The following is a 57,671-nucleotide window of genomic DNA, read 5'->3' on the forward strand; positions in this document are numbered from 1 at the left end:
GAACCAGCCTAATGCTTATAAGGACCTTCCTTTACTTGAAGGCAGAATGCAAACGTTTTTGGAAGCATCCAATTCAATGTATGAGTGAAGAAGGATAGAAAGGTAAGTCGTGCACATCGCGGTGCACGACTTACTATGTGCTGGATTCAGCTGTTCAGTGTAAATAGTGTTAGAACATCCACAAAAAAGGGGATTTCCAATTACTTTTTGCATTAAACACGAATATTAATTGGTTTTTCTAGATTATTGTTCAGAAATAGACTTGCGGAAAACATACAGAGTCTGTATACTGACGAAGTGTTAAACGTGAATAGATTCTCGTATAAGCTCAGTAATAGGGTCTGAGCGTCTCTACCAGGTTCCCATCGTAAGAACCGGACTACGAGTTAAAGTATAGTGTGCAGGTGGGCGACTCATTTTTTACATGGAGTTCGCCCGTCATGCATGCCTCCTTTGACTTTCGTAGGTCCGGTTTGCAGCAGCTTGCTGCGTACCGGGCTTTTTTATTGCATACGTATGCAATAAATGGATAAAAAAACAGAAAGCAGGAGGATTTAAATGAATACAAAACGGTTGACAGAGAAACTATTCAAACTGAAAGAATATGGAACGACACCACGCACTGAGGTGATCGCAGGATTAACGATTTTCATGACGATGCTTTACGTATTGATTGTCGTTCCCGCAATGTTGGATAACGCAGGATTGCCGAAAGGACCGGCGACGGTTGCGGTCATTTTGATGACAGGAATTGTCACGATTATCATGGGTCTTTACAGTAACCGGCCGTTCGCGCTCGCTCCGGGACTTGGTTCCGTTGCCTTTCTATCGGTCACATTAGTATTGGCAGAAGGAATTCCGTGGCAGACAGGGATGGGAATGGTGTTCATCTCAGGAATTCTCTTCGTTCTCTTTACTTTATTGGGTCTTAGAAAACTGATTGTCCGTCTTATGCCGCCTGCTATCAAGCTTTCAATCGGAGCAGGGGTCGGATTGTTCATCGCATTGATCGGTTTCCGAAGTGCGGGGCTAGTCGTCGCAAGTGAAAAATCGAATTCGCTTCAATTGGGAGATTTAAGTTCACCGAACGCCATTCTCGCGCTCGTAGGATTTTTTATCATGGCAGTGCTGCTGGCACGTAAAGTACGCGGCCACTTACTGATCGGAATTGTGTTAGTTACCATCATCGGAATTCCGTTGGGCATTACCAAGCTGCCGACTTCAGTCTTTTCGATGCCGGAAAGCATTGCACCCGTAGCGTTCAAACTCGACATTTTAGATGCATTGAAATTGGAGTACTTCCCATTCTTGCTCGCATTTTTCATTCCTGACTTCTTTTCCAGTCTCGGTACGATGCTAGGTGTCGGAGGAAAAGGGAATATGCTAGACAAAAACGGAGACTTGCCGCAAATCGATAAGCCCTTTCTCATCGATGCTGGCGGAACGACGCTTGGTTCCTTGTTTTCGGTACCCGTCATGACCACATATGTCGAGTCTGCGGCAGGTGTTGAAGCAGGCGGTCGTACTGGGATGACGGCAGTGACGACTGGGATTTTGTTCTTGCTGACGATTTTCATCACACCGCTGATTATGATCATCCCGACAGAAGCCACGGCTCCTGCGTTGATATTGGTCGGATTGACGATGCTTTCCGCGGTGCGTAACATTAATTTTGAAGAGGTCACGGAGTCACTTCCGGCGTTCATGACAATCGTCATCACGATTTTCACATTCAACTTCGGTAACGGGATCGCAGCGGGAATCATCATCTATGTCCTTGTCAAAGCACTCTCAGGAAGACACAAAGAGATTCACCCAGGACTCTATGTCCTCACTGTACCGCTCATTCTTTACTTCATCACCATTGCAAACTAACTTCAGATAGGGGATAAAAACTATGTTTACTCGCGAACAAATTACAGCCGCTGCACGTGGAGATGTCAAAATGGATACGGTGATTGAAGGGGTGCAGCTCGTCAACGTCTTCACTGCCGAAATTTATCAAGCTGACATTGGCATTAAGGAAAACCGGTTCAGCGCAATCGCCCGCTACGAAAATGGGCAGCCAGATTTCAAAATGGAGGCGGAAGTCGTCGTAGATGGCCGTGGAAAGTACGCCATCCCGGGATTGGTCGACTGTCACGTCCACATTGAAAGCACGATGGTGACGCCTGATATGTTTGCCCGTGCATTGCTTCAGCGGGGAACGACTGTCGCAGTCATCGATCCGCATGAAATCGGGAATGTACTCGGTGCGGAAGGCGTCAAGTATATGGTGGAAGCGAGCCGCGGTCTGCCTGTGCAAATCCTGACGACGATCCCTTCCTGTGTACCGGCAGTACCTGGAGTCGAAACTGCGGGTGCTGAATTCGGAGCTGCGGAAGTGGCGGAGCTTCTGAAATTGCCCGATGTTGTCGGGATTGCGGAAATCATGGATTACATCGGAGTCATCCAGCAAAACCCTCGGATGGCAGGGATCGTCCAGACCGGACTAGACGCCGGTGTCTTGAACGAAGGTCACTTGCCTCGTGCAGGTGGACGCGATCTTGCAGCGTATTTAGCAGCAGGGGTGAATTCGGATCACGAAAGTCGTACGGTAGATGAAATCGTGGAAAAATTGCGGGCAGGAATGCTCATTTATATCCGGGAATCGAGTGTCAGCCAATTCGCGGACATCGCAGCGCAAGCCTGGCAGCAGCTGCCCTATACGTCGAATATCGCCATGTGCACGGATGATGTCGAACCGAACGACATGCTCCACAATGGTCAGATGAATCGAGTGGTCCGCCGCTGTATCGAAGAAGGCATTCCTGCACCACTCGCAATTCGTTTTGCGACATTAAATGGAGCGCAGCGTTTCGGACTGCGTGATCGAGGCGCCATCGCACCGGGTTACATTGCAGATTTTTCATTAGTGGAATCACTCGAATCCATGAATGTTGAAGATGTATGGGCGGACGGCTGCATGGTTATAAAATCGGGTGAGCTTTTGGAAACGATTAAAAGTGCAGTGCCGCCACTTTCGAAGAACACCGTCAAGCTGCCGGAACTCACGGTTTCAGACTTTATTCTAAGAGCTCCGGTTGAAAACGGAAAAGTGACTGTGACGACGATGGAAATGACGAAGATTGGAACGACAGCGCGCGGAACGATTGAGCTGGATGTTACAGAGGGCGTCATTACGAAATTGCCAGAAGGATACTTATTCGCTTCTGTAACAGGACGTCATGGCCAAAACACGAAACCGTTTGTTGGCATCTTGAAAAATGCAGGACTGCGTGAAGGCGCGTACGCAACAACGGTTGCGCACGACAGTCACAACCTCGTGTCGGTCGGTACGAATGCAGCGGACATGTTTGCCGCGTCACAAGTGCTCGCAGCATCAGGCGGAGGATTATGCTTAGTGAAAGATGGCGTGGAGCAAGCATCCGTGAACCTTCCGATTGCCGGACTGATGGCGGCGGAACCGATTGAGCAACTCGGACCGAAAGTCGAGCAGTTCAACGAAGTCGCACGCTCAATGGGTGTCCAAGTAGGACGCCGTTCCCCGTCGATGGCGCTGTCATCACTCACACTGACTGTCATTCCCGAAATCCGCATCACGGATATCGGACTGGTCGATGTGCATACGCAGCAAATGATTCCCTTGTTCGTGTAATAGGTTAGGCAATCCCCTCAGATAATTCGTCTGAGGGGTTTTTTGGTACCAATTCTAGTTTGCAGCGAAGAAGCCTTTAAATAACAAGCAAAGCGCTACCAATTAATCCCTTAAACGAGGTTGAATTGTAGTCTATTGCCGATTAATTCACGCAAAGTGCCGATACTTCACCCGATGTTGCCGATACATGGGCGCACCTTGCCGATCCCCCCCTCCAATCTGCCGATTCAATGCACTATGTTGCCGATTCCTAATCTCAGCGAGGTAGCCCGCTCTAAAACAAGCGAAGCGCACCCAATTAATCCCTTAACCCGGTTGAATTGTGTCTCGTTATCGAGAAATTCCCCATAGTGATGGAGAAGTGATGATTGATGATGAAGAACCCTGCGCCAATGTCCGACAACCGGCTCGGTGTGTCGGACAACCCGAGCGAACTGTCGGAGAAAGCCAACAGCATGACCCAGTGAGGTAGCCCGCTCTAAAACAAGCGAAGCGCACCCAATTAATCCCTTAAACGAAGTTGAATTGTGTCTCGTTATCGAGAAATTCCCCATAGTGATGGAGAAGTGATGATTGGTGATGAAGAACCCTGCGCCAATGTCCGACAACCGGCTCGGTGTGTCGGACAACACGAGCGAACTGTCGGAGAAAGCCAACAGCATGACCCAGCGGGGTAGCCCACTCTAAAACAAGCGAAGCGCTACCAAATCCTATAACTCCAATAATTTCTTGCATACGAATGCAATTTTCTAAAAAAACTTCACTTTCCGGAAAGCCCATTGCACCAGTGAAGTAAGCGATTACAAGGAAATATAAAATAACAGAAAAGTCTAAAGTGGTTGAAAAAACTATTTACATATAAAAATATCGGTGATATATTATATACCTCGCAACTAACATCATGCGAAAACACAATAGAATCTAAAAAAGGGGACTAGCCAGATGCTCTCAAATCCACTTATAGCAACCGTTTTAGTATTTTCATTAATTGCCCTCGGCGAATGGCTCTCCATTGTCTCAAGAGCACGAATTCCGATGCTCCTTACAGCGATGGTCGGATACTTAGTCCTCACATGGACAGGGATATTCCCCGCAAATTTATTAGAACTCTCTCAATTTGCCGCACTCGGTGCAATTCTGATTGGTCCGGCTATTGTTCATATGGGAACGATGATCCCAATCTCGCTTGTGAAAACGCAATATAAAGCCGTTATCATCGCGCTTGGAGGCGTCATCTTTTCAGGGATTCTGATTTTGATAATCGTTCCGCTAATTTTTGACTATCCCACAGCCGTAGCCGGAGTCGGCCCGATCAGCGGCGGCATCATCGCGCTTCTTGTCACAACTGAAAAACTGAAAGAACTGGGTTTAACGTCAATCGTCATTATTCCAGCTCTTGTCGTCGCATTCCAAGGCGTAGCGGGTATGCCGCTTGCAATGCATTTCATGAAAAAATATTCAGGCGTCATGCAAAAGCAAATCGATGCAGGCACTTTCGTATCTATGACAGGGAAAAGCTTTTCTGAAGAGGAAACAGAAGAACAAGCAGTAACCAAAAAAAGCAGCCCGCTTCGTTCGAGTGCAATACTTAAGCTATTCTTTGTATTCACGGGCGCAGGAATCGGGGTCGCATTAGGCACTGTCACACCAATCCACTACACACTGTGGTGCTTAGCAATCGGAATCATCGGTCTCAAACTAGGTGCATTCGAATCGAGTGAATTGCAGCGCGCGAACTCCTTCACGATTGCGATGCTTGGAATTATCTTTGTTGTAATCGGAACGATGGCTGGTGTTACACCTAAAGACGTGCTCGAAAATTTACCCGCAATTCTTGCAATCCTAGCAATCGGAACAATCGGAATTTCAATCGGTGGATACCTCACAGCCAAACTTGTTAAATGGCATCCATATAAAGGGATGCCGGTCGCCTTGACAGCATTGTTCGGATTCCCGGGAGACTATATCCTTTGTGAAGAAGTCAGCCGGAGCTGTGCGCGGAACGAAAAAGAAGAAAAGCTGATTTTCAACGAATTGCTTGCACCGATGATTATCGGAGGATTCACGACAGTAACCGTTGCATCCGTAATCATCGCAGGTATTCTCATCAACACACTATAAACTGGAGGGGTTATCATGACAAAAACTATTATCAAAAACGGACTGCTAATTGACGGAACAGGTTCAGAACCGCAAGAAGGCCAGATCGTGGTTGTATCGGATAAAAGAATCGACTATGTTGGGAACGAAGCAGGGTACACAGCAACTGGTGATGAAACGACAATCGATGCGCAAGGCGGAACGATTACGCCAGGATTCATCGACACACATGTGCATATGATGTTTGAGTACTCACCAGTTTCCCAGCGCCTGGCTACGCCATTTTCATTCATGTACTACCAAGTTCAAGAGTATTTGAAAACCACACTAAACGCTGGAGTTACGTCAGTTCGTGACGCGCTAGGTACGGACCTTGGTGTGAAAAAAGCAGTGGAAGACGGTCTGATCTCCGGACCGAGAATGCAACTGAGCATCAACGCACTTACTACAACAGGCGGTCATGGTGACGGCTACACGGTTTCAGGGAATACGCTGGACTTAATGCATTCAGACTATCCAGGTATGCCGAACGGAATGTGTGACGGAGTCGAAGAAGTGCGCAAGAAAACTCGCGAAATGCTGCGTGCCGGTGCGGAAGTCATTAAAGTACACGCAACTGGCGGTGTATTGAGCGCAACGGATCACCCCGAATTCACTCAGTTTTCATTGGAAGAATTGAAAGTAATTGTAGAAGAAGGGAAGTTCCGCAAAAACACACGCGTCATGGCACACGCACAAGGGGCGGAAGGAATTAAGAACGCAGTTCGTGCAGGAATCCACTCGATTGAACATGGGATTTTCATTGACGATGAAGCCATTGAACTCATGGTCGAAAATGGAACGTTCTTAGTGCCGACTTTGCTCGCGCCTGTAGCAGTTCTTGAAACGGCGGATGAAACGGGAATGCCGGCAAGCGCTGTCGAAAAGTCGAAAGAAGTAATTGACATCCACGTGGCAAGCTTCACAAAAGCGTACAAAGCAGGCGTGAAAATCGCGATGGGTACAGACGCTGGCGTATTCAAACACGGCACGAACTTACGTGAACTGGAACTGATGTGTAACGCAGGCATGACGCCAATGGACGCAATCGTTGCGTCAACGAAAACAGCAGCAGAATGCCTGGGCTGGGAAGAAAACGTCGGGACAATCGAAGCCGGTAAATTCGCTGACATCTTAGTCATCAAGGGCAATCCGCTTGAAGACATCAAGTCACTTTCGGATCATGATACGATTCAAGTCGTTATGAAAGACGGTAAAATTGAAAAAGACATTCGATAAGTAATCCAACTAAAAAGGCTATCCTGGAAGGTCATTACGACTCTTCTGAGATAGCCTTTTTCATTTTCATCATTCTTAATCTAAGAAACCGATAATCCGTCACACACTCGGAATCGGATGTGTCGTCTCCACCTCAGTAATACGTTCAGAACTGATCAATACCTTACTCAGCTTCTCCTGATCCACTTCATACCCAATCCCGTCGCCAGAAGGAACGTGAATGATTCCATGATCCATAACGATTTCTGGCGTCACGATGTCTTCTTTCCAATAGTGGGCAGAAGGGGCGGTGTCGCCTGGAATCGTGAAGTTCTTCAAAGTCGTGAGCTGAATGTTATGTGCGCGGCCAATTCCAGTCTCAAGCATCCCGCCGCACCAGACAGGAATCCCTTTCTCCAAACACAAATCATGGATCCGCTTCGATTCATACAAACCGCCGACACGGCCGATTTTAATGTTGATGACCTTACAACTGCCTAACTCGATTGCCTTGCGTGCATCGTCAAGAGAGTGGACGCTTTCATCCAAACAAACGGGTGTTGTCAGCTCTTGCTGTAAAATCCGGTGATCGACAATGTCGTCGTGGCTCAAAGGTTGCTCAATCATCATAAGATTCAACGCATCCAGCTTTTTCAAATGGTCGATATCGTTAAGGGTATAGGCAGAGTTTGCGTCCGCCATCAATGGGATATCAGGGAATTCCTCGCGTACTGCATTCAGATACTCTAAATCCGCACCAGGTTTAATTTTCACTTTGATTTTCTTAAAGCCTTCATCCATGAATGTCCGGACTTTTTCCACCAATAAAGCCGGCGTATCTTGAATGCCGATACTCTTACCAACTGGAATTTCAGTTTGCGTTCCGCCGAGCAATTCCGCAATCGACGTGTCGTTTTTCTTCGCAAACACATCCCAAATCGCCGTCTCGATTGAAGCTTTGGCAATATTGTTGCGGCGCACAAACGAAAGCATGTCGTGGACAACGTTCGGATGCGAAATCTCTTGCTTTAACAAACGCGGAATGAGAAATTCTTTCAATATATACACCGCTGTAGCCGTTGTTTCTTCATTATAGTAAGGCTCGTTGCTCGTGACTGTTTCGCCCCATCCAGAAACGCCGGATTCATCGACAACTTCGACAAGGCACACGTCTTTGTCGACCATTGTGCCGAAACTTGTAGTAAACGGTGCGATTAGCGATACGGTCGTATGATGGAGAATTACCTCTTTAATGTGAACAGACTGCATCATTCAACATCTCCTTCAGCGTGTAATTTTACAATCTCAGTCATAATATCGATGCCGTTGTACATCGCATCGCGGTCGAATGTCATATTGGGGTGATGAAGACCGGGCCCCAAATCGCAGCCTAACCCAATCATCGTCGCTTTCAAATGAGGTTTCTTGATGGTATAGAAATGGAAGTCATCCCCTCCTGGTGTGATAATCGGCTCGACTGTGTTTTCTTTCCCAAGAGTCAATTCGATAGCGCGCTGAGCTATTCTTTGTGCATCCGAGTCTACACAAGCTGCCGCAATTCCGTGTTCATGTGTAATTTTTACACTCGAGTCAAACAACTCATTCGCCGAATTAACGACGGCGTACACTTGCTTCTGCAATTCTTCCATCAGCTCATTCGTTTGAGCACGAATGTCGATTGCTAGACTCGCATTCCCCGGAATGATATTTGTGTTCTGCCCGCCAGCCTGGAAACGCGTCACTTTTGCAGAATGGGGGATGGTAGGGTCCAGATAGATTGTATGGATCGCGTTCACTAAATACGTCCCCACTTCAACGGAGTTTGAATTCAGGTGTGGACGTGCACCGTGTGCGTCGTCTCCGCGTACTTCAATTTCAATCGAACCCGTCGCACCGTGAATAATAGCAGGTGCCGCTTTACCATTCTCGGTTTCCTGAAAAGGGCGTAAATGGATTCCATAGTAGTAATCGACGTCATCGACAACGCCATGTTCGACGAGCTTCAATGCGCCGGCGCCGACTTCTTCAGCAGGCTGGAAGATGAAACGGACACCGATTTTATCGAGCAAATCAGGACTGTCTTTCAACTTCCAAAGCACCCCCAGAACCATCGTCATATGGGCATCATGACCGCACGAATGGTTCGCTTGCAGTTTGCCATCGACTTCTTGCCACAGCGCATCCATATCCGCTCTTAGCGCAACGACGGGGGTGTCTTCGGCGAAATTCCCGATGTCACCGATAACTCCAGTACAGTCATCAAAAACACGGACTTTACAGCCGGCTTCTTCAAGTTTTTGTTTGATGAAATCTGTCGTCTCATATTCTTTCCAGCTCAACTCAGGATTAGCATGCAAATGGGCGAACGTCTCGGTTACTTTGTCTTTGCTGAATGATGTCATATGAAAAACTCCTTTTCAATTTTGTTCAGGATCTTCGGTGATGTAATAGTTGCTCGTCGGATTTACGAAACTAAGTTTGCCATTGTTCTTCGCAATGTGGAGAAGGATACTATTTAAAAATGAAAACGTGACAGGACCTTTTTCCAAAATCGATTTTTGGGAGATGGGTATGACCAATGTGAAATCCGCATACTCCACAGCGGGACTTACGAGGGAATCTGTCACAATAATGACGGTGTTGTTGTTCTCTCTCGCTTCTTTTGCCAGTCGGATCGCACCAAGTGCGTACCTGTAAAACGAAAATAGAACGACGCAATTTTCTTTACCCGAAGTCGAAATTCCGATTTCTGTTTCAGGGTGATAGAGCGATGTGTTGCCAAGTAAACTATTGAGTGAAAACGAGAACCAATGGGCATAAGCGTACGACTGATAATAACCGACGACTTTTACAGATGCTGAAGCAGATAAATGCTGAACAACTGCTTCCGTCGTCTTCCAATCGAGCTGATGAGCGATCTGCGCAATATTTTTACTGTCGGTTTCCATTACACCCGAATAGGGATCAGAAGAAGATGGATTATCTTGACTGTTTGAAGGTGATAGAGAAAGAAGACTTCGTTGAACTTCCGTTTGCAGCGATCCGAAACCGGAATAGCCGATTGATTTTGCGAACCGGATAACCATCGTTTCACTGACGTCAATTAAACTCGCAATCTTTTTTGCAGGATGTGTGGCGAACATAATCGGATTGATCAGTAATGCCTCCGCAACCTTTTTCAAACCTGCCGTTAGCTCAGGATAAGCCTCCTTTGTTTTTTCAATGAAACTCATAAAAACGCCCCAACTTTCAAATGAATCATATAATTTATTGTTGTCAAAATGAATTATAAGCTTTATTATAAACACAGTCAACGAAATGTTACGACAATTCAGAATGGGGTGTTTGAATGGAGAAGGAAAAAAGAAAAGGAAAGATAGGTATCCCCGACGCTTATGTAATTCTCTTTATTATACTGGCGCTTATGGCTGTCTTGACGTACATAATACCAGCAGGGGAATTCCAGCGGGAAGAAGTGGATGGTGTGACAGTCGTCGTCCCGGATGGCTATGAACAAATTGCGAACACACCTGCGAGCGTAATCGATGTCTTCTTGGCCATTCAAGAAGGGATGATCAGTTCAGCACCGTTGATTTTCTTGGTCCTCATTATTGGCGGGTCATTTGCAGTTATCGAGTCGACAGGTGCAATCGATGCAATGATTTTAAAAACAATTGAAAAAACGAAAAACAAAGAAATCCTCTTGATTTCCATCGTCATGATTCTATTTTCCATATTTGGAACACTAGGAATTATTGTGAATGCGGTTATCGCATTCATCCCAATTGGAATCATTTTGGCAAGATCGATGAAGCTGGATGCAGTTGTCGGCGTTTCGATAATTTACCTAGGGGCGTATGCAGGATTTAATACAGCGTTTCTAGATCCCCTGACAACTGGTACTGCCCAGACAATCGCGCAGCTGCCGCTGTTCTCAGGAATCGGATATCGCGTGATCATCTATATTGTTGTGCTCGTGACAACGATTCTTTATGTAGCTTGGTATGTGAAAAAATTGAAAAAGGATCCAATGAAAGGTGTGTTGGGCGCCACTCCGTTCCCGAAAATTGAAGAACGGGATGAGCTGAACCAAGAAGTTAAAGTTACCGGAACCCATAAGCTAGTTCTAGCTTGGTTGGTTTTAGGAATTGCAACCTATGTATTCGGGGTCTTCAAATTTGAGTGGTCATTAAATGAAATGGCAGCCATCTTTCTAATCATCGCAGTCGGAACAGCAATTATCGCAAAACTGACTCCAAACCGACTCGTCTTGGAATTTTTCGAAGGCGCAAAGGGATTGATTTATGGCGCGATGATCATTGGTATGGCGCGTTCCATTGTCGTTGTTCTGGAAAAAGGAAACATTCTCGATACAATCGTACATGGCATGGCAAGCGTGATGGAGCCGTTTACAAGCGTGAGCGGGGCAATCGTCATGTTTATTGCCAACCTACTATTCAACGTCCTTGTTTCATCCGGAAGTGGCCAAGCCGTTATCGTCATGCCGATCATGACGCCGCTTGCGGACCTAATGGAAATTCCGCGTCAAGTCGCAGTTCAAGCCTATAAAATGGGTGACGGTTTCACGAACGTCATCACACCAACCTCCGGGATTCTCATGGCAAACCTGGCAATTGCCGGAATCTCCTGGACCAAGTGGGTACGATTCGTCTTCCCATTGCTCATCATCTGGACGATCCTAGGAATCATCTTCCTAGTCATCGGTGTTCTCATGAACTGGGGTCCCATGTAAGCAGCAATAATATTTTTCATTTTTAGTCATAATATAAAACACCACGAAATAGGATGTCTCAACCCGTTTTCAAAAACGAGCCCCGAGACATCCTATTTTATTATTTATGACTATGATCTAGTATCTTTGCAATCGAATATGCTAGTTGTTTGCAACGGAAGGTAACGACTCCGTAGGGATCCTAGTGGAAACAACCTAAGTTCGCCGCGTCGTGCGGCAACGGTTGCATGACCTACATCCTGCAGGCCCGCGTTCACCTGCAGTGAAAAACAACGGTGTTTATGTATAACTATTTCTCTATGAAAATTATTATTCAACAAATATCCTGTCGAGTATTGACGAAACACCAAATACTCATTACGATGAAGTCAGTAAATTGTTTGTATTCAATATATTAAGGGGGAAAACAAGTGAGTTTACAAGCATTCACAAAACAGTATATCGAAAATCACGCAGCCTATTTCGAGGAAATCAGCGAATACATCTTCAACCATCCCGAAACACGATTCGAAGAATATGAATCTGCCAAGTATTTGTCCGGCAAATGTGAAGAGGCAGGCTTCCGTGTAGAACGCGGTGTTGGTGGAATTGAAACCGCATTCACAGCATCCTTCGGAGAAGGCCATCCCGTCATCGGATTCCTGGGAGAATTCGACGCACTGCCCGAGTTGAGTCAAGAGCCGAACAAAACGACAGAACAGCGCTGGGACCGGCATATTGGTCACGGCTGCGGCCATAACCTGCTCGGAACCGGTGCATTCGCAGCAGCTTGTGCAGCAAAAGCCTATTTAGAAGAACACAAGCTAACCGGCACAGTGAAATTCTTCGGATGCCCAGGTGAAGAAGGGGGGTCGGGTAAAACGTTCATGGCACGTGAAGGCGTCTTTGACGGAACCGATCTTGCATTAACGTGGCACCCATCACCGACGAATAGCATTATGAGTTTAAGCACACTTGCAAACATTCAAGTGTTTTACAGATTCAAAGGAGTGCCATCTCATGCGGCCAACTCGCCTCACTTAGGACGCAGTGCGCTCGATGCGTTGGAACTCATGAATACAGGCGTTCAATACTTACGCGAGCATATGCCAGACCAGGCTCGCATTCACTATGCGATTACAAACACCGGCGGATTTGCTCCGAACGTCGTCCAAGCGAATGCAGAAGTTCTGTATTTAATCCGCGACGTCGATACAGAAAGTGTGATGGATCTGTTTGAGCGGGTAAACAAAATTGCCCAAGGTGCTGCGCTCATGACAGAAACAACAATGACTTATGAAGTGGACAAAGCCTGTTCGAATTACATTCCGAATCGTGCACTCGAAGCGATTTTGTATGAAAGTTTAACGGAAATCGGAATCGAGCCGCCAACTGAAGAAGAGAAAGAATACGCAAAAGGAATTTTCGAATCACTTTCTAAAGGAGAACAGAAAGACTATCTCGGTGTGATGAAAGGATTCGGCTATGTGGGAGACGGTTCTGAATTCAAAGGCAAGCACCTCGCAGATAGTATTGCCCCTTACGAAATACCGAATGAAATTTTGACAGCTTCGACAGACGTATCCGATGTCAGCTGGATTTTACCGACTGCACAACTTTCAACTTCGACGTCAGCGCTTGGAACACCGCTTCATACATGGCAAATGACGAGTCAGGGCTTATCGACAAATGCTCATAAAGGCATGCTGCGTGCAGGCGCATCGATGGCACTCACAGCGCTCAAAATTTTTGAAAACACAGACTTGCTTGCACCGATCCGTGATGAATACGTCGCGTTTGCGTCAGAAAATCCATACACATGTCCGATACCTGACGGCGTAATGCCTTCACCGCTCGGAAGTTGAAAAAAGAATAGGGGGAATGGGAGTGGAAACAGCAAAGAAGGGGTTTTTTAACAGAGCATTGAACGGCATTGAACGAGTGGGGAACCGTTTGCCGGATCCATTCATCCTGTTTGTAGGGATGGCCGTAGCGGTCATGATTGCATCATTCATCTTCAGTATGTTTGACGCATCGGTGAAGCACCCGGGCACTGGCGAAACATTGCCGATCAATAACTTACTGTCGGGTGAAGGACTGAAGTACATCCTCGAAACGATGATTACGAACTTTACAGGCTTTGCACCGCTCGGTATCGTGCTTGCCATGATGCTCGGTATCGGATTGACTGAAAAAGTCGGATTGTTCGATTATGCTATCAAGAAATCGATTATGAAATCACCGCCTTGGCTGCTGACGTATGCAGTTGCATTCGTAGGAATCATGGGCAACATCGCGTCTGACGCAGCGATGCTTCTCGTTCCGCCGCTTGCTGCAATGATTTTCTACAAAGTAGGACGTCATCCGCTCGCCGGTCTTGCGGTCGGGTACGCTTCAGCAGGTGCCGGATTTACCGCAAACTTGTTCATCGTCGGAACAGACGCATTGCTTTCAGGAATTTCAACAGAAGCTGCGAAGATTGTGGATGATTCAATTATCGTTACGCCGGTGGATAACTGGTACTTCAATATCGTTTCTGTATTCATGCTCACTTTGCTTGCAGGATTCATCACATCTAAATTCATCGAACCTCGTCTAGGGAAATACAAAGGCGATGCAGTTGAATTGGAAGTGGATGAAGAAGATCCACGCTCTGGAAAAGCATTGCGTAACGCTGTCATTGCAGGTCTTTTATATGTTGCAATTCTTGCAGTCGGGATCTTCTGGCCGAATAGCCCGCTTCGTGGTGAAGGCGGAACAATGATTCCATCGCCATTTATCTCAGGGATTGTACCAATCATTTTATTCCTGTTTTTAGTCGTAGGGATTACGTTTGGAATGACCGTAGGAAAGATTAAGAGCGGGAAAGACATCGCCGGTTACATGGCGGACTCTATGAAAGACATGTCAGGCTATATCGTATTGATCTTTGCCATTTCCCAGTTCATCGCCTACTTCAGCTGGTCGAATATTGGGACTTGGATTGCAGTGAACGGGGCGATGTTCTTGGAATCTATTAACTTCACTGGAATCGGTCTAATTATTGGATACATCATTTTTACAGCAATGATGAACTTCCTCATCACATCCGGATCTGCAAAGTGGGCTCTCGAAGCACCGATTTTCGTGCCGCTTTTCATGCAGCTCGGCTATCATCCGGCATTTACGCAAGTCGCGTATCGTGTTGCGGATTCGTCCACAAACATCGTGACACCGCTATTGCCGTACATGGTTGTCGTACTGACATTCATGCAGAAGTACGATAAAAAAGCAGGGATCGGAACACTCATTTCACTCATGCTTCCATTCTCCATCTGTTTCTTGATCGCCTGGATTTTGTTGATTCTCGTATTCTTCTATGCAGGCATTCCATTCGGACCAGGAATCTCACCATTTTTGAAATAACCGCTAGGAGGAAACAAGATGGTTTACAAACTTGAAGAGAAACTGACGGAATGGCGGCGCGATCTGCACCGTCATCCCGAACAAGGATTTTTGGAAATGCGAACGGCTTCTAAAGTGGCTGCTGAAGTGACTCGGCTTGGGTTCACTGTACGTTTAGCAGAAGAAGTGATGGCACTTCACGAAATGATGGGGACACCCCCGTTAAAAACAATAGTGGACCACTACAAATGGGCGGTGAACAATGGCGCAGATCCGGAATTCATCGAACATTTTGCTTCCGGTTGTACAGGAGTTGTGGCCGATTGGGATACTGGCCGTCCAGGTCCGACGACTGTGTTCCGAGTCGATATGGACGCCTTGCCTATTTTTGAATCGATGGATGAAGAACACATACCGGGGCAGCTCGGTTTCCGTTCGATCAATGAAGGCTCGATGCATGCATGCGGGCATGATGCACATACCGCAATCGGCATCGGCCTTGCAACAATGGTAGCTGAGGACCCCGAAGCATTCAATGGCATTATCCGGATTGTATTTCAGCCTGCAGAGGAAGGGACGCGTGGGGCGAAGTCGATGACGGAGGCGGGTATCGTCGATGATGCGGATTTCTTCATCGCATCACATATCGGTACAGGAGTGCCGCATGGAGAGTTCGTCGCGGCGGCGAATGGCTTCATGGCAACGACTAAAATGGATGTCACGTTCCGCGGCCGCGCGTCTCACGCAGGAGCGCAGCCGGAAGAAGGGAAGAACGCGTTGCTCGCAGCAGCCAATGCCACCTTGAATCTGCATGCGATTTCACGTCATTCAGGAGGCGCTTCCCGTGTGAATGTGGGGGAACTTCAAGGGGGCGGCGGACGCAATGTCATCGCAGATACAGCTTTCATGAAAATTGAAACACGCGGAGAGACCTCTGAAGTGAATGATTTCGTCCGCAACCAAGCGAAGAACATTCTGCAGGGCGCAGCGTTGATGTACGATGCCGAATGTGACATCCACATTGTAGGAGAAGCCATCAGCTGTAAATGCTCGGAAGGGTTAGCAGCCATGGTTGGCGCAGTTGCCAAAGAAACGATGGGAATCACAAAAGTGCACAAGGCCGACAACGTTTCCGCGGGCTCAGAAGACGCAACGTACTTCATGGAGCGAGTGAAAGCGAAAGGCGGCCAAGCAACGTATTGTATTTTTGGAACAGAACTCGCTGCAGGTCATCACAACGAAAAATTCGATATTAAAGAAGAGACGCTGCCTGTTGCAGTTGACGTCTTGTATCGAACTGTTCTTGCATTAAATGGCAGAGAATAAAAAATACCCATCGATTCCGTTTCTAGAACGGAGTGGATGGGTATTTTTCAATTAGAACTTCATTTCATCCGTAACGTTGTGATCATGATCCAACACTTTCACAACACTAGGAGTGTTCTCTTTCGCCAAACGTTTTGCTTCTTCAATCGCCTCAGTTTGTGACTCGTACTGATGCTCGGGCGCAACGTCTTCCAGTTTTACCGTCCATCCAGTCATCTCCGGATTCGGTACGACACTATACATATTCATAGATGCAAAACTCCTTTTCATCAAGTTATAGTTTATGTTTTCCCGGATAGAGTTCATTAAAACATCGTGCAGTTGAATTTTGGGGCAATGAAAACTGTAATAGTCTGCTATACAGTTTCTAGCATCTATTGGTATCTTTCGATTACACTGAAGATACACTTAACTATACAGATTGTTTAGGAGGTGGCGCGGATGGATTTTTGGCTCGAAGCAGAGATGATCATGAAGTTAAGTATTTCAGCTGTACTCGGGTTAGTAATCGGCCTCGAACGGGAGCTGAAGAGTAAACCGCTGGGATTGAAAACAAGTTTGGTCATCAGTATTGTCAGTTGTTTATTGACGATTGTCTCCATTGAGTCTGCATACTCTTTTCCGGATAGTGCGAGCGGGATTAAAATTCAGATGGATCCGCTCCGCCTCGCTGCACAAATTGTCTCAGGAATCGGTTTCCTAGGCGCGGGCGTCATTTTACGCAGAGGGAACGAGCAGATATCCGGGTTAACGACGGCTGCGATGATTTGGGGTGCTGCAGGAATCGGGATCGCAGTAGGTGCAGGGTTTTATCCGGAAGCAATATTCGGTGTAGTACTACTTCTTGTCAGCGTTGAACTCATTCCGTTTTATGTTATCAAATACGGACCGAAACGACTGCGTAGCCACGAAATGACATTTCGCATAAAAGTGAATGAGCAGTCAAGTATTGAAAAAGTCATGCATGAATTACAAAAGGAACGTTTTGTTGTCTATCAATCGCGCATCAAGGATCTTGAAGGGGAAAGCCTTCATCTGATGGAACTGAAAGTGAGGGTATCTGCTCATCGCACTCTTCCAGAGGTTTATAATTTATTGAAACAAATTGAATTTGTTCACACCGTAGAAGTGATTGGATAATGAGAGTGAAAGATGTCGTGTCCGACCGTCCTGGAAATGAACGCTAACTATATAAAACGAAAGATGAAGAGGAGACGAGCAAATATGAAGCCATTTTCGTACAAAAATCGAACTCGTATTTTGGAACAGTTACCTACATCACAATATGACGTTATTATTATTGGAGGCGGCATCACAGGGACAGGAATCGCTTTAGATGCAACCACTCGCGGACTGAAAACACTGCTCGTGGAAATGCAGGACTTTGCTGCAGGGACATCGAGCCGCTCTACCAAATTAGTTCACGGCGGGCTGCGTTATTTAAAGCAGTTCGAAGTGAAATTAGTTGCTGAAGTGGGGAAAGAACGAGCAATTGTCTATGAAAATGCTCCGCACGTTACGCATCCGCAATGGATGCTGCTTCCGTTTTACAAGAGTGGAACATTCGGGAAAACCTCGACGTCTTTCGGCCTTCAAGTGTACGATTTTCTTGCAGGAGTGAAGCGAAAAGAACGCAGAAAAATGCTGACAAAAGAAGAAGTTTTACAGCATGAGCCACTGTTGAATGCAGATGGGTTAGTCGGTGGAGGGGAATATGTCGAGTATCGGACAGACGATGCACGCTTAACACTGGAAGTGGCGAAAAAAGCCCATGAACTGGGGGCTGACTTAGTCAATTATACAAAAGTGGATGGTTTGCTTTATGATGAAAACGGCCGAGTAAACGGCGTTCAATTAACGGATCAGCTTACAGGAGAATCTTATGCCGGATACAGTTCAATCGTTGTAAATGCGGGAGGACCTTGGGTGGAGCAAGTGATGGGGCTGGATCAGCCGATTGAAGGCAAGAAGTTATTGCTGACAAAAGGGATTCATCTCGTCTTCGACCGCTCCGTATTGCCGCTGCACCAGCCGATTTACTTTGACACGCCGGATGGCAGAATGATTTTCGCAATACCTCGTAATCAGAAGACATACGTGGGAACAACGGATACGGTGTATGAAGAGGATTTGAAAAACCCTCAAATTACGGAAGACGATAAACGCTATCTTCTGGAAGCAATTACGGAGATTTTCCCAACTGCATCGGTCGGCATGTCTGACATCGAATCGACGTGGGCGGGGGTGCGTCCGCTGATTCAGCAAGAAGGCAAAGGGCCGTCTGAAATCTCACGAAAAGACGAGGTGTGGACGTCTTCAACTGGACTGCTGACAATCGCAGGCGGAAAACTGACAGGTTACCGGAAAATGGCGCAGTCCATAACGGATACAATCAGTGAGAAACTGGAGTCACACGGTGTGAAAGCGGGACCGTGTGTGACAAAGAACCTGCGTTTGTCTGGCGGTGATTTTGACAAATCCAGTGACTACTCGCATTATGTAGAAGACCGAGCCCACGAACTGACGAAACTTGGATTGGCATTCCAAGACGGACTCAATATTGCATCGATGTATGGGACAAACACGAACCAAATTGCAGAACTTATTAGCCGCGTGACTCCATCGAATGAGCTGCCACTCGCAATTCGACTGACGCTCCAGTATGCCATCGACTTCGAAATGGCGATGACACCTGTCGATTACTTCATGCGCAGAACGGGTGCGATTTTCTTTGACATCCACTGGGTCGATCAATGGAAAGCGGCGGTAATTGCCTACATGAAAGAAGCCCTTGATTGGTCAAGTGCACAAACAAAGCAGTACAGTGACGAACTCGAAGCCAGACTTGCCGATGCAAGAGGGTAAGTCTGCATAAAGTGAAGCGCCTCCATTGATGGGGCGCTTTTTTGATGTGTGGATTCCGCTCATAAACTAGTGAATCCACTTTTGCAGACTAGCCCGTCCCTTAAACAAGCGAAGCGCTACCAATTAATCCCTTAAACTATATAGAATTGTGCCTCGTTATCGACAAATTTGACGTTGTGTCGGAGAAATTACGTAGAGTGTCGGACAAAATTCATTTAGTGATCGAGAACCCGCACCCAGCGTCCGACAATCTATCTATTGTGTCGGAGAACCGTAATAATCCTGCGCATGCCAGCTAGCTAATTTCCAGCAAATCACGGTCGTTGACAATAAAACATGCAATGTGTAATATACGGTGTAGGGTATTAATCCCGTATATATTTTTTATCCAATAACATACCCTCTGGGGTACTTGGAAGGCGGAAATCATGATGAAAGAAATTACACCACAAGAAGTACAGCAGCTGTTAGCTGATAAACAGCAGATGCACTTGATTGACGTGCGTGAAACGGACGAAGTGGAAAGCGGCAAAATTCCAAGCATTACGCATATCCCATTAGGCTTGCTTGAATTCAAACTACAAGACTTGGATAAGAACACGCCTTATATAATGGTGTGCCGCTCAGGCGGAAGAAGTGGCCGCGCCGTACAAATTCTTGAGAGCCATGGCTATCAAGCGACGAATATGGTGGGCGGCATGCTGGCTTGGGACGGCCCTATTGAATAAATATTGAATGATCGAATGGACAAAACAAACAACGAAAAGGGGACATGAATAATGACAAATCGTACAGCAATTATCGCAGCAAATGGAGAGCTTTTTGATGCATACAAGGTATTCAACATCGCAACAGCAGCAGCGGCAAGTGAGCACGAAGTCGCGATTTTCTTCACATTCGAAGGATTGAACTTGATACACAAACAAGCATCGCAGCAACTTCCTTTACCAGCAGGAAAAGAACACTTTGCGGAAGGATTTAAACAGGCAAAGGTACCTGCTATTCCAGAATTGATCGAAATGGCACAGGAACTAGGTGTTCAATTCATTGCGTGCCAAATGACGATGGACGTTATGGGATTGGAAGAAAGCGCATTTGTCGACGGAATTGATGTTGGCGGCGCGGTCACGTTCTTAGAGTTTGCTAAAGAAGCAGACGTAACGCTAACGTTTTAACCCTAAAAAATGTATGAAAGGAAAGGAGTCTAACTATGACAGTTCAGTTGATGAAACCGCAAGAAGTCGCACGAATTAGTATCGATAAAAAACCATTATTCATCCTCGATGTGCGCAATGAAGACGCGTTTGCAGATTGGAAGATTGAAGGAGAGTCGTTCGACTATTTGAATGTCCCTTACTTCGACTTGTTGGATGGCGTGGAAGAATTGATGGAGAAATTGCCGACGGATCGCCAACTTCTTGTAGTTTGTGCAAAAGAAGGTTCTTCACAAATGATAGTGGAAATGATTTCTGATAAAGGAATGAATGCGGCTTATCTTGAAGGCGGGATGAAGTCATGGAGCGAGTATTTAGAACCCGTGAAAATTGCAGACTTGAAATCAGGCGGAGAGTTGTATCAATTCGTGCGTTTAGGAAAAGGATGCCTTTCTTACATGGTGATTGATAATAACGAAGCAGTTGTGATTGATGCAACCCGTATGACAGATGTGTATTTAGAGTTTGCAAAAGAAAAAGGAGCAATAATTAAACACGTCTTCGATACGCACTTACACGCCGATCACATTTCTGGAGGACGTCAAATTGCTGAAGAGGCAAAGGCAACGTACTATTTGCCAAGTGAAGATGCTGACGAAGTGGTGTTTGACTACACGAACTTAACAGATGGTCTGCAGGTGAATGTGGGCAACACGGCAATTCAAGCCGTGTCCTCACCAGGACATACGAGCGGATCCACGTCGTTTATTGTGGACAATGCCTACTTGCTAACTGGAGATATTTTATTCATCGACTCCATTGGCCGTCCAGACCTTGCGGGTAAAGCAGAAGATTGGGTGGGGGATTTGCGTACGACGCTTTATTCGAGATACGAAGAATTGTCTCGAGAATTAGTTGTATTGCCCGCTCACTTTATGGAGATGAACGAAGTCAATCCCGATGGCAGTGTCGCGAAGAAACTAGGGTCATTGTTTGCAGAAAATCATGGGTTGCAAGTCAAGGATGAAAGCGAATTCCGTTCACTTGTAACTGAAAACTTGCCGCCACAACCGAATGCATACCAAGAAATACGTAAAATAAACATGGGGATTGTTGTACCCGATGAGGAAACACAAAGAGAAATGGAAATCGGACCGAACCGTTGTGCGGTACGATAAACAAGGAGGAAATAAGGATGAAAGCAGATCACTTTTTAGATGCAACGAGTCTTTCCTGCCCAATGCCAATTGTAAAAACACGTAACGCTATGAAAGAAGTCAATACAGGTGAAATCCTTGAAGTGAAGACGACGGACAAAGGTTCTATTGCGGATATCGCTGCATGGACGAAGTCGGGTGGCCACGAGTTGCTGGACCAAACCGAAGCGGATAATGTCTACACTTTCTTTATTAAAAAAGGATAAGCTTTAAAACTGAAGGAGGGACATTGTGACCTCCTTCTTTTTCATGAGGAGGCGGATTGGATGAGCCTGAGTTTCATAATTGTCTTGTTTTTAATCGGATTTGCCGGTTCGTTTTTATCCGGAATGGCAGGAATTGGCGGAGCTATCGTGAATATCCGATGCTCTTATACATCCCGCCGCTATTCGGATTAACGGCGCTCACTGCACACGAAGTAAGTGGAATTAGTGCGGTTGAAATCTTTTTTGCAACGATTTCAGGCGTTTGGGCATATCGAAAAACCGGATTATTGCATAAAACACTGATTGTTTATATGGGCGGCGCGGTATTGATCGGCAGCTTTATCGGGGGGACTTGGTTCTAGTTTACTGCCGGAACAGGGCGTTAATATGGTGTATGGAGTGCTTGCAGTAATTGCAGCGGTCCTCATGTTCATTCCGCGTAAAAAGGTGGAAGAGCGTCCTGTGGATGAAGTGTTGTTTAATAAATGGCTCGCCGCGGGGCTTGCGTTCATTGTCGGAATCGCATCTGGAATTGTCGGAGCAGGAGGTGCGTTTGTGCTCGTGCCGATCATGCTGACGGTGCTCGCCATCCCGACCCGGATCACGATTGCCTCGTCACTGGCCATTACATTCATTTCATCGATCGGTTCTGCGACGGGGAAAATCGTGACAGGGCAAGTGGTGTGGGGACCGGCGCTTGTGCTCATTGTCGCAGCATTGATTGCCGCTCCGCTTGGCGCGAAATTCGGACAGAAAGTGAACCCGAACGTGTTGAAGTGGATATTGGCTGTGCTGATTTTAGCGACGGCGGTCAATATTTGGAGCGATTTGCTGTGACGGTAAACTGCGGTGGTGTATGGTAAAATACGAATCGTATTTACTATAGACCGGAGGCCATTATGACGAATCGCAATAAAGGAATTTTATTATTATTAGCGTCTGCGCTTGGATTTTCGTTGATGACTGCGTTTGTGAAGCTGTCAGGCGATGTGCCAACCATGCAGAAGACGATTTTTCGAAATGGCGTATCGATGATCATCTCATTTTTCTTCGTCATTCATTTTAAGGAAAGATTATTCGGGAAACGTGAAAACCAGAAATTGCTGCTGCTCCGTTCGGCGCTAGGAGCACTTGGGATTGTGTTATTTTTCTATGCAATCGATCATTTAGTGCTCGCCGATGCTGACATGTTGAACAAGATGAGTCCGTTTTTCACAATTGTTTTTGCGGCACTCTTTTTGAAAGAACATGTAAAACCTTTTCAGCTGTATAGTATTTTAATAGCGTTTCTAGGAACGTTATTTATCATCAAACCATCGTTTTCTCTCGATGTCGTTCCCTATGCAGCAGGGATTTTATCCGCAGTATTCGCAGGTGGGGCGTACACTGTATTGCGGGCACTTGGCGGACGCGAACAATTTTACACCGTCGTATTTTACTTTTCGACGTTCACGACAGTGGTTCTTCTGCCATTCGTGCTATTGACGTATCAAGCGATGTCGCTGCAGCAAACGGTGTATTTGCTGCTGGCGGGTGTATTTGCGACAGTAGGACAATTTGGGATTACGCTAGCTTACAAGTTCGCACCGGCAAAAGAAATCTCAGTATTTAACTATTTCACTGTAGTATTCTCAGCAATTTTAGGCTTCGTACTGCTCGGCCAGATTCCAGATGTCTACAGTATCATCGGGTACATTATCATCTTTGGTGCTTCGTTCTACATGTTTTTACGGAATCGCGGCGGGGAAGAAGTGCCTGCTGAGTTGGCTAGGAAAAAATAAGAAGTGTTATGAATAAACCCCTTTCCACGAGTTGTCTCGTTCGGAAAGGGGTTTGTTTTTATTTAAATAAATTCTCTGCGGCTGGACCGAATGTGTTCGCAAGAAGGTTTGTTTTGCGTTTTGCAATTTCACTTGCAAGTTCGTCTGCCCGCTGCTGAAGTTCAGCAATTTCGTGCAGTTCTTTTTGAAGTGCTTTTTTGGAAAGCAGATCCCCTTGGTCGAAATAATCGATTTCTTGCTGCACGCGGGCGAGCGTATGATGACGTTTCATGGCGCCTGCAGCGCTACGAGGCTGTTCTTTCAAAATCTGTTCTTTTTGTGTGAGTAATTGTTCAATCGTTCCCATTTGGGTCATCTCCTTTAAAAATTGCCAAACAAAAAACTCTTCCCCCGAAAGAGAAGAGTTGCTTGCGCAAATTTCTCCTCATCGGCCAGGTAGCATTCCCCTGTTGGCAGCAGCACCTTGCGCATTCGCAGGTTGCTGAGACGTCATCGGGCCAAGTCCCTCGGTCTCTCTGGATAAGAAAAGAGTCGTTCGTTCAGTTACTTATAGTTTAGCATAGTTGCGCTGATGGGGGAAGGGCGGCGCGCGGTGAATCGGCAAGATGGGGCGGGGTATCGGCATTATGAGAGGGAGAATTGGCAAGATGGCAAGAGGAATCGGCATTATCAAGGGAACAATCGGCAACATGGGAGAATTAATCGGAAATAGAGAACAATTCAGCATGGTTTAAGGGATTAATTGGTAGCGCTTCGCTTGTTTTAGGGCGGGCTATTCCATGGAACTAGCGAATCGGCAAGATGGCGGCGGTTATCGGCATTATGAGAGGGAGAATCGGCAAGATAGCGAGAGGAATCGGCATTATCACGCGAACAATCGGCATTATGGGAGAATTAATCGGAAATAGAGCACAATTCAGCATGATTTAAGGGATTAATTGGTAGCGCTTCGCTTGTTGTTAGAGGGCTATTCCATGAAAAAGGGAAATCCCTATTTCGATGGCGGAAATATTGAATGGTGACTCTGCGAGGCGTATGCTAAAAGAAGAGACGGCGGCGTGAATACGCCATGAATGATGCAGGTCCATTATTTTAGGAGGCGTTTGTATGAGTCAGATGACAGCAGTGAACGTGATTCGTATTGAGAAAGGGAAGGGGCCGGAAGTTGCAGAACGTTTTGCGAAACCGAAGTCCGTTCATACATTTCCAGGATTTGTCCGGATGGAAGTCTGGATGAAACAAGAATCTGAGGATCATGATGAGCTTCATGTTTGTACGACGTGGGAAGACGAAAAGTATTTCACGGAGTGGCGCGAAAAACGTGCGGTTGAAAAAGCGAAGATCCGGGCTGAACAAGAGAAGAACCAAACGGGGACACCGCCTCACAATCCGATTCTCGGAACTGAACTTTCTACGTATGTCACAATGGTTCAGCATTTACCCGCAGACCAATAAAAGCATCCAAAAGCTTTGCCTCGTGCAAAGCTTTTTTTAATAGAAAAAGGAAAAGTTACATTATAGAAATATGATATACTGATTGAATTCCAATATATTAGAATATTGCAGAGGAGGGTTCTGATGGAGATTTTTGATTTACATTCTGATTTATTTACGGACATTGCGTTTCGAAGAGCGCGCGGGGAAACGAACGTTTTTGATAGGATTCACTATCCTGCGCTGAAGAAAGGCGGAGTGACTTCAATTATTTGTGTGTTCTGGACGGAACCTGTTTTCAAAGATCGTCCGCTTGAACGGTTCAATGAGTTACTGAGTTACGTAACTGCCGATTTAGCAGAATCACAACATGCAGTCGTTCAGCCATTGAACGGCAAAGAGCTAGAGAAAACTTCTGATGATACGATTCGTGTGTATCTCGGACTGGAAGGACTCTCTTTCTTAGAGCAATGGACGGCTCAACCTGATGGAGAATCACTGGATACAGCCTTCGACTTTCTTAAAGAGAAAGACATCCAACACGTCATTATGGCGTGGAATGAACAAAATGCGTTCGCGAGCGGAACGGGTGCATCTACATATGAAAATGCACGAGGCGTCACGGCTCTTGGGAACGACTTGCTGAAGAAGTCAGAAGAGTCAGGATTCATTACTGACTTATCTCACTTGGATGAAACTAGTTTCTGGGATGTGGTCAAGCAAACGAGCAGGCCGGTTATCGCTTCACACAGCAATGCTCGTGCCATTTGCGACCATGAACGCAATCTGACAGATGAACAGCTGCGTGCGATTTCCGAGCGCGGCGGGTTGATTGGCTTGAATTCGTATGGAGAATTTGTGGATGAACACGAGCCAAATGTCGATCGGTTCATCGATCATCTGGAACACATTGTCTCTGTTGCTGGTATTGAACATGTCGGGTTCGGCTTCGATTTTCTCGATTATTTAAGTGATCATCCGCTTGGCGGCGGGATGGATATTTTGACACAAGGTCTGGAAGACGTGACGAAGATACCTGCGCTGCTTGAACGGATGAGAGAAAGAGGCTTTTCACAAATGGATATTGAATTGATTAGTCATAAAAACGCAGTACGTTTCATAATGAATCTAATAAACGAAAGAAGGCGAACTTCATGACGAATACATTGATCCAACCGGATGACACCCTTACCCTGTGGGGAATCATTGTCGTACTGGCTTCTGTCAGTATCTATTTGGAACAGCGTTTCAGCTGGGCTTCCAAAATCTCTGGAGCAATTATCGCGTTAGTGGGCGCTATCATTTTATCGAACACTGGAATTATCCCGACTGAGTCAGGCGTATATGACGCGGTGTGGAGTGTCATTATTCCACTCGCAATCCCGCTGCTTTTATTCCATGTAAACATTAAGAAAATATGGACGGAAAGTGGGAAACTGCTGGCACTGTTCCTGCTAAGTTCAATTGGAACCGTTGCGGGTACAATCACTAGTTTCTTCCTTTTAAAAGATCACATTCCATACTTGGACCGGATTGGCGGGATGATCAGTGCGTCCTATGTAGGCGGAGGCGTGAACTTTGCGGCGATGGCAGCGAAGTTTGAAGCGCCTGGGGACCTCGTATCTGCCACAGTTGTCGCGGATAACTTGATGATGGCTGTGTATTTTGTCATCTTGATGCTCATTCCGACGATCGGTTTCTTCCGGAAACGCTTCACGACGCCTCATATCGACCAAGTTGAAAAAGGGGTCACGAAAGAAGAAGGTCAAACGTTAGCGGAAAGTTTTTGGAAGAGAAAAGACATCTCATTGAAAGACATCGCGATGGCAATCGGAACCGCGTTTCTTCTTGTCATCGTTTCGTTCAAACTCGCGGATTTTATCGGCAGCCTGATTCCTTCAGGGGACGATGTGTCAGGAATCGTGAACTTGGCACATGCCATTTTCGGCGATCAATACCTCGTGCTGACAACTGTCACGTTTGTCGTATTGGCATTGTTCCCATCCTATTTTGAAAAGATCAACGGAAGCCAGGAGTTTGGGACATTCTTGATTTATCTATTCTTTGTCGTCATCGGAATCCCGGCATCCATTCCATTGATTGTCCAAAACGCACCGCTATTGCTCGTTTTCGTCTTCATCATCGTTATGGTCAACATGATCGTATCGCTACTTGCGGGAAAACTATTGAAAGCGAATTTGGAAGATACGTTGCTTGCGAGTAACGCCAACATCGGCGGACCGACGACTGCCGCCGCGCTTGCGATCGCAAAAGGGTGGAAAGACTTGATCGGCCCGATATTGGTTGTCGGAACGCTCGGGTATATTGTCGGAAACTATATCGGGACGGTTCTCGGATTATGGTTTGCTTCGATGATGTAAGTGAAACTTCCACATCTTTTCTGCGTAGAAGAGAGAAGGATAGCTACGCAGAAAGGGAGTATGCGATATGACAAATTTGCCCCCGAGGGTTGAGACTCAACCAACAAAACTGGATCGCTTGAGCGATGTTGTGGGAATTGGTGTGTTTATAGCTTCGGTTGTATACATAATTCTGAAATGGTCCAGTCTGCCGGATGAGGTGCCGATCCATTTCAATGCAGCGGGTGAGGCAGATGGCTATGGATCGCCATATGTCATGCTGTTGCTGACTGCGATTGGAGCCGGTCTTTGGGCGCTTCTTCAGTTTTTAGAACGACACCCGGAATGGCACAATTATCCGAGGCGGTTGAACGAAACAAATGCGAAAGAGTTTTATCAAAGCAGCAGAACCTTGCTGAATCGGATAAAAAACTTATCCCTCATTCTATTTGCGTTTCTGAATTGGGAAACAATACGAGTGGCGCTGGGAGATACGAATTCCCTCAGTAAGTTTGGAATGTATGGGGTATTTATTTTGATATTCGGAGTGCTAATCGTTGGTGTAGTCCGGCAACAGCGCATTAAATAGAAAGAAGCACGCGCCTTTTACAGGTGCGTGCTTCTTTCAGTTTTGTTTACCGTTCACAAGCAATGCCGTCTTTGTCACGGTCAAGAGTAGTATGTGTTTTGTAGATTGTTGGATTGACCGTAGGGGCATACTTCGTTTTTCCGCCTTTGTTGCGGACCTTAGAATTCATCGCAACGCCGCCTTTGTAAGTCTGGTTCAGCATTTTACAGTTTTTGAACTTGGCGGGAGCAGCATCTGCAGGTTGCGCAGGAATTGCAGCTACACCTAAAGCGAGTACAGTGGCAGAAAGAATTGCGGTGAACTTTTTCATAGGACTTTCTCCATTCATTGGTTATTTTAACAATAGTATACACTAGGGATTGAATGATGTCTCAATAATTTTAAATAATAGGGACTTGTGATGAAGAACGAGCGCCGAGTGATCGAGAACCACGCGCGAATGTCGGATAAAGCCCATAATGTTAATTGAGAAATAAGCTCCAGTCTCCGTCAATCCCCGAGCGTCTCCCCACCCTAAAATCCACCAAATTCACATTGTCAAAATGGTCATACTTCTGCATAATGAAAAGAAAGTATAGGGGGAGATATCATGTTGGGTAAAATTAGGGGTCAGCTCGGCAGTTTTTCAAAAACGGAACTGCGCATTGCGGAGTACGTATTGAATCATGCGGAACTGATTCCCACGATGACAACGAAAGAACTGGCGGAAAAAGCTGATGTAAGTGAGGCATCTGTAGTGCGTTTCACAAAGTCAGTGGGCGTTGCCAGCTTTAAAACGTTCAAGATTTTATTGGCACAGGAGCTCGTAACGACTGAAGAATACATCACCGACTTTTCAATTACGCAGAAAAAGGATTCACCATATGAGCTGTTCCAAAAAGTGGTGCAAGTCAACAGAGGTGCAATCGACTTATTACTTTCTTCTATTGAAAAGAAAGAACTTGAAAAAGCGGTCAAAGCATTTCAAACGGCAAAGCGTATTATGTTTTACGGAGTAGGCGGATCTGCCATACCCGCAATGGATGCGCAATTTAAATTCGCGAAACTTGGTTACCAAGTCGAGTATCATGCAGACTTTCACTATATGCTGTCAGCTATACCGTTTTTGAACGAAAACGATATTTTTGTCGCAATTAGTATGTCGGGCACGACGAGAGATGTAGTGGAGCTGGCTAAGTTTGCCAAAAAGCAAGGCGCTGTTCTGATTTGCATTACTAACATTAACAAATCTCCGCTTTACAAAGAAGCCGATATTTTACTAGCCACACCTAATGTTGAAAAAGACTTCCGAGTGGGAAGTATTACTTCGCGCATGACGCAGCTGACTGTAATTGACAGCTTATATATTAGTCTCGTCAATCAGATGGGAGAATCGATTATCGATCGTTATGAGAATGCCCACCGACAAGCTAATGAATTAAGAAGATAACAAATTATTAATAAAATGAAATTTAGTTTCATATAATGCTAATAATCTATTGACTTATAATTTCTTAAAGGCGTACAATAGAGCCATCATATCCCATAAAGGAGTGGCCGTATGCTTGAAAAGCTAGGAACTGAAAGAAGAAACGAAGAAACAATGATGCTGGATACGATGAGCATCACTGCAGTTCTTGAAGCGATGAACAAAGAAGATGCTTCAGTCACTGAAATGATCCACACGCAAATCCCAAAGATTGAAGAAACGGTTAACGCTGTCATAGATTCATTCAATAAAGGCGGGCGCTTGATCTACATCGGGGCTGGAACGAGCGGTCGTCTTGGAATTTTGGACGCGGTCGAATGTGTGCCGACGTTTGGTGTATCGCCTGACATGGTTGTCGGTTTAATAGCCGGTGGTTTGAAAGCGTTTACGAAGGCGGTTGAAGGAGCTGAAGATGATCCTGAGCTTGGCGTTCAGGATTTAAAAGACATTCAGCTCGGTGAAAACGATACAGTCATCGGCATTGCAGCAAGCGGCAGAACACCTTATGTCATTGGTGGGCTAGACTATGCGCGTACAATAGCTGCACACACTATCAGTATTAGTTGTAATGAAGGCGCGAAGATGAGCAGTCATGCAGAAATCGCCATTGAATTGCCGACAGGTCCGGAAGTATTGACGGGATCGACGCGGTTAAAAGCGGGAAGTGCGCAAAAAATGGTACTCAATATGATTTCGACCGCTGCGATGATCGGAGTGGGAAAAGCGTATGAAAACCTGATGATCGACGTGCAAGCGACGAATGAAAAACTGCAAGAACGTTCAAAACGTATCATTATGGAAGCAACAGGAGTCGACCTACATACAGCTGCGGAAGTTTATGAGTCTTCAGGCAAACATGTGAAGACGGCGACAGTGATGATCCTGCTCGACTGTACAAAAGAGCAAGCACAAGAACGCATTGAAGCAACTGGGGGATTTGTTCGGAAAGCGATTCAGAAGGCGTAAGAAATTTTGTATTTGTTCATTAAAAGGGAGGGAACAGCATGAGAAAAGAGCAGCAAATGGCGACAGACATACTGGAGCACGTAGGCGGTAAAGGCAATATCCGTAAAATCGCCCACTGTATGACACGGCTTCGTTTGTCATTGAAAGATGGCGGCAAAGCGAATATTGAAGCATTGAAAAAGATTGACGGGGTCATGGGGGTAGTCGTCGACGAGACGCTGCAAATCGTCATTGGACCAGGAACAGTCAATCGGGTGGCGGATGAAATGAGCCAGATTACCGGATTTGGAATTGGGGAAGAGTCCGAGCCCGAATACGATAGTCTAACATTTGAAGAGCGCGCAGCAGTCGATAATGAGCGAAGGAAAGAGCGCAACCGGACGCCGTTCAAGAACTTCTTACGGCGAATCGGTAACATCTTCATCCCGCTGATCCCTGGACTTGTTGCATCAGGAATTATTAACGGAGCTGCAAACTTTGCGAAAAACGCAGGTGTCGATCCGACTCAGACATGGATGCAAATCTTACTTCTTCTTGGAACAAGTATCTTTACGTACCTTGCTGTAGTCGTTGGTTGGAATACAGCGAAGGAATTTGGCGGAACACCAGTCCTCGGTGCAATCGCAGGTATGTTTTTATTCAACCCATTCCTCGCTGAAATCACCATTTACGGTGAACAGCTGATTGTTGGACGCGGCGGATTATTCGGCGTCATCTTTGCGGCCTTCCTTATGACGTTCGTTGAGAAAAACGTGCGCAAAGTCATGCCGGCATCGATCGATATCATTTTCACTCCGCTGATTACGGTTTTATCAGTAGGATTCTTCTCACTCTATGCGATCATGCCAGTTGCTGGATTGTTGGCAGACGGCATTACAAAAGGCTTAACTGCAGTACTTGACGTCGGTGGCGTCGTTGCAGGTGCTGTCCTTGCAGGATTCTTCCTTCCGCTCGTTATGGTAGGACTGCATCACGGACTCACACCAATCCATTTGGAATTGATCAACACATATGGCAACACGGCTCTGCTTACGATTCTCGCGATGGCGGGGGCTGGGCAAGTCGGAGCGGCAATGGCGATCTTCGTGAAAACGAAAAACCGCCGTCTCCGCAACATCATCAAAGGTGCGTTGCCGGTTGGATTCCTCGGAATCGGGGAACCGTTGCTATACGGGGTTACGCTGCCACTCGGCCGGCCATTCATCACCGCATGTATGGGTGCAGCACTAGGCGGTGCGTTCCAAGCAATCATGCACACAGGCGCAACAGGTGTCGGTGTATCCGGAATTTCACTCATTCCACTGATTGCAGATGGCAAGTATTTGTACTACTTCCTAGGATTAGTCATCGCGTACGCAGGCGGATTCCTATTTACGTATCTGTTTGGATTTAAAGAAGAAATGGCTCAAGATATTTAACGACAATCGCATTCATTCCCATTCGGTATAATGGGGATGAATGCCTTATTTTATATACAAGTAAAAAAGGGGCGTGAACTAAATGATCGGAATGTCCGTCTATTTAGGAACAGTAGAGTTTAAGGAACACGAGCAGCGCATCCGGGAAATGAACGGAGCGGGATTCAAATCGATTTTCACTTCACTTCATGTACCTGAAAACGATGCATCTGCCTATAAAGAAGAACTCCAGCAACTTGGAAAACTCGCAATGGAGCTCGAAATGGAACTGATGGTCGACGTCAGTCCAAGCGCATTGGAAAGTCTCGGATTCACGTGGGAACAAGCTAGTGGATTGCTCGAATGGGGCATTAGCGGACTGCGTCTCGACTATGGAATTTCTCCTGATACAATCGCGGAATTGTCCCAAGTGATGCGCATCGCACTAAACGCGAGTACCGTGACACACGAAGAACTCGTGGCGATGAAATCAGCCGGGCTCCGACTGGAATCAGCAGAAGCATGGCACAATTTTTATCCACGGCCGGAAACAGCGCTCGGACTAGAACAGTTCAAGGCGCGAAACAACTGGCTTCAGGCAGAAGGACTGCGCGTCATGGCGTTTGCACCTGGAGATGGAACGTTACGCGGACCCTTATTTGAAACCCTACCAACACTGGAAAAACATCGGGGACAGGCTCCAATGGCGGCCTGCCTGGAACTTATGAAAGACGCCCAAGTGGATAAAGTCCTCATCGGCGACCCGGGGGTAAGCCCAGCTTCGTTGCAGCAATTCAAAGCTTACGAAAATAACGTAATCCGTCTGCGCGCAAACCGTGCCCAACAAGCAGACAAGCACGCACTGGAAATATCGGAAACCGTGCAATCGAACCGCCCAGACAGCGCCCGAGATGTCATCCGTTCAACTGAATCCCGTCCCGCTGCCCAGAAATCCGGCCAATCCATAACCGCGCACTACTGCGCCGCCCGCCCAACCGGAACCATCACCATCGACAACGAACGCTACCAGCGCTACCAAGGCGAACTCCAAATCACCAAAACAGACCTGCCCGCAGACGAACGCGTCAACGTCCTCGGACAAGTCATCCCAGAAGACCAACACCTGCTCCCTTATATAAGCGGCAACCAACAATTCCAAATCGTATGGGAGTAACTGGTTGAAGTGGTTTGTTTTTTTGATTTCCCTCTCCTGATAGAGAACAAGTTCTAATGTCCAACAAAATCCGTTGATAGAAGTGCAGGGTGGTGACTCCGGAGGGATAAGCGAAGATCGAAGACCCCGCAGGAGCGAAGCGACGAGGAGGCTGAGATCAAGCCCCTCGGAAAGCATCCACCCGGAACGCCTATCAACACCGTCAATTATCCAATTTCCAAAGTTTCTATTTCCAATTTATCAAAATTGGAAATAAAACAAATTAGGTAAAAGTGTCTTTTATTTTACAATAAATAGAGACTATTATATTGCGACTATGTTACTATAAGAGTTAACAGTAAACTTGCTTTTATCCTCACTAGTAGCTAGTGTGATTGCGGAGGAAATGAGAATGACAAACGAATCGCTAACTTCCTTACGGGACAAGGCCGAGCAGCTCCGGGTGGAAGGCCGCTATGCAGAACTAATTGAACACTGTGATGACTTACTGGAAAAAGCCACGGCTCTGAACGATCATAAATCTGTCCTCACAGCGCACATCCACCATGCTTCTGCCTACTACAGCATCGGTGCGATAGAAGAAGCCTTTTTAAGTGTGGACGCCCATCTGCAATATTGCTCCCGATTTGGCGACGAAGACGAACAATTGAATGGGCTCAACATCCTTGTCATCTTGTATGATTACAACAAAGAATATAAAAAAGCCAAAAGCGCTTTAAAACGCAGCATTGAACTCGGAACCCGTCTCAAAAGCTGGAACATGGTCAGCAATGCCTACAGCAACTACAGCCACATTTGTGCTAGAGAAGAAGACTTCGAAACAGCACTGGAATACAGCCTGATGGGTCTGCAAATGGCGGAACGCTTCCAACCGGCTCGACCGATACTGAATTTTCGCGTGAAATTAAATATCGCAAATGCCTATGTGGGCCTTAACGATACGCTAACGGATGGCCCCATGATTGAAGAAATGCTGCAAGACCCCTTACTGGATCAACACAAACGTGAAAGAGCCCATTGTTATGACCTATATGGCCGATACTTAGTCAAAAAACAAAAATATAAAATGGCATTAGAAGCATTCGACAAAGCTGCCATCCAAGCCAATGAAATCAATGATTTACTCATATTAAAAGATATTCAAGAAAGACGCTGCGAAGTATGCGAACTCATCGATGACCGGCAGCTCGGCTACATCGTCCAAAAGGAATACATCGAGCTGCTGAAAACACTTCAAGAGCGAGAACTGGCGATGACCGCGTTGAAACTTGAAGTGAAACACAATGTGGCTTCCATCGAAAAGAATGCCAAAATCGACTATCTCACCAGGTTATCGAACCGCAGACATTTAGAAGAAGTCGCTGCGCGCTGGCTGGAACGGGCGAACGAAGAGGGGCATTCTGTCACATGCATCGCGCTGGATCTTGATAACTTCAAAACAATCAACGACACGTATGGACATTTAGCAGGAGACGAAGCGCTGCGCGAAATCAGCAATGCGTGCCGCAGCATATTATTCAATTCTCCCTCAATGGAGCTTTTAGCGCGTTATGGCGGGGATGAACTTGTTTTCATCTTGAATGAAACCCCATTAGATGAAGCGATTACCAGAGCGAATCGTCTGTTGGACGCAATCCAGGACATGAAGATCATGCATAATGATGAAGTCATTCCCGTGACAGTGAGCATCGGACTCGCCGACAATGCAAACGGCGCCTACTCCATGTTTTCGGACATCTTCTACCGAGCCGACCAAGCACTCTACGCCTCCAAAGCAAACGGCAAAAACCAATTATGCGTGTACGAGAACTCAATCGTCCACTGAACCAAAAAAACGCCTATCCAAAGTGTCTGGATAGGCGTTTTTGAACTGCAATAAGATAGTGAACGGTGTTGATTTGCGCTGCAGGCGGACGCGTTCCGAGGGGCTCGATTTCAGCCTCCTCGTCGCTTCGCTCCTGCGGGGTCTTCAATCTTCGCTTATCCCTCCGGAGTCGCCGCCTTCCGCTTCAATCAACGGTATTTGTTGTAAATAGAGTCTAACTCTGAACATAAAGAAGGAACTGGCCAATTAAGAATTCTCCAACTCCATCTTCTTCAAATGAATCTTCGAAATCTTACCCGCAGCCGTCATAGGGAACTGTTCCATGAACTCGAGCTCGCGCACCTTCGAATAATGCACAACGCGTTCATTCGTATACGTCATCAGTTCCTCTACACTCAGCGTGCTGCCCGGCTTCACAATCACAAACGCCTTCGGAATCTCGCCAACACCTTCCACCGGCTTCCCAATCACAATCGCATTCTGCACAGCAGGGTGGGAGACGATGACCTCTTCGATCCGGCTCGGATACACGTTGTATCCATTGTAAATCAGCATCTCTTTCTTGCGGTCGACAATCGCGAGATAGCCGTCTTCATCGATAATCCCGATATCTCCCGTATGGAGCCAGCCGCCGCGCAGCGTCGCCGCAGTCTCTTCGGGTTTATTGAAATACCCTTTCATCACTTGAGGACCTTTAAAACAAATCTCACCGCTTTCGCCGGCAGGAAGCGGTTCTTCACTAATCCCATCAAGCGAAACGACTTTGATTTCCGTATTATACGTAGGCAGTCCGACAGTCCCAATCTTGTGGACGCCGCCCGAAACCATAACGCTTCCAGCTACCGATGCCGTCGCTTCCGTCAAACCGTACCCTTCTCCAACACGTGCATTCGGGAACATTTCCTTTAATAGGGATAGCCCTTTTTGGGACAGCGGCGCAGCACCCGAGCTGATGTTGCGAATCGTCGAGAAGTCATAGGAATCGATTCCCGGTAAATTCAATAAAACATTCCACATAGCAGGAGCGCCGTTAATGGATGAAACCTTGTATTGCTCGATTAGTTCCAGGAACTGCGAGGGCACGAAACGGTCAGGCAGCAGCGTCGTCACACCTTGCGCCATCGGAGAAACAATCATGCCAATCCCACCGGTAATATGGAAGAGGGGGGAGGGGCTTAACCGGACTTCTTCACCTAACGGAATCAGGTACTTCTTCTTGTATGCTTCTTTGTCCTGTTCCACTGCAACATACCGGAGTGCGCCGTCTTCATCGACAACAGGAAGTGCGCCCGCTGTCCACGCCGCAATTTGCGTAATATTGCTGACGAGATTCGCATGCGTGATCATGACTCCTTTTGGACTGCCGGTTGTGCCGCCTGTGTATGCAATGTGCACCAGATCTTCCTGGGGATGAATCCCGGGATCGAATTCCTCGTCAGAAGCGGCAGCTTTGAGTGCCGCGAAGCTATGCCAGCCGTCGAAAGCCGTGACATCTACAGGTGCATCATTGGTATAGATCTCCGAATCACCCGTCAGGATGACATGCTGGACACCCGTATCCGCGAGAACTTCTTGAATCGACTTGGACACGGATTCATGCGTGATAACAACTTTTGTTTCAGAGTCATTTAACTGATATGTCAAATCACCTGCAGGTAAATACGGATTCAGCGGGGAATACACCGCTCCGGATAAAATGATGCCATAATACGCTGCAACATACTGCGGGCAAGTAGGCAAGTGGGTGGAGACTGTCATTCCGCGTCCCACACCGAGAGTTCGCAATGCATTCGCAAACTTTTTGGCTTCTGTATAAATCTGGTCGTACGTAATCGGCGTGTCGCGATAGATATAAGCATTTTTTGTGCCATATTGTTTCACGCTGCCTTTTAAAATGGCTCCCGCCGTAACGTTCGGAATGTCGAGTGTTTCTGGCAAATCTTGATCGTAATTTTCTCTTTTTGAAAGTTTAACGTTCATTTGACCACCGCCTTCCTAGAATATGGACCCAATCTTTGCATCGGTAGTTGTAAAAACATCCCGGATGACACAACTCACACCCGGGACAGGACCTTAAAGTTCGATGACACAAGCTTTTTCACGTGAATAGTCTTCGATTGAATCTGTTCCGAATCCACTGCTCTTCACACCGCCAAATGGCAGATCCGTGCCAACCCGTGCATACGTGTTGACCCAGACGTTCCCTGAGTCCAAGGCAGAAATCATACGATGTGCACGACTTAAATCCGTCGTCCAGACGCCAGCAGCCAGTCCGAATTCCGTACCGTTCGCGAGTGCGATTGCTTCTTCTTCTGTATCGAATGGAATCATTACTGCGACAGGGCCAAAAATCTCTTCCTGACATACCCTTAACTCATTCGATTCCGTTTTTAGCAAAGTCGGTTCGATCCAATACCCATCCGCCAAGTCACTGCGATCCGAAATCAGTTCAGCGCCGCCCGAGCGCCCGCCGTACACGAGTTCCGCGCCTTCATCCAACCCGAGCTGGATATAAGACTTAATGGTTTCGAATTGGGATTTGTTAGCGATAGGACCTGTAGTTGTCGACGGGTCCATGGTAGGTCCGAACTTTTTCAAGTCGGGATTTGCGAGATAGTTTTTCACGCCATCTGCGACTTGGTCGATAATCGACCGGTGGACGAGGAGACGTGAACTTCCTACGCAAAGCTGGCCGGAGTTCCCTGTAAAAATACTGTGCGTGCTAATCGCTTCCACCGCTTTTTCAATGTTTGCATCTTCGAAAAGGATATTGGCAGACTTGCCGCCAAGCTCAAGAATCAAAGGTTTCGGTTTCCCCGCAGTCGCTTTTGCGATGGAACTGGCCGTCCCGCCGGATCCCGTCAAACTCACTTTGCTGACAGCTGGATGCTCAACGAGTGTGTCGCCAATCTGAGATCCTGGTCCGCAAATGACATTCAGCACACCCTCAGGGAAAACATCTTTCAGCAGTTTACCAAGGTGGAGAGAAGAGACCGCTGCTTGTTCAGAAGGTTTGATCACTACAGTATTTCCAGCAGCCAGTGCATACGCCGCCTTAATGGCGAACGTGAACAAAGGTGCATTCCACGGTGTAATTCCAACAACAACGCCATATGGCTCACGGAGCGTGTAACCAAGGGTAGTTGGACTCATGGGAACAGTTTGACCACGGTTGGCTTCTGTCGCTTTCGCCGCAGCATCCAGCCAGACTTGCTGAAGGACGGGAATTAATCCATACGTCGTTTCTCGTATGACCCAGCCATTATCCTGAGTTTCCAGTGCAGCGAGTTCACCTCCGTTGGATGCAATAACTTCTGCAGCATCACGTAAACATGCAGCACGTTCTCCGGCAGAAAGTGCTTTCCATGCAGGAAAAGCATGCTGTGCAGCTTCGATAGCAGCCACCGCATCTTCCTTGGAACTTTTCGGAACGCGAGCCCATACCTTTCCAGTAGAGGGATCAATACTATCCGTTAAGGCACCGCCCGTTGCTCCGCGCAATTCTCCACCTACCAAATTGTGATATTCTTTCAAGTCTGTAGATACTGCCATATTCATTCTCCTCCTTGGTTAGATGTTTTATTTCACGAGTAATCTATCAAATGCATTGGAAAGAGCTCTCCAGTCGTTGAATGTGCTCATAAATCATGGGAAAATGCTCATAAACTGCGAAAAGCGCTCATAAATCATGGGAAGTGCTCATAAACTACGGAATGTGCTCATAAATCATGGGAAGTGCTCATAAACTACGGAATGTGCTCATAAATCATGGGAAGTGCTCATAAATCGCGAAATGTGCTCATAAACCACGGAAAGCGCTCATAAACCATGGGAAGCGCTCATAAATCACGAAAAGTGCTCTTAAACCACGGAAAGCGCTCATAAATCATGGGAAGCGCTCAAAAACTGCGAAAAGTGCTCATAAACCACGAAAAGCGCTCATAAACCAACGAAAAGCACATCATATCCCGCCAATACTTTCCCGCAATGCAGTAGCTCCGAACTTTATACGTTTTATCCACAAAATTCAATTAGTTATCCACATATTATCCACTCACTGTGCACAAACTATCCACGAATCAATCGCAAGTTATCCACAAATCCATATCAAGATACCGGTATAGCATCCCGCGTAGCCGAGACCGAGTGCCAGCCAAGAGCATGCGCCGCCGTTTTACGGGAATCGCGCACCGAGCCAAAGTAGTTCTCATAATACCGTGCACGCTTCAAGAACAGCTGCACATCCAACTCTTCCGTGAACCCGATTCCGCCATGGATTTGGATCGAATCTCCAGCCGCTTTAATATAAGCTTTTGAGATGAATGACCGAGCGCTGTGCACAGCCGAGACTTTATCCACAGCATCCGTTTCAACAGTCCACGCTGCATAATAGGAAAGCGAGCGCGCTGTCTCCAGATCTAGCTTCATATTGACAATCCCGTGCTTAATCGCCTGGAACCGTCCAATAGGCTGATTGAATTGCACACGGATCTTCGCATACTCAGCCGTCATCTTGACCAACTCATCCATTCCGCCGACCATGCTTGAACAAAGTGCTGCGTTAAAATGGAGAAGTCCGTGTTTCATCATCTCTGCAGCGTTTCCAGGTTCGCCCAGTAACTCACCAGGTGCAGCATCGAACGTCACTTCAGCAAGTTGCTGGGTTTCATCCAACGCAGAAAGCAATCGCACCGATGCGAGATCACTGGCCTTCACTAGAAACAGTGATTTCCCTTCAGCGGTTTGTGCCCCTGTGATGAAAACGTCAGGCTCACCAATGACAGGGACCAGCGTTTTCGTACCCGTCAGCGCGTAGCCATTCTCCGTTTTCGCTGCGACACAGCAGAAAGAATTGGGGAAGAGACTCGTGCCTTTTTCGTACCAGGCAACAGACATCGTACTCGCACCGGCGGCAACATCGGGAAGTCGGGCTGCTTTTTGTGCAGGAGTTCCGAAAGACTCAAGTAACGGAACGGCGAGAGCGAGTGTCTCGAGTTGAGAGCCCGGCAGCAGCACACGTCCAGTTTCTTCAAACACCGGAACCAAATCGAGAGCGCCGAGGCCAAGACCATCCGATTCTTCCGAAACGGGAATCGCCGTAACGCCCATTTCCGCAAGGCCTGAAGCGGCGCTTGCAACGACGTCGAGTTTGCCGTCAATTACAGCACGCGCGGCTTCCGTTCCGTTAAGATTGTTCATGTATTTACGAATCGCTGTCCGAAACAGCTCCTGTTCTTCGCTTAATGCAAAATCCATATCGATCACCTCTCCAATTCCGTTATCGTCCTAAGTCCTTCGGCAGCCCAAGAATGCGTTCGCCAATCGTATTGCGCTGCACTTCACTAGTGCCGCCGCCGATTGTTGCGCCGAATGATGCAAGATACTGACGCTGCATTTCTCCGTCAAATAATGCATCGTCCTTGGTAAGTACGCCTGCGTGACCTTGAATCGTCATCGCGAAGTCGAACACTTCTTTCGTCAACTCACTCACTAGGAGTTTATCCAACGAACTTTCAGCACCGGGCTTGCCGTTTTTGAGTGTATGGGTAATGTTTCGATAATAATTCAGCTTTGCTCCGTTAATGCGTGCATGTAAGTCGGCAAGTCCGTCTTCGACAAACGGATCTTCAATAAGAGGAGTGCCGTTCACGCGAATCGTTTTCGCCAGTTCAATGACACTGTCAAACTGCTGCTCAAGCGTAAACACTTGCGCCGCAATCCCGGAACGTTCATGCAGCATAAGGGCAATCAGAACAGCCCAGCCTTTTCCTTCTTCACCGACTATGTCGGCATCCGTCGCAATGGCGTCCGTCAAATAGACTTCGTTAAATTCCTGATGTCCGTCCATTTGTACGATCGGGCGCGTCTCCACGCCTTCCTGATCCATATCAAGAAGGAATACAGTGATGCCTTCGTGCTTCTTTTCCGACTGGCTCGTCTTCGTGAGTAGGAAACAACGATCTGCGAGATGGGCAAAGCTCGTCCAGACTTTCTGTCCGTTAATGACCCATTTGCCATCTTTCTTCACAGCCGTCGTTTGCAAGGCAGTCAGGTCAGAGCCGGCGCCCGGTTCCGAATACCCTTGGCTCCACACTTGCTCGCCCGTCAGGATTTTTTCGATAAATTCATCCTTCTGCTCATCGGTTCCCATTTGCATGAGGGTCGGTGCGACCATATGAATCCCGATATAGTTCACAAGGGGAGGGGACTGCACGCGAACCATTTCCTGGTGATAAATGATTTCTTCCATCAGCGTCGCATCACGCCCGCCATACTCCTTCGGCCACGAAATCGCAGCCCAGCCGCCTTCATACAGCGTCCGCTGCCAATCCCGCAAGAACTGCGAATACTGCTCATGATCTTCCGGAAGCTTCCGATCACCAGCAAGCCAGCCTTTCGGCAAATTCACCTCAAGCCAACCCCTAAGCTCCCCACGAAACTTCTCTTCCTTCTTAGTAAACGTAAAGTCCACACCAGCACACCCTTTCACAAGCTCTTATCTTTTAATCTTTTATCTTTTTTTCTAAATAAAAAAGTAGATAGTTTGGCCAACCTTACCCGTTGATTGAAGCGGAAGACGGCGACTCCTGCGGAATCAGCGAAGCCTGAAGACCCCGCAGAAGCAAAGCGAGCGAGGAGGCTGAGGGCAAGCCCCTCGGAAAGCGTCCACCCAAAACGTAAATCAACCCAGTCAACTATCCCCGAGCCAAAACCCACTGAGGCAAAGCGCGATCCTCCGTAATATCCACCCAAACCATCTTCAACGGCAGCCCAATCTCTACATCAGCCGGATCACACTCTACAATATTCGCCATAATCTTCACATCCGGCGCAGCATCCAGCGCCGCCACCGTAATCACCGTCGGCAGCTCATGCTGGAACCCCGGCAAAAACGGTCGATACGACACAATATACGAATACACCGTAGCCGTCACATCCGACCCCAACAACTCCCACTCCGTCTCCGCACTCCCACAAGTCGGGCACGCCGGCCCCGGGGGGTGAATGAACGCACTGCACGCGGAACACTTCTGCAACGACAGCTCATGCCGATCTGCAGCATCCCAGTACTCATGATTATCCAAAGTCTTCAACGGAATCGGCTTCTCATACGCAGTCTGATTAGTCATCAAGACGCCTCCTTTAATTTCGTAAAATCATCGCACCCGCGATATCCGGACCCGCCCAGCCCGTCGCAATCCCGAGCTCACAGTCCTTCACTTGGCGGTTTGTTCCTTTATAGTCATGCCGTAACTGGCGAACCAGTTCCAGTACATTATTCATCCCGTGCGTATAGCCTTCAGAAAGCATGCCGCCCGCCGTATTCGAAGGAAGACTGCCTCCCATTTTCAAATTGCCCGCCGCAACGAAATCACCGACTTCGCCGCGTTTTGCAAATCCATACGACTCAAGCTGCCGCATAACGACCCAGCTGAAGCAATCATAGATGGAAGCCACTTGGATGTCTTCCGGCTTCACACCCGCCGACTTATACAATTCCGCCGCCGCATGATCTGCCGCCACTTCATCCACTTGCGTCCAATAATGGACATGTGAATGAGTCGTGCGCGGTGCCATTCCTGCGATGAAAACCGGCTTTGACTTACAATTTTTCGCATTCGATGCAGACGTCACGATGATCGCATTCGCTTCATCCAACTCCACACAGCAATCGTGGATATTGAACGGCATGCTGATGTCAGGCGTAGCGAGATAGGTCTCCATATCAAGCGGTTTCCCATATAAAAACGCATTTGGATTGCGCTGGGCATGCTCATAGAAACTGATGCACACATGTCCTAAATGCTCCTTCGTAATTCCCGTTTCATGCATATGGCGATTCGCAAACATCCCGAACCATTGGGTAGGACTTGCAGAACCATACGGCATGATGAAACTGCCGCCTGGGAGCATTGCTTGAAGCATATCCGGGTCATACCCGCGTCCGACTTTGTCACCGGAACTGCCATTCATCGAACGATAGATCAGCACGGTTTCCAACATCCCTGCTTCAATGAGCGCCACAGCATCTGCTATGAGTAATTCCGTGCTGCTGCCGCCGCCGCTAATATCCTTTACATATTTCGGATGACATCCAAGATACGTTGCCAATTCGTGCGACGGACAAGAATCACCGCCAGTCGAATAATTCATAATGCCGTCCAAATTTTTGGCTTCCAACCCTGCATCTGCAAGCGCATTACGAGCCGCTGTAAGTGCCATGTGCAGGGGAGTCGTTCCTGATTTACGTGAGCGCTTATTCTCGCCGACCCCGACGATTGCGCATTGGTTTGAATACGTTGCCATGTATGGTGCCTCCTTAATCAGTCGTTTGCATTTGTACAAATCAGAACGGCCGTGCCGGTACCCACTTGCTTACCAGGTGCTTTTTCTGCAATCAATTCAAGTTCAGCAGCAGGTTTGCCTTCGATTTCAAATAGTGTGTTCACTTTGCCGCGACACGTAATGGCATCACCCGGTTTGGTCATCGCACCGAATCGCATGTTGAACTTGCTGACGATGCTTTCCGTGCCTGCAAGTTCCTGAACGTATTGACCGAGGAACCCCATGATCAGCATGCCATGAGCAATGACGCCATCCATACCGATGCTCTTCGCAAAATCGTCATCTGTATGCAATGGATTCAAATCACCAGATGCTTCCGCGTAGAGAACGAGCTGTTCCTTCGTCACAGGGGATTTCTCAAGTGGAGGCAGCTCCATATCTACTTTCATTTCCGAAAACGGAATGGTTGTAATCGCTTTCATAATTGACGAACCTCCTTTGGCGCAGGTCGATATATAATTGTGTTGCGCGCTACTGCAGCGAGCGTTCCGTCTTCTTTTTTCATCTCCGTATCAAGAACGAGAAATTGCATCGTCCCGCTTTTTCCTTCGCGATCGTACACATCAGTCACTTTCATTGTGCAGTCGAGTGTGTCGCCCATCCGAACGGGATGATGGTAGATGAATTCTTGCTCACCATGAAGCATTCTTCTGAAATCCAGCTCCAATGGAAACTTTGCAGAACTTCCAAGTGATATTAAGAAAGTCGGGGGAACTGTGATTCCTTGATAAGCGGTGTCAGCCGCGTAGGTTTCATCCGAATAGAGCGGATTATCATCACCAATCGCCTGCGCAAACTTCATAACACGTTCAGGATCGATTTGTGCTACATACGGTTCACTTGCAATTCCAATCATGCTTTTATCTAAATCCATAAGGCACCTCCGAGTCTCGTTTGAAGATTCTATCTATCTAAATAGTATGTCAATTCAATTGACAGTACAATGTGGGAATCTCTATAATTATTAAAAGAAGAATGTAGATTGCTCTACAGGAAGAGGGGGAGTAGTGTGTCCAATTCAATAGAAGTGCTATTTTCAAAGTTTGGAGTCCATTGCGCTTATTCCATCTGGGTCGTAAAGGATGGATTGGAGCATGTCTACCCGCTATTTAACCCGAATGGAATGGCGCCGCCGAAGACGAAAAGACCAAAGGGGGAGCGGATCCAGGTCATTCAAGCTGCGGGAAGAAGTGTCGTGCAGCTGACATACTCACAAGAATATCGGGTGATTTTACTCTTTTCAGAAGACCCGTCATTAGACGAAGACGAGCTCTCTGTACTGTTCAGCTTTTTACATAAAGGGTACTCGGAATATTCGGATGAAACCGGAAGAGCCAAGTTAGCGCGTATTGTGGACAGTGTCCGATATACGACGGCTTCACTGGATTTAGAGGATGTATTTGCCAACATACTTACACATACGTTGGATGTTATTTCGAATGCGGATTACGGAACACTTTGGCTGTACGACGAAACAAAAGGGAAAATCATTTGTAAAGCATCTGAAGGCTATCAATTCGAAGAAATCAAAGAGATGGAATTTACTATAGGGGAGGGACCTGTCGGACATGCATTTGAAGTGGGAGTCCCTGTGCTGATCACAGATCCAAGCGACACGGAGTTCCACAAAGTTAAACGTATTTCCAAGGAAAACAAACAGCGGTGGGGCAGAAGAGTCGAGGACATCACGAATGTCCGATCGGTAATCGCCTATCCAATTGGATTGGACGACAAAATCGAGTGTGTCATGTATTTAGGGCAGATGAATTCGGAGCAAGTTTTAACGAATCGGGATTTATGGCTGCTGCAGATTTTCACGACACAAGTCGGTATCGCGATTCGGAACGCAAAGCAGTTTGCGAATATTAAGGAGTTGAACGACACCTTAATGCAGCGGGATGCCATTCACGCGACACTGACAGATTTATCCGTACGGAATCTAGGTACTGAAAAAGTGATTGAAGCACTCAGTCAGATGACAGGCCAGCCGCTCGCGTTCGCCGACTTGATAGTGAGTGAAATGATTCCTGCAACAGCAGTGATTCCGAATGGGCTATCATTCAGTCAACTTCTTTCTTTAATTGAACGTGAGCACCAAGCGGCAAGAATTGAAATTGGAGAGAAGTCCGAAGCAATCTTGTATCCAATCCGCTCCGGCTCGGTCGTTCTCGGCTGTTTAATAGCGAACTCGGCACAGACACTGACGCGCCTCGGGGAGCAGGCACTTGAACAAGGAAGTACGGTGCTTGCGTTAGAACGTGTGCAAAAGCAGAATGTCATCGCATTTTTTTACAAAAACCAACGGGAACTTTTCGATGAACTGGTGCATACGAACGATCCGGATGTGCTGAATGAAAAAGCGGACGCGCTCGGAATTCGTGAAACAGGAGCATTCGCGGTTGCCATGCTGCAAGTTTCGGATTGTCCGAATTCCCAAGAAGCAGAAGCGCACATCTTCCGGTTAATAGCTGAGTTAAGATCGTCAGCAGGTGCTCTCATTCAAACGATTTTTGGATGGCAAAACAAAGTGATTTTGCTGGCGGGGGTACAAGGACGTGCGGAACTCGCTCTGGTCGAGCAAAAGCTGGACGACGTACTTGCGTTTCGGGCAGATGAAGGAAAGTCGTATACGTTACACGGGGGAATTGGATCGCTCGTTCAAAGTACAAGCCAAATTGAACAAACGTATCGGGAAGCTGAAATCGCACTTACGAATCCAATCGCGGGGCAGCGGAATGACCGGCTCGTCCGCTATACAGATATCGGGATCAGCCGGCTGTTTACGAGTCGGAATACGGAAGAAGTCAGCAAGTTTTTATCCGATATCTTTTCTCCATTAAGTGAAGTGGATCGCTCAGATGGAACGCTTGAGCAAACGCTGCTCGCCTATTTCGCAAGCAACCGTTCTGCTGGTGAAACTGCAGCGCATCTGCACATTCACATCAATACGCTTTATCAACGGTTGAAAAGAATTGAAGAAGTGCTTGGATTGTCTTTGAAAAACGCGGATGATGCGCTCCAGCTGCAGCTCGCCTGTTATTTACGGCAGCGTGCATAAGGGATGTAAAAACACCGTCAACGTCGAAATAACTCGAGGTTGGCGGTGTTTTTTCGTTAAAGCGTCGTATCATCATCGGAACGGCGGCGTGCAGCATCCCGCAGTTCAGTGACATCGGGTTCTTCACCGAATTCTGTTCCAAGATTCGGATTCGAGATCCGAGGACTGTGAATGTCTGGATCCGGCATCGTCTCCACATCCCGTGCATCGTCCGTTTCGAACAAAATCCCAAGACTGATGATTCCGCTCAGTCCGACGAGTGTATAGACGACTCGGGACAAGACGGAAGCTTGACCGCCGAACAGTGTCGCGACTAAGTCGAATTGGAAGAGTCCGATGAGGCCCCAGCTCAATGCACCGATAATGACCAATACTAACGCGATTCGCGTAATTACTCGCATGCTGTCAACTCCTTTTCGAATTAGGATGTCTTTCGAGCAAAGAAAGTCATCCATCCTTAGAGTTTGTTAAATGGAAGTTTTCATACATGCTGTTCTAAATGTTTTTTACATTTTTAGTTAGATAAAGGATTTTTGATACCACAAGCACCGTTGATCGAAGCGAAAGACGGCGACTCCTGCGGAATTAGCGAAGATCGAAGACCCTGGACTGAGCGCAGCGAGGGAAGCGGCTGAGATCGAGCCCGCGGAAAGCGTCCGTCTGTAGCGTAGATCAACACAGTTTACACGTTATTTTATCATCAAAACCCTTTCATTCGATCAGGTGACAATAAGAACTGTTCGATATAGAGCTCCTTTTTTAATTGGGTTGAATGACTAAGTAACAAATGCAAGCGGGCGTTTTGTTGACGGATGACGTGCAGTGACGCGGCTACGGTAATATGGATATCGGGTGAAAAGGACAGCATTGTTGTGTTTTTATCGACAGACGTGGTGGTGAAGAAATGATTGAAAATCCAGGCGCATGTGTTGCGGCGGGACGAACTCGTGGGAAACACGCCGACTCCTTTTGCCAGCATGAACGGCGGCTTTTGTTTGAACTTCAGAATGTCAACAGCTTCTTTGGTTCGTTTTGCAAGTGAAGACTGGTTATGCAAACACGCCAGACTCAACAACTGAATCGGCGGTTTTGAAGATAAGTATGTACCGTGCAATGTCACGATCTTTGATAAATTTCCTTCTGAATCGGTATGAGACAAGAGTGCCAATGCTTGGCTATCCAGCAAATAACTTTCACATTGCATTCAAATCAGCTCCTAAATACACGTAATGATTCCAGTATACGACATATATAGGAAACAGAATAGTGTGAATTCAAACTAGTTATCGATAAAGTTCCAACTGAAGGGTACATCCCGTTCGAATTTATTAAATCCAAGAAGATAGTTTTGCCATATGGACGCTGGGTATAGGAAGTTAAAAAGGAAGTGTGCCCCAATGCCGTTCGATTATGATCTGGATTACAAGAATTTGGACCTGCGCAAAAACCCTGAACTCTACAAAGTAGGAAAAGGCGAGCAAGGTGTATTGCTTGTGGAGCCGTATAAAAGTGAGATTTTGCCGCATTGGCGATTTAAAACACCGGAAATTGCAAAAGAATCCGCAGATAAAATCTGTGAACTGTTCGAAGATTACCGCAAAAAAGATGATTTCGTCGGCATGGACATGGCTCGGAAATTCATCCAGATGGGCTATACACGTGCGCGACGGTATACAAATTATAAAGGGGGCCGGAAATATAACGAAGACGGGTCCATTAAAGACCGCCAAATTGATGAGGAGAAAGCGAAATCCGCTGCGATATTTAAAGAGAGGTGGGATGCTATTCGTGAGGACGAAGATTATTTGAAGAGGAAAAAAGCGCATCAAAAAGAATATGGATGAGGGATTACAATGAGCTAGTTGCTCTGCAAGAACTGCGACCAGCTCCGCTTGGCTCATTGTAATTTGAAAAAAAGCTTACCAAAAGTTGCAAGCGTTTTCAAAAAACTCTTTACATATGAGAAATGGCATTGTATAGTTTGATTTATTATAATATTATAACCTGAAAAATAGAGGTGGGATAGTTGAAGATTGATAAAACGGCGACGACGCCGCTTTACTCTCAAGTCGAAGTCACATTAGAAGAAAAGATTGTGTCGGGTCAATGGGAAGAGGGATTTCAAATCCCCACTGAAACGGAATTGGCGAAGTCATTGGATGTCAGCAATATCACCATCAAACGTGCGATTATGAACTTGGTGGACAAAGGTATGCTCATCCGGCAGCGCGGCCGCGGTACATTTGTAACGGGACAAAAAATGGAGAAAAACATTCACAAGTCGGAGTTCATTAAAATGGATGACCAAGTGAGCAGTGAACACGATTTAATCTCTAGCGGATCGCATGAGACGTATCCGGGGATTGCGAAGAAGTTAGGGAAGCCTTCCGATACTGAATTCATGTTTTTAGAGCGAATTGGTTATGAGGATGGAGATAAGGTTTCGCTGGAATATACGTATATTCCGCAAGAAATCTGGCCGTCAAATGTCCCTGACATCAACAAAGATGTATTCATCTACGATGTGCTGAAGCAGACATGCGGTATTAAACTGAAGCGATCTAAAAACTTCTTCTCAGGTGCTGTAGCCAATGAAAAAGAAGTGAAGCTGCTAGGCGTTCGTCCAAATACACCGCTATTCGTTTGGGAGCGCATCACGTTCTCGGATGAAGGGGAAGGCGTAGAATATTCTAAGTTTGTCATGAAACAAGACAAAGATAAGTATTATATGGAACTGGATTTAGTGAATGAGTAGAAACTGTGCTGTGCATGGTTTTCTACATTATATAAAGTTATAACATTATATCCAATTAGATGAAAGGATGGTTTCATCATAAATTGACGCAATAATTAATCAACATAAAAGGGATGGTGGGGAAAAATGGAAAAGGCAAAAAAGAAGTGGAAAGTGAAGCCGCCAACAACGACGGCATTGCTCATGTTCATAATTGTGTTAGTGGCGCTCTTGACGTATATCATTCCAGCGGGTCAGTTTGAACGGATGATGGATGACAAGACAGGACGCGAACTAATTGTTGCGGATAGTTTTGAGTACACCGAACAGTCGCCGATTGGAATTGGGGGAGTCCTTTCATCAGTATTTGGCGGAATTGTCGGCGCTGCTGAAATTATCGCGTTTGTACTGATTGTTGGTGGTGTATTTGGAGTAATTGTAAAAAGTGGAGCCATCAATGCTGCGCTTGCTCGTTTGATAGAACGTCTGAAAGGGCGGGAATCGATTTTCATCATCATTGCAATGACAGCGTTTGCAATCGGAGGGGCAACGTTCGGCATGGCTGAAGAAACGCTTCCGTTTGTTGCGATAGTGCTAGCTGCAACGATGGCCATGGGGTATGACCGAATTGTCGCGGTTTCGATTGTGGTAGTCGGTGTGTATGCAGGGTATTCTGCAGGGCCGTTAAATCCGTTTAACGTTGGAATTGCGCAAGGGATTGCGGAACTTCCGCTGTTTTCAGGGATTGGGTTACGTTCGGTATTAATGGTTGGCGGCTTGATCATCGCGATTCACCATACATTGAGATATGCGAAAAAGGTCAAATTAAATCCAGCAACGAGTTTGTTGATCAATGAAAAAGAACTTGAAACAGATGCGAGCATTTTGGAGAACTTGACGATGACAACGAAGCACAAATGGATATTGGGAGTTCTCGGTTTATCGCTCGTTGCACTGGTGTTCGGTGTGTTGAAGTATGGATGGTACTTAGGAGAAATTTCGGCACTGATGCTGCTAATGGGAATTATAATCGGCATGATCGCATTCAATGGCAGTTTCAATCAGTTTACAGACGAATTCATGAAAGGCGCTGCTGAAATGACAGCTGCTGCATTGATCATCGGATTGTCTCGTGCAATTCTTGTGGTCATGGAAGAAGGTCAAATCATCGATACGCTCGTTTACGCAATTTCCGTACCGCTTGGAAGTCTGCACAGTGTATTCGCGGCTTGGGGAATGTACTTTTCTCAAGGGCTCATCAACTTCATCATTCCATCGTCAACGGGGCAGGCGGCAGTTGTTATGCCAATTATGTCTTCAATCAGCGATGTCATCGGCATTAATCGTCAAATCGCGGTACAAGCGTTCCAGTCCGGAGATGGCTATTGGAATATGATCACACCAACGCATCCAGTGCTAATGGCGGCACTTGGAATCGCAGCCGTGCCGTTCGGTAAATGGATACGTTTTGCGGGACCGCTCGTGTTGAAGTGGACCATTTGGACAATGATTATTTTAGCAGTAGGAGTCTGGATCAATTGGGGTCCTTTCTAATAGCATTAAACATTATAATATTATAAACAATTATATTAACTATACAACTAGGAGTGAACATACATGGAGAAGAAATTGAAATGGACGATTATCGGCGGCGGAAACGGCGGACAGACTACGACAGGACATCTAGGAATGATGGGTTTTGACGTCACGATTTACGATATTTTTGAAGAGACGATCCAAGCGATTAAAGATCAGGGAGGCGTTCATCTGACAGACGCTTTGAATGGTTTTGGAGAAGTGAAATGTGCGACGACGGATATGGAAGAAGCGCTTCGCGATGCGGACGTTGTGTTTGTCACAGTACCCGCAACGGCCCACGCGTCAGTTGCGAAGTCGTGTGCACCGTATTTGAAAGACGGCCAGATAGTTGTGCTGAATCCTGCTGCAACGTTCGGTTCTCTCGTTTTTAGAAAAGTATTGGATGATGAAGGCTGCACGGCAAACGTAACGTTAGGCGAAACGAATACATTGTTGTACGGATGCCGCATTGTAAAACCGGGAATGACGCAAGTGTTCGGATTGAAGAACCGGATTTTGATGGCGGCACTGCCTGCGACGGAAACGGATCGAGTGGTGGAAATGCTGCAAACGGCATTTCCGCAATTTGAAGGATGCGAAAGTATTCTAGTGACGAGTTTTGATAATACGAATCCTATTTTGCATCCAGCGACAACGTTATTGAATACCGGCACCATCGAATCCGATAGGGAGTGGTTTTTCTACATTGATGGCTTCACACCAAGTATCGGTCGCTATGTGGAGAAGATGGATGAAGAGCGGATGAACATCGGGAAAGCACTTGGTCTAGATTTGCTGTCGTGTTTGCAGCAGTTGGAAGTGGAATACGACGTATACAAAGACACGCTGGCGGAATCGGTGAGCAGCAATCCGGTGTATTTGGATATTACCGGACAAAAGACGTTGGAAACACGTTATTTGACGGAAGACATTCCGATGGGATTGGTGCCTTTCATTGAGTTAGGAAAGATGTTGGATCTGCCTACGGTTCATATGGAAACGATTGTGACGTTGGGGCAGCTGATGTTGGATCGGGATTTGATGAAGGGTGCACGGACACTTGAGAATTTAGGGATTGATGGTCTTTCATCGGATGAGTTCCTGGAATTTGTTCATACAGGGCGCAAGTGAAGTCTTAAACTCCAGAGTAAAAATTGCATACTCGTTAATTTAATTCAAGTTCATCAGGTTATACGATAAAAACTTCGGGAATAGTACAGGTAAATGAATAATCCCGAAGGAGGAATCCGGATGCTCACGTTCAAAAAAGGGCTGCTCATTTACAACGATCAGGCTGGAGATGACGATGTGGAAGCGAAACTTGCAGCAATTGTGCCAGCCCTTGGTAAAGCGGTAAAAGAGCTGATAATTTTAAGACCAGATAGTGAAGATGAAACACGCGAAATTTGCGAGAATGTGAGTGGCTTTGAACTTGTTGTAATAATGGGCGGAGATGGAACCGTGCATCAGTGTATTGACGTCGTTTCCAGGCTAGACGAACGTCCATTGATTGCCATCTTACCTGGCGGGACATCCAATGATTTCACTCGCACACTCGGCATTTCGCAAAATTTGAAGCAAGCTGTGGATGAACTCGTGAATGGTAAAGTTATGGCGGTCGATGTTGGTAAAGAAGGCAATCAGCATTTCATCAATTTCTGGGGAATCGGGTTGGTGGCGCAGACGTCTGAGAATGTCGATGAAGGACAGAAGAAAAGTTTTGGTCCGCTCAGTTATATGGCGAGTACAATCAGAACGGTTCGGGAAGCGGAAAGTTTTTCTTATCAAATCTCTGCAAACGGGCAGGAGTTAACGGGCGAAGCGGTTGCGATTTTTGTGTTAAATGGCAGCTCGCTTGCGACGACCCCGATTCCGATTAACGGCATCAGTCCGACCGACGGGTTGCTCGATTTACTCGTTGTGAAGAATTCGAACTTAGCAACGCTGCGCGAGTTGCTCGCGCTGCGAAAGCCGAAAACGGTGAATGAGCAGCTGGACATGTTGGAATATGTGCAAGCGAATGAGTTTTGGATTAATGCGCCGGATCAGCGGCAGGTGGATATGGACGGCGAAATCTACGTGCGCCATTCGGGACATATTGAAGTGTTGCGGGGGCATTTGAATATGCTCGTGCCTCGGACGATGGATTAAAGTAGGGCGCTTCGTCATTGCGACGGAGCGTTTTTTTTGTGTTGAAGGATGGGCGAGTGGGGTGACATAAGGAATCGGCAAAATGGGGGCCGGTATCGGCAATATGGAGAGTGAAATCGGCACTATCGACGTGTGTATAGACACTTTGGAGTGAAGAATCGGCAAGATGGGAGAGTTAATCGGAAAAGGTGCACAATTCAATAGCGTTAAGGGATTAATTGGCAGCGCTTCGCGCGTTAAGTGCAGCCTAGGGCTAGTGGAGAAGAAGTTTTTCGTTGTAGGACAGTTGGGGCGTGTTGTCGATGAGTGGGCGGGGGTTGTTGATCACTCGCGACGATTTCTCCATCACTCTCCGCTGGTTCTTCATCACAAGTCAAAGTTTCTCGATAACGAGACACAATTCAAGAGCGTTTAGGGATTAATTGGTAGCGCTGCGCGCGTTGAAGAGATGCTCGGGGCTAGTGGGGAAGCCAACCCGCCCGATAAAAACGGGAACTCGCCCGTTAAACTCCGCAACTCGCCCAGTTAGACAGCCAACCAGCCCGTTTTGAATCACAACTGTCCCGCTTCATTCTACGACCCGCCCGATTCACTCCGCAACCCGCCCGATTCTCCACCCCACACCCGAGCTTTCCCCGGAACTTCCCGCAAACAAAAAACGCACCGACGTCAGTCGGTGCGCACCTTATCGCAATCACTTAAACGCTTGAGCCGCCTTTACCGCTTTCTGCCAGCCAACATACAATGCGTCGCGTTCTTCTTCGTCCATTGCAGGTTCAAACTCTTGATCCAGTTTCCAGCGGTCGGAGATCTCGGAGCAATCATCCCAGAATCCAACGGCTAAGCCAGCTAAGTAAGCGGCACCGAGGGCGGTCGTTTCATTGATTGACGGACGCTCCACGGGTACGCCGAGCAAGTCGGATTGGAATTGCATCAGGAAATTATTTGCAACTGCGCCGCCGTCAACGCGCAGTGATTTCAAGGAAATGCCGGAATCCGCTTCCATCGCATCCAGCACATCCTTCGTCTGATAGGCGAGTGACTCGAGTGTCGCGCGGATGAAATGCTCTTTCGTCGTGCCGCGCGTTAATCCGAAAACGGCACCGCGGACATCGCTGTCCCAGTGAGGCGTTCCGAGACCGACAAACGCAGGAACAACGTAGACACCGTCTGAAGAAGTGACGCGTTCCGCATACGCTTCGCTTTGCTCAGAACTGCGAACCATCCGTAATCCGTCGCGCAGCCATTGGATGGCGGAACCTGCGACGAAAATACTGCCTTCCAGCGCGTATTCCACTTTGCCGTCAAGCCCCCATGCAATCGTCGTCAGCAAGCCGTTGTCAGATTGAACCGCTTCTTCACCGGTATTCATCAGCATGAAACAGCCCGTTCCGTACGTGTTTTTCACCATGCCTTTTTCAAAGCATGCTTGCCCGAACAACGCCGCTTGCTGATCTCCCGCGATTCCCGCAATCGGTACTGCACGACCGAAAAACTTGCTCTCTTCCGTATGGGCATACACTTCCGATGATGGACGTACGTCAGGCAGCATCGCAGCGGGGACGTCCAGCAGCTCGAGCAGTTCTTCGTCCCATTGTAAGTCGTGGATGTTGTACATCATCGTGCGCGAAGCGTTGGAATAATCCGTAATATGCGCTACACCGCCTGATAGTTTCCACACTAACCACGTATCGATCGTGCCGAATAACAGCTCGCCGCGTTCCGCTTTTTCACGCGCGCCCTCTACATGGTCAAGAATCCATTTCACTTTCGTCCCTGAAAAGTAAGGGTCAATGAGCAAACCGGTTTTCTTGCGTATCAAGTCCGAATGGCCTGCTTCCTTCAACTCCTCGCAAATCTCAGCCGTTTGGCGGGATTGCCAGACGATGGCATTGTAGATCGGATTGCCCGTGGTTTTATCCCACACGACGGTCGTTTCCCGCTGATTGGTAATGCCGATTCCAGCAATTTGGTCGGGAGACAGATTCTTTTCGGATAAAACACCGGCAATGACAGACAAAATCGAACTCCAGATTTCAACTGCATTGTGTTCCACCCAGCCGGCTTGCGGAAAGTACTGCTTAAATTCTTGTTGCGAAGTAAAGACTGCCTCTCCTTGTTTGTTGAACAAAATTGCGCGTGAACTGGTCGTGCCTTGGTCAAGTGCAAGCATGTACGTCTCTTTCATGCAACTTCCTCCCAGCATAACTGCTTCCAATTCAGGAAGCGTTTTCTTCAGTTTATCATAGTACGAGTGATATCCTTCTATTCAAAAATAGCCCATTGCCTGAGAAGCAAGCAATGGACCATGTGAATTCACTTTAAAACTTATCGGTGCGATACTTCGGCTCCGTATACTCGTCGGGGTCTTCGATTACATCCTCTTTAGCGGCGTGCTGCGCATTCTCCGTTTGGATTTCTTCGACGTCATCTAAAGAGGCAGGCTCTTCTTCGTAAATACGTGCACCAGGCTCTTTGAATTCAGAATCTGTATGGTGTCCGTGTGTCAACGTACCTCTTTCATGCCCATCCACTAGCTCTGCCGTCTGATCATCCGATTCTATCGGTGCTTCCGATTCCAGATTGGCAATGTTCGCTTCATCACTTTCAGCATAATTTGTATTATTTTCGTTCCGTGTCTCGCCGACTTCTCCTTCATCGACATAGACCATCATGCCGCCGTTTTGGATATCGACGTGGACTTCACCTTTTTGCGCTTCACTGAGACCTGTATCTTTCAACAAGTTATCAATCTGGTTTTCACCGGCTAAGAAATTCATGAATTTGTCCGTCCATTTGCCGGCTGCCGGCTGTACTTCCGCATCCGTTTGGTCTTTCACCGTGTGCAATTCATCGTTATCTTTAGCAACCACATAGATGTATTCATCTGAAACTCCTGAAGCGGTCAGTTCTTGAATCTTAGAAACTACTTCTTGCTCTGTATGAAACACTCCAACAAAACGTTTGTCTGAACTCATAATAATTCCTCCTCGAATGTCCTACGCTATTTGCCATGCAGCAAAAACTCATTAATCATTAGATACCCCGGGGGTTATGTATGGAAACCTTTTCAAAATCCAACACCCAAACTGCTGTCAATTCAGTAAGCAGTTTCTTCGGTTTGGCCTCATAACGGTTCCCGAAGACCGAAAAGCCCCTTGCCAGGAAGCAAGGGGCTTAGAGTTCATTTTAGAATTTATCCGTACGATTCCGATCGGTATCCGTAAGATTGCCTTTGAAATTCACATCATTTGTTTCGCCTTCACGTGTTACGTCAACTTCTTCACGTTTTACAGTTTCATCTACGTGTTCCGTATCAGTCACGCGCTTTTTGTTAATGACGATTTCTTCAGTGACAACCGGCTTCTTCGTCACTTCGATTTTCTCTTCGGTGACGGGCACTCGGATGGTTTCCTCGTCAAATGTGTTCGATGCGCCGAGATTGTCTTCACCGGTTAACCCGGAATCCGTGTAAGCAGTCTCTTCGCTGACAGGCCGGCGTTCAATTGTAATCTCTTCATGCTCAACAGGAATGTCCACTGTTTTACGGTCTTCGACTACATTCTTATCTACAGTCACTTCACCTTTTTGAACTTGCTGTTTGTCTACTTTCAGGCGTTCTTCATGTACTTTCATCGTTTCAGGAACCTCTTCGATGCTGCGGTTCAGTCCGCTTTCGTTGCGCAATGGAGCTGTATCCGCATGCTTCACACGGTCAGTAGCAGTAGGGTCGACTTCATCATGCAGTGCACCTTTAGTGCGATCCGCTTCAAGTCCGCCAGCCATTCCGAAAGGTGCAGCATAACCGTCCGTCGCGAGGTTAGCGTCGTTAGAAGAGTCAGCCGCAGAATAACGAAGGTTATTATCATTTGCATACGTATCCGCTTCGCCTTCATCTACATAAAGCAGCATAGCTCCATCGTTGACTTCACGTGTATAGCGGTCTTTTTCTGCTTCGCTCATTCCTGTTCCGTCCATCAAGTGATCCACATGGTTTTCTCCAGATAGGAAGTTCATGAACTTGTCCATCCAAGAACCTTCCGTCGTCTTCACTTCAGCGTCAGTCCGGCTGCGCAGCATATGCAGGTCGTGGTCGTCTTTTGCGATGACATAGATGTTATTGTCTGAAATACCGCTCGTTTTCAATTCCTGTACTTTTGCTACCAATTCTGTTTCTGTCTGGAACGTGCCTACAAATCGTTTGTCATTATTCATAATCAAAGTTCCTCCTCGAATTTTGTATTCTAGTGTATTATTTTGTGGTGTTAGATAGAAGATACCCCGGGCACAGAAGGGAGAAACATATTTCAAGAGGATGCGTTAAAACGACATGAACCTGTAATCTTTCTGTTAAATCGGCAAATGAAGATATACTAGTGAATTTGAGAATGGATAGTGAATAGGAAAAGGGAATTGGTCTAGCGACTCAGTATTCAGAGTAGGCAGAACCCCCATGTTTTGGTACACTGGTCTCTAACAGAAAATACGATTATTGTATCTGGTGGGGAGTGGCGAAATGGAAGAATTAGCACTGATCAGCGTAGTCGCCGTACTCGCGCTAGGAATCTTTTCCCAATGGCTCGCATGGCGGATTCAGTGGCCATCGATTGTTATCATGTCGATTGCCGGACTGATTATCGGGCCTGTTTTAGGTTTGATAAACCCCGAAGCCGCACTTGGTGACTTATATGGGCCTATGATTTCTCTCGCAGTCGCTGTCATCTTATTTGAAGGCAGTTCAAATCTCGACATTCGGGAGATTAAAGGAATATCGAAGTCTGTGACACGAATCGTCACGATAGGTGCATTTCTCGCATGGATTCTCGGATCCATCGCAGCTCACTATTTTGCAGGACTCCAATGGGAGATTGCCTTCATTATCGGAGGATTATTTGTTGTAACAGGTCCGAC

56 protein-coding genes, 1 pseudogene and 2 riboswitches (2 of these 59 cut by a window edge) are annotated in these 57,671 nt (G+C 46.9%); of the genes and pseudogenes, 37 read left to right on the forward strand and 20 right to left on the reverse strand.

Annotation, left to right across the window (positions count from 1 at the left end):
* The 7 genes from QT716_RS01915 to QT716_RS01945 all read left to right on the forward strand — a co-directional run.
* A protein-coding gene (locus QT716_RS01915) for an EAL domain-containing protein (RefSeq protein ID WP_317934052.1) crosses the window boundary here: on the forward strand, nucleotides 1–88 show its 3' portion. The gene continues 2,438 nt to the left of window position 1, outside the view; only the last 88 of its 2,526 coding nucleotides appear in the window; the start codon falls outside the window, past its left edge; it ends in the stop codon at nucleotides 86–88.
* A 210-nt stretch (nucleotides 89–298) separates the two neighbouring features.
* Nucleotides 299–402: riboswitch (purine riboswitch) on the forward strand.
* A 156-nt stretch (nucleotides 403–558) separates the two neighbouring features.
* Entirely contained in the window at nucleotides 559–1,875 is a 1,317-nt protein-coding gene (locus QT716_RS01920) for an NCS2 family permease (protein ID WP_317934053.1), read from the forward strand.
* 22 nt (nucleotides 1,876–1,897) lie between these two features.
* A complete protein-coding gene (locus QT716_RS01925) occupies nucleotides 1,898–3,658 on the forward strand; it encodes an adenine deaminase (protein WP_317934055.1) in 1,761 nt (586 codons plus the stop codon).
* 322 nt (nucleotides 3,659–3,980) lie between these two features.
* A complete protein-coding gene (locus QT716_RS01930) occupies nucleotides 3,981–4,130 on the forward strand; it encodes a hypothetical protein (protein ID WP_317934056.1) in 150 nt (49 codons plus the stop codon).
* A gap of 55 nt (nucleotides 4,131–4,185) precedes the next feature.
* Nucleotides 4,186–4,335, forward strand: a complete 150-nt coding sequence (locus tag QT716_RS01935) for a hypothetical protein (RefSeq protein ID WP_317934058.1) — start codon at nucleotides 4,186–4,188, stop codon at nucleotides 4,333–4,335.
* Between the two features lie 265 nt (nucleotides 4,336–4,600).
* Nucleotides 4,601–5,779 carry a hypothetical protein gene (locus tag QT716_RS01940; protein WP_317934060.1) on the forward strand — a complete coding sequence of 393 codons (1,179 nt, stop codon included), beginning with the start codon at nucleotides 4,601–4,603 and terminating at the stop codon, nucleotides 5,777–5,779.
* Between the two features lie 15 nt (nucleotides 5,780–5,794).
* On the forward strand, nucleotides 5,795–7,036 hold the full coding sequence (locus QT716_RS01945) for a metal-dependent hydrolase family protein (RefSeq protein WP_317934061.1): 1,242 nt from the start codon (nucleotides 5,795–5,797) through the stop codon (nucleotides 7,034–7,036).
* Between the two features lie 99 nt (nucleotides 7,037–7,135).
* Here QT716_RS01945 and menC read toward each other — a convergent pair whose 3' ends face one another.
* From menC to QT716_RS01960, 3 genes are read right to left on the reverse strand one after another with little or no spacing between them, the layout of a single operon-like run.
* Nucleotides 7,136–8,284 (reverse strand): o-succinylbenzoate synthase, encoded by a 1,149-nt coding sequence (menC, locus tag QT716_RS01950; protein WP_317934228.1) that lies wholly within the window; start codon nucleotides 8,282–8,284, stop codon nucleotides 7,136–7,138.
* The gene (locus tag QT716_RS01955; protein WP_317934062.1) at nucleotides 8,284–9,417 is read right to left on the reverse strand and encodes a M20 peptidase aminoacylase family protein; all 1,134 of its coding nucleotides are present in this window, start codon (nucleotides 9,415–9,417) and stop codon (nucleotides 8,284–8,286) included. Before QT716_RS01955 ends, menC begins: the two co-directional genes overlap by 1 nt.
* A gap of 15 nt (nucleotides 9,418–9,432) precedes the next feature.
* Nucleotides 9,433–10,248, reverse strand: a complete 816-nt coding sequence (locus tag QT716_RS01960; protein ID WP_317934063.1) for a MurR/RpiR family transcriptional regulator — start codon at nucleotides 10,246–10,248, stop codon at nucleotides 9,433–9,435.
* Between the two features lie 116 nt (nucleotides 10,249–10,364).
* Here QT716_RS01960 and QT716_RS01965 point away from each other — a divergent pair, with 116 nt between their 5' ends.
* The 4 genes from QT716_RS01965 (at nucleotide 10,365) to QT716_RS01980 (ending at nucleotide 16,457) form a co-directional block, all read left to right on the forward strand.
* Nucleotides 10,365–11,768, forward strand: a complete 1,404-nt coding sequence (locus QT716_RS01965; RefSeq protein WP_317934064.1) for a YfcC family protein — start codon at nucleotides 10,365–10,367, stop codon at nucleotides 11,766–11,768.
* 410 nt (nucleotides 11,769–12,178) lie between these two features.
* The gene (locus QT716_RS01970; RefSeq protein WP_317934065.1) at nucleotides 12,179–13,612 is read left to right on the forward strand and encodes a M20 family metallopeptidase; all 1,434 of its coding nucleotides are present in this window, start codon (nucleotides 12,179–12,181) and stop codon (nucleotides 13,610–13,612) included.
* A gap of 16 nt (nucleotides 13,613–13,628) precedes the next feature.
* Nucleotides 13,629–15,152, forward strand: a complete 1,524-nt coding sequence (locus QT716_RS01975) for an AbgT family transporter (protein ID WP_317934067.1) — start codon at nucleotides 13,629–13,631, stop codon at nucleotides 15,150–15,152.
* Between the two features lie 18 nt (nucleotides 15,153–15,170).
* A complete protein-coding gene (locus QT716_RS01980) occupies nucleotides 15,171–16,457 on the forward strand; it encodes an amidohydrolase (RefSeq protein ID WP_317934068.1) in 1,287 nt (428 codons plus the stop codon).
* Nucleotides 16,458–16,508: 51 nt separating this feature from the next.
* Here the strand turns inward: QT716_RS01980 and QT716_RS01985 are convergent, their stop codons facing one another.
* On the reverse strand, nucleotides 16,509–16,706 hold the full coding sequence (locus QT716_RS01985) for a DUF2188 domain-containing protein (RefSeq protein ID WP_317934069.1): 198 nt from the start codon (nucleotides 16,704–16,706) through the stop codon (nucleotides 16,509–16,511).
* A 192-nt stretch (nucleotides 16,707–16,898) separates the two neighbouring features.
* On the opposite strand from QT716_RS01985, the gene QT716_RS01990 reads away from it, so the two are divergent.
* The 8 genes and pseudogenes from QT716_RS01990 to QT716_RS02025 all read left to right on the forward strand — a co-directional run bounded on the left by QT716_RS01990 (nucleotide 16,899) and on the right by QT716_RS02025 (nucleotide 23,680).
* Nucleotides 16,899–17,597 carry an MgtC/SapB family protein gene (locus QT716_RS01990; RefSeq protein WP_317934072.1) on the forward strand — a complete coding sequence of 233 codons (699 nt, stop codon included), beginning with the start codon at nucleotides 16,899–16,901 and terminating at the stop codon, nucleotides 17,595–17,597.
* Nucleotides 17,598–17,681: 84 nt separating this feature from the next.
* The gene (locus tag QT716_RS01995) at nucleotides 17,682–19,322 is read left to right on the forward strand and encodes a glycerol-3-phosphate dehydrogenase/oxidase (protein WP_317934074.1); all 1,641 of its coding nucleotides are present in this window, start codon (nucleotides 17,682–17,684) and stop codon (nucleotides 19,320–19,322) included.
* Between the two features lie 431 nt (nucleotides 19,323–19,753).
* Nucleotides 19,754–20,050, forward strand: coding sequence for a rhodanese-like domain-containing protein (locus QT716_RS02000; RefSeq protein ID WP_317934229.1), 297 nt, complete (start codon nucleotides 19,754–19,756; stop codon nucleotides 20,048–20,050).
* Nucleotides 20,051–20,101: 51 nt separating this feature from the next.
* Nucleotides 20,102–20,497, forward strand: coding sequence for a DsrE/DsrF/DrsH-like family protein (locus tag QT716_RS02005; RefSeq protein WP_317934075.1), 396 nt, complete (start codon nucleotides 20,102–20,104; stop codon nucleotides 20,495–20,497).
* Nucleotides 20,498–20,532: 35 nt separating this feature from the next.
* Nucleotides 20,533–21,654 (forward strand): MBL fold metallo-hydrolase, encoded by a 1,122-nt coding sequence (locus tag QT716_RS02010; protein ID WP_317934077.1) that lies wholly within the window; start codon nucleotides 20,533–20,535, stop codon nucleotides 21,652–21,654.
* Nucleotides 21,655–21,671: 17 nt separating this feature from the next.
* On the forward strand, nucleotides 21,672–21,899 hold the full coding sequence (locus QT716_RS02015) for a sulfurtransferase TusA family protein (RefSeq protein ID WP_317934078.1): 228 nt from the start codon (nucleotides 21,672–21,674) through the stop codon (nucleotides 21,897–21,899).
* A gap of 60 nt (nucleotides 21,900–21,959) precedes the next feature.
* A pseudogene (locus QT716_RS02020) lies at nucleotides 21,960–22,736 on the forward strand (sulfite exporter TauE/SafE family protein).
* Nucleotides 22,737–22,798: 62 nt separating this feature from the next.
* Nucleotides 22,799–23,680: a DMT family transporter gene (locus QT716_RS02025; protein ID WP_317934079.1), complete on the forward strand. Its 882-nt coding sequence runs from the start codon at nucleotides 22,799–22,801 to the stop codon at nucleotides 23,678–23,680.
* Between the two features lie 58 nt (nucleotides 23,681–23,738).
* Here QT716_RS02025 and QT716_RS02030 read toward each other — a convergent pair whose 3' ends face one another.
* The gene (locus QT716_RS02030; protein WP_317934082.1) at nucleotides 23,739–24,026 is read right to left on the reverse strand and encodes a hypothetical protein; all 288 of its coding nucleotides are present in this window, start codon (nucleotides 24,024–24,026) and stop codon (nucleotides 23,739–23,741) included.
* A gap of 75 nt (nucleotides 24,027–24,101) precedes the next feature.
* Nucleotides 24,102–24,206, reverse strand: a riboswitch (SAM riboswitch).
* Nucleotides 24,207–24,285: 79 nt separating this feature from the next.
* Here QT716_RS02030 and QT716_RS02035 point away from each other — a divergent pair.
* From QT716_RS02035 to QT716_RS02060, 6 genes are all read left to right on the forward strand, one after another.
* Nucleotides 24,286–24,414, forward strand: coding sequence for a hypothetical protein (locus tag QT716_RS02035; RefSeq protein WP_317934083.1), 129 nt, complete (start codon nucleotides 24,286–24,288; stop codon nucleotides 24,412–24,414).
* 67 nt (nucleotides 24,415–24,481) lie between these two features.
* The gene (locus QT716_RS02040; RefSeq protein WP_317934084.1) at nucleotides 24,482–24,610 is read left to right on the forward strand and encodes a hypothetical protein; all 129 of its coding nucleotides are present in this window, start codon (nucleotides 24,482–24,484) and stop codon (nucleotides 24,608–24,610) included.
* 177 nt (nucleotides 24,611–24,787) lie between these two features.
* Nucleotides 24,788–25,135: an antibiotic biosynthesis monooxygenase gene (locus tag QT716_RS02045; protein ID WP_317934086.1), complete on the forward strand. Its 348-nt coding sequence runs from the start codon at nucleotides 24,788–24,790 to the stop codon at nucleotides 25,133–25,135.
* Nucleotides 25,136–25,258: 123 nt separating this feature from the next.
* Nucleotides 25,259–26,272, forward strand: a complete 1,014-nt coding sequence (locus QT716_RS02050; protein ID WP_317934087.1) for a dipeptidase — start codon at nucleotides 25,259–25,261, stop codon at nucleotides 26,270–26,272.
* A complete protein-coding gene (locus QT716_RS02055; protein WP_317934088.1) occupies nucleotides 26,269–27,495 on the forward strand; it encodes a DUF819 family protein in 1,227 nt (408 codons plus the stop codon). Before QT716_RS02050 ends, QT716_RS02055 begins: the two co-directional genes overlap by 4 nt.
* Nucleotides 27,496–27,562: 67 nt before the next feature.
* Nucleotides 27,563–28,063: a DUF1648 domain-containing protein gene (locus QT716_RS02060; RefSeq protein ID WP_317934090.1), complete on the forward strand. Its 501-nt coding sequence runs from the start codon at nucleotides 27,563–27,565 to the stop codon at nucleotides 28,061–28,063.
* 46 nt (nucleotides 28,064–28,109) lie between these two features.
* Here QT716_RS02060 and QT716_RS02065 read toward each other — a convergent pair whose 3' ends face one another.
* Nucleotides 28,110–28,373, reverse strand: a complete 264-nt coding sequence (locus tag QT716_RS02065) for an excalibur calcium-binding domain-containing protein (protein ID WP_317934091.1) — start codon at nucleotides 28,371–28,373, stop codon at nucleotides 28,110–28,112.
* Between the two features lie 279 nt (nucleotides 28,374–28,652).
* Between QT716_RS02065 and QT716_RS02070 the strand changes: the two genes are divergently transcribed.
* From QT716_RS02070 to QT716_RS02090, 5 genes are all read left to right on the forward strand, one after another.
* Nucleotides 28,653–29,492, forward strand: coding sequence for a MurR/RpiR family transcriptional regulator (locus QT716_RS02070; protein ID WP_317934092.1), 840 nt, complete (start codon nucleotides 28,653–28,655; stop codon nucleotides 29,490–29,492).
* Between the two features lie 111 nt (nucleotides 29,493–29,603).
* The gene (gene murQ, locus QT716_RS02075) at nucleotides 29,604–30,497 is read left to right on the forward strand and encodes an N-acetylmuramic acid 6-phosphate etherase (RefSeq protein ID WP_317934093.1); all 894 of its coding nucleotides are present in this window, start codon (nucleotides 29,604–29,606) and stop codon (nucleotides 30,495–30,497) included.
* Between the two features lie 38 nt (nucleotides 30,498–30,535).
* Nucleotides 30,536–31,915 (forward strand): PTS transporter subunit EIIC, encoded by a 1,380-nt coding sequence (locus QT716_RS02080; protein WP_317934094.1) that lies wholly within the window; start codon nucleotides 30,536–30,538, stop codon nucleotides 31,913–31,915.
* An 82-nt stretch (nucleotides 31,916–31,997) separates the two neighbouring features.
* The gene (locus tag QT716_RS02085) at nucleotides 31,998–33,068 is read left to right on the forward strand and encodes a DUF871 domain-containing protein (protein WP_317934095.1); all 1,071 of its coding nucleotides are present in this window, start codon (nucleotides 31,998–32,000) and stop codon (nucleotides 33,066–33,068) included.
* A 391-nt stretch (nucleotides 33,069–33,459) separates the two neighbouring features.
* On the forward strand, nucleotides 33,460–34,893 hold the full coding sequence (locus tag QT716_RS02090) for a GGDEF domain-containing protein (protein WP_317934096.1): 1,434 nt from the start codon (nucleotides 33,460–33,462) through the stop codon (nucleotides 34,891–34,893).
* Nucleotides 34,894–34,906: 13 nt separating this feature from the next.
* On the opposite strand, the gene QT716_RS02095 is transcribed toward QT716_RS02090, so the two are convergent.
* The 9 genes from QT716_RS02095 to QT716_RS02135 form a co-directional block, all read right to left on the reverse strand.
* On the reverse strand, nucleotides 34,907–35,041 hold the full coding sequence (locus QT716_RS02095; RefSeq protein ID WP_317934097.1) for a hypothetical protein: 135 nt from the start codon (nucleotides 35,039–35,041) through the stop codon (nucleotides 34,907–34,909).
* Nucleotides 35,042–35,139: 98 nt separating this feature from the next.
* Nucleotides 35,140–36,873, reverse strand: coding sequence for an AMP-binding protein (locus QT716_RS02100; RefSeq protein ID WP_317934099.1), 1,734 nt, complete (start codon nucleotides 36,871–36,873; stop codon nucleotides 35,140–35,142).
* Nucleotides 36,874–36,966: 93 nt separating this feature from the next.
* Nucleotides 36,967–38,445 (reverse strand): aldehyde dehydrogenase family protein, encoded by a 1,479-nt coding sequence (locus QT716_RS02105; RefSeq protein WP_317934100.1) that lies wholly within the window; start codon nucleotides 38,443–38,445, stop codon nucleotides 36,967–36,969.
* A gap of 555 nt (nucleotides 38,446–39,000) precedes the next feature.
* Entirely contained in the window at nucleotides 39,001–40,149 is a 1,149-nt protein-coding gene (locus QT716_RS02110; protein WP_317934101.1) for an acyl-CoA dehydrogenase family protein, read from the reverse strand.
* Between the two features lie 22 nt (nucleotides 40,150–40,171).
* The gene (locus QT716_RS02115) at nucleotides 40,172–41,302 is read right to left on the reverse strand and encodes an acyl-CoA dehydrogenase family protein (protein ID WP_398292021.1); all 1,131 of its coding nucleotides are present in this window, start codon (nucleotides 41,300–41,302) and stop codon (nucleotides 40,172–40,174) included.
* Nucleotides 41,303–41,588: 286 nt separating this feature from the next.
* The gene (locus tag QT716_RS02120) at nucleotides 41,589–42,023 is read right to left on the reverse strand and encodes a Zn-ribbon domain-containing OB-fold protein (protein ID WP_317934104.1); all 435 of its coding nucleotides are present in this window, start codon (nucleotides 42,021–42,023) and stop codon (nucleotides 41,589–41,591) included.
* Nucleotides 42,024–42,036: 13 nt separating this feature from the next.
* Nucleotides 42,037–43,200 carry a thiolase C-terminal domain-containing protein gene (locus tag QT716_RS02125; RefSeq protein WP_317934106.1) on the reverse strand — a complete coding sequence of 388 codons (1,164 nt, stop codon included), beginning with the start codon at nucleotides 43,198–43,200 and terminating at the stop codon, nucleotides 42,037–42,039.
* Nucleotides 43,201–43,217: 17 nt separating this feature from the next.
* Complete coding sequence (locus QT716_RS02130; RefSeq protein ID WP_317934107.1) at nucleotides 43,218–43,661, reverse strand: MaoC/PaaZ C-terminal domain-containing protein; 444 nt, start codon at nucleotides 43,659–43,661, stop codon at nucleotides 43,218–43,220.
* Nucleotides 43,658–44,113, reverse strand: a complete 456-nt coding sequence (locus QT716_RS02135; protein ID WP_317934109.1) for a MaoC family dehydratase N-terminal domain-containing protein — start codon at nucleotides 44,111–44,113, stop codon at nucleotides 43,658–43,660. Before QT716_RS02135 ends, QT716_RS02130 begins: the two co-directional genes overlap by 4 nt.
* A 135-nt stretch (nucleotides 44,114–44,248) precedes the next feature.
* On the opposite strand from QT716_RS02135, the gene QT716_RS02140 reads away from it, so the two are divergent.
* Complete coding sequence (locus QT716_RS02140) at nucleotides 44,249–46,297, forward strand: helix-turn-helix domain-containing protein (protein WP_317934110.1); 2,049 nt, start codon at nucleotides 44,249–44,251, stop codon at nucleotides 46,295–46,297.
* A gap of 56 nt (nucleotides 46,298–46,353) precedes the next feature.
* On the opposite strand, the gene QT716_RS02145 is transcribed toward QT716_RS02140, so the two are convergent.
* Both QT716_RS02145 and QT716_RS02150 read right to left on the reverse strand, forming a co-directional pair.
* Nucleotides 46,354–46,698: a DUF378 domain-containing protein gene (locus tag QT716_RS02145; RefSeq protein ID WP_317934111.1), complete on the reverse strand. Its 345-nt coding sequence runs from the start codon at nucleotides 46,696–46,698 to the stop codon at nucleotides 46,354–46,356.
* A 299-nt stretch (nucleotides 46,699–46,997) separates the two neighbouring features.
* Entirely contained in the window at nucleotides 46,998–47,501 is a 504-nt protein-coding gene (locus tag QT716_RS02150; protein ID WP_317934113.1) for a competence protein ComK, read from the reverse strand.
* 193 nt (nucleotides 47,502–47,694) lie between these two features.
* On the opposite strand from QT716_RS02150, the gene QT716_RS02155 reads away from it, so the two are divergent.
* From QT716_RS02155 to QT716_RS02175, 5 genes are all read left to right on the forward strand, one after another.
* Nucleotides 47,695–48,141, forward strand: coding sequence for a DUF4385 domain-containing protein (locus QT716_RS02155; protein WP_317934114.1), 447 nt, complete (start codon nucleotides 47,695–47,697; stop codon nucleotides 48,139–48,141).
* 182 nt (nucleotides 48,142–48,323) lie between these two features.
* The gene (locus QT716_RS02160) at nucleotides 48,324–49,052 is read left to right on the forward strand and encodes a GntR family transcriptional regulator (protein ID WP_317934115.1); all 729 of its coding nucleotides are present in this window, start codon (nucleotides 48,324–48,326) and stop codon (nucleotides 49,050–49,052) included.
* Between the two features lie 126 nt (nucleotides 49,053–49,178).
* Entirely contained in the window at nucleotides 49,179–50,585 is a 1,407-nt protein-coding gene (locus QT716_RS02165; RefSeq protein ID WP_317934116.1) for a YfcC family protein, read from the forward strand.
* Nucleotides 50,586–50,648: 63 nt separating this feature from the next.
* The gene (locus tag QT716_RS02170; protein WP_317934117.1) at nucleotides 50,649–51,740 is read left to right on the forward strand and encodes an NAD/NADP octopine/nopaline dehydrogenase family protein; all 1,092 of its coding nucleotides are present in this window, start codon (nucleotides 50,649–50,651) and stop codon (nucleotides 51,738–51,740) included.
* Between the two features lie 120 nt (nucleotides 51,741–51,860).
* On the forward strand, nucleotides 51,861–52,760 hold the full coding sequence (locus QT716_RS02175) for a diacylglycerol/lipid kinase family protein (protein WP_317934118.1): 900 nt from the start codon (nucleotides 51,861–51,863) through the stop codon (nucleotides 52,758–52,760).
* A gap of 694 nt (nucleotides 52,761–53,454) precedes the next feature.
* Here QT716_RS02175 and glpK read toward each other — a convergent pair.
* The 3 genes from glpK to QT716_RS02190 form a co-directional block, all read right to left on the reverse strand.
* Nucleotides 53,455–54,948 carry a glycerol kinase GlpK gene (glpK, locus tag QT716_RS02180; RefSeq protein ID WP_317934119.1) on the reverse strand — a complete coding sequence of 498 codons (1,494 nt, stop codon included), beginning with the start codon at nucleotides 54,946–54,948 and terminating at the stop codon, nucleotides 53,455–53,457.
* A 133-nt stretch (nucleotides 54,949–55,081) separates the two neighbouring features.
* Nucleotides 55,082–55,738 (reverse strand): general stress protein, encoded by a 657-nt coding sequence (locus QT716_RS02185; RefSeq protein WP_317934120.1) that lies wholly within the window; start codon nucleotides 55,736–55,738, stop codon nucleotides 55,082–55,084.
* A gap of 211 nt (nucleotides 55,739–55,949) precedes the next feature.
* Nucleotides 55,950–56,975, reverse strand: coding sequence for a YsnF/AvaK domain-containing protein (locus QT716_RS02190; protein WP_317934122.1), 1,026 nt, complete (start codon nucleotides 56,973–56,975; stop codon nucleotides 55,950–55,952).
* 301 nt (nucleotides 56,976–57,276) lie between these two features.
* Here QT716_RS02190 and QT716_RS02195 point away from each other — a divergent pair, with 301 nt between their 5' ends.
* Nucleotides 57,277–57,671: the start of a cation:proton antiporter gene (locus QT716_RS02195; RefSeq protein ID WP_317934124.1), read on the forward strand. The gene runs 1,426 nt beyond the window's last position; only the first 395 of its 1,821 coding nucleotides appear in the window; the start codon lies at nucleotides 57,277–57,279; its stop codon lies beyond the right edge, outside the window.

This window comes from Sporosarcina aquimarina (assembly GCF_033253705.1).
GTDB classification, from domain to species: Bacteria; Bacillota; Bacilli; order Bacillales_A; family Planococcaceae; genus Sporosarcina; species Sporosarcina aquimarina.

Excerpts from the sequence above, each read along its gene's own strand:
- QT716_RS02170 (WP_317934117.1), top strand. The coding sequence starts at position 50,649 with ATGGAGAAGAAATTGAAATGGACGATTATCGGCGGCGGAAACGGCGGA.
- QT716_RS02010 (WP_317934077.1), top strand. The coding sequence starts at position 20,533 with ATGACAGTTCAGTTGATGAAACCGCAAGAAGTCGCACGAATTAGTATC.
- QT716_RS02040 (WP_317934084.1), top strand. The coding sequence starts at position 24,482 with ATGGCGGCGGTTATCGGCATTATGAGAGGGAGAATCGGCAAGATAGCG.
- QT716_RS02065 (WP_317934091.1), bottom strand. The coding sequence starts at position 28,373 with ATGAAAAAGTTCACCGCAATTCTTTCTGCCACTGTACTCGCTTTAGGT.
- QT716_RS02165 (WP_317934116.1), top strand. The coding sequence starts at position 49,179 with ATGGAAAAGGCAAAAAAGAAGTGGAAAGTGAAGCCGCCAACAACGACG.
- QT716_RS01925 (WP_317934055.1), top strand. The coding sequence starts at position 1,898 with ATGTTTACTCGCGAACAAATTACAGCCGCTGCACGTGGAGATGTCAAA.
- QT716_RS01945 (WP_317934061.1), top strand. The coding sequence starts at position 5,795 with ATGACAAAAACTATTATCAAAAACGGACTGCTAATTGACGGAACAGGT.
- QT716_RS02025 (WP_317934079.1), top strand. The coding sequence starts at position 22,799 with ATGACGAATCGCAATAAAGGAATTTTATTATTATTAGCGTCTGCGCTT.
- QT716_RS02190 (WP_317934122.1), bottom strand. The coding sequence starts at position 56,975 with ATGAATAATGACAAACGATTTGTAGGCACGTTCCAGACAGAAACAGAA.
- QT716_RS02100 (WP_317934099.1), bottom strand. The coding sequence starts at position 36,873 with ATGAACGTTAAACTTTCAAAAAGAGAAAATTACGATCAAGATTTGCCA.
- QT716_RS01990 (WP_317934072.1), top strand. The coding sequence starts at position 16,899 with ATGGATTTTTGGCTCGAAGCAGAGATGATCATGAAGTTAAGTATTTCA.
- QT716_RS02135 (WP_317934109.1), bottom strand. The coding sequence starts at position 44,113 with ATGGATTTAGATAAAAGCATGATTGGAATTGCAAGTGAACCGTATGTA.
- QT716_RS01965 (WP_317934064.1), top strand. The coding sequence starts at position 10,365 with ATGGAGAAGGAAAAAAGAAAAGGAAAGATAGGTATCCCCGACGCTTAT.
- QT716_RS02055 (WP_317934088.1), top strand. The coding sequence starts at position 26,269 with ATGACGAATACATTGATCCAACCGGATGACACCCTTACCCTGTGGGGA.
- QT716_RS02175 (WP_317934118.1), top strand. The coding sequence starts at position 51,861 with ATGCTCACGTTCAAAAAAGGGCTGCTCATTTACAACGATCAGGCTGGA.
- QT716_RS02050 (WP_317934087.1), top strand. The coding sequence starts at position 25,259 with ATGGAGATTTTTGATTTACATTCTGATTTATTTACGGACATTGCGTTT.
- QT716_RS02060 (WP_317934090.1), top strand. The coding sequence starts at position 27,563 with ATGACAAATTTGCCCCCGAGGGTTGAGACTCAACCAACAAAACTGGAT.
- QT716_RS02000 (WP_317934229.1), top strand. The coding sequence starts at position 19,754 with ATGAAAGAAATTACACCACAAGAAGTACAGCAGCTGTTAGCTGATAAA.
- QT716_RS02130 (WP_317934107.1), bottom strand. The coding sequence starts at position 43,661 with ATGAAAGCGATTACAACCATTCCGTTTTCGGAAATGAAAGTAGATATG.
- QT716_RS02045 (WP_317934086.1), top strand. The coding sequence starts at position 24,788 with ATGAGTCAGATGACAGCAGTGAACGTGATTCGTATTGAGAAAGGGAAG.
- QT716_RS02005 (WP_317934075.1), top strand. The coding sequence starts at position 20,102 with ATGACAAATCGTACAGCAATTATCGCAGCAAATGGAGAGCTTTTTGAT.
- QT716_RS01955 (WP_317934062.1), bottom strand. The coding sequence starts at position 9,417 with ATGACATCATTCAGCAAAGACAAAGTAACCGAGACGTTCGCCCATTTG.
- QT716_RS01985 (WP_317934069.1), bottom strand. The coding sequence starts at position 16,706 with ATGAATATGTATAGTGTCGTACCGAATCCGGAGATGACTGGATGGACG.
- QT716_RS02185 (WP_317934120.1), bottom strand. The coding sequence starts at position 55,738 with ATGAGTTCAGACAAACGTTTTGTTGGAGTGTTTCATACAGAGCAAGAA.
- QT716_RS01960 (WP_317934063.1), bottom strand. The coding sequence starts at position 10,248 with ATGAGTTTCATTGAAAAAACAAAGGAGGCTTATCCTGAGCTAACGGCA.
- glpK (WP_317934119.1), bottom strand. The coding sequence starts at position 54,948 with ATGAAAGAGACGTACATGCTTGCACTTGACCAAGGCACGACCAGTTCA.
- QT716_RS02085 (WP_317934095.1), top strand. The coding sequence starts at position 31,998 with ATGATCGGAATGTCCGTCTATTTAGGAACAGTAGAGTTTAAGGAACAC.
- QT716_RS01920 (WP_317934053.1), top strand. The coding sequence starts at position 559 with ATGAATACAAAACGGTTGACAGAGAAACTATTCAAACTGAAAGAATAT.
- QT716_RS02145 (WP_317934111.1), bottom strand. The coding sequence starts at position 46,698 with ATGCGAGTAATTACGCGAATCGCGTTAGTATTGGTCATTATCGGTGCA.
- QT716_RS02080 (WP_317934094.1), top strand. The coding sequence starts at position 30,536 with ATGAGAAAAGAGCAGCAAATGGCGACAGACATACTGGAGCACGTAGGC.
- QT716_RS01975 (WP_317934067.1), top strand. The coding sequence starts at position 13,629 with ATGGGAGTGGAAACAGCAAAGAAGGGGTTTTTTAACAGAGCATTGAAC.
- QT716_RS02150 (WP_317934113.1), bottom strand. The coding sequence starts at position 47,501 with ATGCAATGTGAAAGTTATTTGCTGGATAGCCAAGCATTGGCACTCTTG.
- QT716_RS01980 (WP_317934068.1), top strand. The coding sequence starts at position 15,171 with ATGGTTTACAAACTTGAAGAGAAACTGACGGAATGGCGGCGCGATCTG.
- murQ (WP_317934093.1), top strand. The coding sequence starts at position 29,604 with ATGCTTGAAAAGCTAGGAACTGAAAGAAGAAACGAAGAAACAATGATG.
- QT716_RS02015 (WP_317934078.1), top strand. The coding sequence starts at position 21,672 with ATGAAAGCAGATCACTTTTTAGATGCAACGAGTCTTTCCTGCCCAATG.
- QT716_RS01995 (WP_317934074.1), top strand. The coding sequence starts at position 17,682 with ATGAAGCCATTTTCGTACAAAAATCGAACTCGTATTTTGGAACAGTTA.
- QT716_RS02120 (WP_317934104.1), bottom strand. The coding sequence starts at position 42,023 with ATGACTAATCAGACTGCGTATGAGAAGCCGATTCCGTTGAAGACTTTG.
- QT716_RS01940 (WP_317934060.1), top strand. The coding sequence starts at position 4,601 with ATGCTCTCAAATCCACTTATAGCAACCGTTTTAGTATTTTCATTAATT.
- QT716_RS02035 (WP_317934083.1), top strand. The coding sequence starts at position 24,286 with ATGGGGCGGGGTATCGGCATTATGAGAGGGAGAATTGGCAAGATGGCA.
- QT716_RS02125 (WP_317934106.1), bottom strand. The coding sequence starts at position 43,200 with ATGGCAACGTATTCAAACCAATGCGCAATCGTCGGGGTCGGCGAGAAT.
- QT716_RS02030 (WP_317934082.1), bottom strand. The coding sequence starts at position 24,026 with ATGGGAACGATTGAACAATTACTCACACAAAAAGAACAGATTTTGAAA.
- QT716_RS02070 (WP_317934092.1), top strand. The coding sequence starts at position 28,653 with ATGTTGGGTAAAATTAGGGGTCAGCTCGGCAGTTTTTCAAAAACGGAA.
- menC (WP_317934228.1), bottom strand. The coding sequence starts at position 8,284 with ATGCAGTCTGTTCACATTAAAGAGGTAATTCTCCATCATACGACCGTA.
- QT716_RS02090 (WP_317934096.1), top strand. The coding sequence starts at position 33,460 with ATGACAAACGAATCGCTAACTTCCTTACGGGACAAGGCCGAGCAGCTC.
- QT716_RS02155 (WP_317934114.1), top strand. The coding sequence starts at position 47,695 with ATGCCGTTCGATTATGATCTGGATTACAAGAATTTGGACCTGCGCAAA.
- QT716_RS02105 (WP_317934100.1), bottom strand. The coding sequence starts at position 38,445 with ATGGCAGTATCTACAGACTTGAAAGAATATCACAATTTGGTAGGTGGA.
- QT716_RS02110 (WP_317934101.1), bottom strand. The coding sequence starts at position 40,149 with ATGGATTTTGCATTAAGCGAAGAACAGGAGCTGTTTCGGACAGCGATT.